We start from the raw sequence: 42,269 nt of genomic DNA, 5'->3' as shown, positions 1-42,269 counted from the left end.
CAAATTTAGTGTGCTGATATGGCTCAGTTGGTAGAGCGCACCCTTGGTAAGGGTGAGGTCCCCAGTTCGACTCTGGGTATCAGCACCAGTTAAGACATGAGTTCGGTAAATAAAGAATTTGCCTGGCGGCTGTAGCGCGGTGGTCCCACCTGACCCCATGCCGAACTCAGAAGTGAAACGCCGTAGCGCCGATGGTAGTGTGGGGTCTCCCCATGCGAGAGTAGGGAACTGCCAGGCATCAAATAAGAGAGAGCCCTTCGCGTATGCGAAGGGCTTTTTTCGTTGTGGCCGCTGCCAGAATCTCTCTTTTTCCTCTGTTCACCATCGCGTCCAGCCAGCAGCCTGTTTTACAGACAATAAAAAAACCCGGCACCAGGCCGGGTGATAAGAGATTGCGCGCTAGATCAGTGAATAACCTGCGACAGGAAGGCGCGGGTGCGTTCTGATTTAGGATGAGCAAAGAACTCCTGCGGTGGCGCGACTTCAACGATCTCACCCCGATCCATAAAGATCACCCGGTCAGCCACCGTTCGGGCAAAGCCCATCTCATGGGTGACGCACAGCATCGTCATGCCATCCTCAGCCAGCCCAATCATCGTATCCAGTACTTCCTTCACCATCTCAGGATCGAGCGCTGACGTGGGTTCATCAAACAGCATAATTTTGGGTTTCATGCAGAGTGAGCGGGCGATGGCGACACGCTGCTGCTGTCCGCCGGAGAGCTGGCCGGGGAACTTGTGCGCATGTTCGGCAATACGTACGCGTTGCAGATAGTGCATTGCCAGCTCATCGGCCTCTTTCTTCGGGATCTTTCTGACCCAGGAAGGTGCCAGCGTACAATTCTGTAATACGGTCAGATGCGGAAACAGATTAAAGTGCTGGAAGACCATACCCACTTCGGTACGGACTCGCTCAATATTGCGCACATCCTCATTCAGATGAATACCATCGACGACAATGCGCCCCTGCTGATGCTCTTCAAGATGGTTTATGCAGCGAATGGTGGTCGACTTACCGGAGCCGGAGGGACCACAAAGCACGATGCGCTCGCGGGGTTTAACCTGCAGGTTGATGTCTTTCAGTACGTGAAACTGGCCGTACCATTTATTCACGTTCTCAAGCGAAATCATCAACGCGTCGGAAGAGTGTGTCATAGAGTGTGTCATGTAAAACCTCAGTGCGATTTACGCCCGGTGTGAAAGCGCTTTTCCAGGTACTGGCTGTAGCGCGACATGCTAAAACAGAAAATCCAATAGACCAGTGCGGCAAAGACATAACCTTCGGTCGACATGCCCAGCCACGTCGGATCGACGGTAGCCTGCTGGACGCTGCTGAACAGATCGAACAGGCCGATGATGATCACCAGGCTGGTATCTTTAAACAACGCGATAATGGTATTCACCAGGCCCGGGATGGTCATCTTGAGGGCCTGCGGCAGGATCACCAGCATCTGCGTCTTCCAGTAGCCCAGCGCCAGCGATTCGGCTGCCTCATACTGACCTTTCGGCAGCGCCTGCAAACCGCCACGCACCACCTCAGCCACATAGGCGGACTGGAATAAAATGACCCCAACCAGCGCACGTACCAGCTTGTCGATGCTGGTGCCTTCTGCCATAAACAGCGGTAGCATCACGGATGACATAAATAACACGGTGATCAGCGGAACGCCGCGCCAGAACTCGATGAAGATAATCGACAGCGTACGCACGACCGGCATCTTTGAGCGACGTCCCAGCGCCAGTAAAATCCCCAGCGGCAAGGCGCCAGCAATCCCGACCGAGGCGATAATCAGCGTCAGAGTTAATCCGCCCCACTGGCGAGTTTCGACCCGCTCCAGTCCCAGATAACCGCCATAAAGCAGAAACCAGACGATGACCGGATAAGCGATCGCCCAGAGTGCAATGTAGCGACCACGATATGGCAGACTTTTGATAAACATTGGGATAATCGACAGCAGCCCAATCACCAGCGCCAGGTTAATCCGCCAGCGCAGTTCATGCGGATAGAGCCCATACATGAACTGGCCAAAGCGGGCATGGATAAAGACCCAACAGGCGCCCTCTTTGGTGCAGTCAGCACGGGTGGTACCGAACCAGTTAGCCTGAAAGATCAGCCAGTTCAGCGCAGGCGGAATCACGTGCCAGATCACCCAGATGCAAAACAGCGTGAGCAGGGAGTTAAACCAGCTGGAGAATAAATTCTTACGCGCCCAACGCCAGGCGCGACTCGCCAGATTCGTCGGGACGGGGGGCGTTTCATGTGTGGTCACAGACATAGTCATCCCGTTCTCTTAACGCTCAACCAGCGCAATTTTGCGGTTGTAGAGGTTCATTAGCAGTGAAATCAGCAGGCTGATGATCAGATACACGCCCATGGTGATAGCAATGGTCTCAATCGCCTGGCCGGTCTGATTCAGTACCGAACCGGCAAACAGCGACACCATATCGGGATAACCGATGGCGGCAGCCAGCGAGGAGTTTTTCACGATGTTCAGATACTGGCTGGTCAGCGGAGGAATAATCACGCGCATTGCCTGTGGGATAATCACCTGCCGCAGCGTCACCGGATTAGGCAGACCCAGCGATCGTGCCGCCTCATGCTGCCCGTACGGTACCGACTGAATCCCCGAACGTATCACTTCAGCAATAAACGATGAGGTATAGATCGACAACGCCAGGGTCAGCGCCGCCAGCTCAGGGATCATCACCGAGCCGCCGCGGAAGTTAAAACCGCGTAGCTGTGGCACGTCCCAGTGGGTCGCCGCGCCAAAACCCAGATGCGCAATCAGTGGGAACAGAATCAGCATCGCGATGGCCGCCGGCCATGAGCGACGTAACTGACCCGTTTTCAGCTGATGTTTACGATTAAAACGGTACAGGCCATAACTGGCAGCAATAGCCAGCAGCAGCGCAATCACAAACGGCCAGCTGCCTGGCGCATAGGTTGGCCACGGGACATATAATCCCCGGTTGCTGACATAGGCCAGGTCGAAAGCATTCAATGCCTGACGCGGGCCCGGCAGATTGCGTAACACCGCAAAGTACCAGAAGAAGATCTGCAGCAGCGGCGGAATATTACGGAAGGTTTCGATATAGATATTGGAGAGTTTCCGCAACAGCCAGTTGTCAGAAAGTCGCGCGAGGCCAATAGCGAAGCCGAGAATGGAGGCAAAAACGATACAGAGCGCGGAGACCAGCAGGGTATTGGTCAACCCGACCATAAACACGCGCGCGTAAGTATCTCCTTCGGTGTACTCAATCAGGTGCTGAACGATACCAAAACCGGCAGTACGCTCAAGGAATCCAAATCCGGAGGTAATACCGCGATTGGACAGGTTGATAATGGTGTTATGCACCAGATAACCCACCACACCAAGCACCGCGACTATCGCTATGAGCTGATAAAGCCAGGCGCGAACCGTGGGATTACCGAATGAAAAATCCCTTTTCACGGTTGGGCGTTGTGACATGTTGAAACCTCAGTAACGAAAGCTGGGGTAGGGCACCGCAGAATACGGTGCCCGATTGGCGAGGAGTATTAACGTACTGGCGGTGCGTACTGAATGCCGCCCTGGTTCCACAACGCATTCTGACCACGAGCGATCTTCAGTGCGCTATCTTTACCCACGTTACGATCGAAACTTTCCTGATAGTTGCCCACTTGCTTAATGATGTTGTAGGCCCATTTGTTGTCCAGTTTCAGATCCTTGCCAAAATCACCCTCAGCACCCAGCAGGTGGGCCATATCTGGCGTGGTCGGTTTGGCGGTCATCTCATCAACGTTTTTCGAGGAAATGCCCATCTCTTCAGCATTCAGCATGGCGTAGAGTGACCATTTAACGATGGTGAACCAGTCATCATCACCGCGGCGAACGACCGGCCCCAGTGGTTCTTTAGAAATCACTTCCGGCAGCACAATAAATTCGTCAGGTTTACCCAGCTTGATGCGTAACGCATAGAGCTGAGACTGGTCAGATGCCAGCGTATCGCAGCGACCGCTATCCAGCGCTTTGGCAGATTCGTCGGAACGATCAAAGGTCACCGGCGTATATTGCATCTTATTGGCTTTAAAGAAGTCCGCCACGTTCAGCTCGGTATCGGTACCTGCCTGAATACAGACGGTAGCGCCGTCCAGCTCTTTGGCACTTTTCAGCCCGGCTTTCTGGTGAGTCAGGAAGCCAATGCCGTCGTAATAATTGACGCCGGCAAACAGGAAGCCCATGCCGCCATCACGTGATGAGGTCCAGGTGGTATTACGCGACAGGATATCGACTTCACCTGACTGCAGCGCGGTAAAACGCTCTTTGGCGGTCAGCGGGGTATATTTCACTTTGGTTGCATCGCCAAACACCGCGGCGGCAGCAGCGCGGCAGACATCGACATCTAGACCGGTAAATTTGCCGCTGGCATCGGCATAGGAGAAGCCGGGTAAGCCATCACTGATACCGCATTGAATAAAGCCTTTCTTCTTTATCGCATCCAGCGTCGTGCCTGCGTGTGCCTGCTGAGCAACGGCCAACAGCGAGGCCGCAGCAACCAGCGTGGAGAGCATCATCTTTTTCATAAAGCATCCTGTGTGGAGGAATCATGTTGTTATGTTTGCGCACTTTGGTGTGCGTTTTTCCTGTCTGTGGCGGTCAGCCATCCACGACTCTGCAAAGCTGATGCCAGGTTTGCAGAACCCTGAATTCTCATGAAAGAACGGTTAATAATCGGAAGTGATTTGAAAGTTCCGCTAATATCGCGCACCAAAAGGAAGCAATGCGAGTCGACCCGATCACATTTAGTGCAATTAGTTTCACTATATGGAAGCAATGTGAGCCATCGCTCAGGCGGAAATGTATGGAGGAGAGGCTTTGCTTTTAAAGGTGTACAGGATCACAGAAGTCAATGCTGGCCGGGAATAGCTTGCAGGCAGACGCGTCAGACAGAGTGTATCAGCAGAGAAGAGCGGGAAAGCGAGGCAGTGGAATATCACCTCAGCGATTGCAACTATAGTTACCATATTGAGGTTAACTGTTTCACCTGATTTGCCGGGGCTTTGTGGAACAGCGCACAAATAAAAACGCCAGCCCGAAGGCTGGCGTAATTAACAGACAGAACCAGAATCAGTTCATGCCGTATTTTTTCAATTTCTTACGCAGCGTACCGCGGTTGATACCCATCATCAGGGCAGCACGGGTCTGGTTGCCACGGGTATACTGCATCACCATGTCCAACAGAGGCTGCTCGACTTCAGCCAAAACCAGCTCATACAGGTCACTCACATCCTGACCGTTCAGTTGAGCAAAATAGTTCTTCAGTGCCTGTTTAACCGAATCACGCAAAGGTTTTTGAGTTACCTGATCCTGTGAGTTAACGGTAGAAACGGTCAGTACGTCAGAATTTACGCGTTGTTCGAACATAGTTCTTTCAGCTCTTTATTTCGTTACGCAAGATTTTCGAAGTATGCCTCCAACGCCTCCAGCTGTTCGCTGGCATCCTCAATGGCGTTGAATGTGCGCCGAAACTGGTCATTCGGGGCGTGCTCCTGGAGATACCAGGAGACGTGCTTTCGCGCTATACGGTATCCCTTGCCTGAACCGTAAAAGTCGTGCAGCTCACGTATATGCGAAACAAGCAAGCGCTTGACCTCTGCCATTGGCAGCGGGGCAAGCAGCTCCCCAGTGTCCAGATAATGCTGGATTTCCCGGAAGATCCACGGTCTTCCCTGAGCAGCACGTCCTATCATCAGAGCATCGGCCCCTGTATAGTCGAGCACCGCTCTGGCTTTATGCGGGTCAGTTATGTCTCCGTTCGCGATAATCGTAATAGAGACACTCTGCTTAACTGTCCGAATGCTGTCATATTCAGCTTCCCCGTTGAACAGGCAGGCACGAGTGCGGCCATGTATCGTCAGAGCCTGAATACCACAACGTTCAGCCAATTGGGCAATCGCGACACAGTTCCTGTTTTCAGGATCCCAGCCAGTACGAATTTTTAGTGTTACCGGCACATCCACTGCATTGACCACTGCGGAGAGAATTGACTCCACCACGGCGGGATATTGCAGCAAGGCTGAACCCGCCATTTTGCGGTTAACCTTTTTGGCAGGGCAGCCCATATTAATGTCGATAACCTGTGCACCGGCCTCAACATTAATCCTTGCAGCTTGCGCCATTTCGCTGGGATCGCAACCGGCGATTTGCACGGCGCGAATGCCTGGCTCATCACTGTGCACCATGCGTAAACGAGATTTGTCACTGGCCCAGACTTCCGGGTTCGAAGACAACATCTCAGAAACTGCCATGCCTGCACCCATTTCATGACACAGCGTCCTGAATGGCCTGTCGGTAATCCCGGCCATAGGGGCTGCAATCAGTCGATTTCTCAGCTGGAGGTTTCCAATACGCATGAAGTCAGAATGGCCATACTGTGTCTGCAAGGCGGCGTATATTACGCATTTTTTCCTGAAGATGAAAGGCCAAACTTTGAACAATCAGCAAGAAAGATCAATGAAATCCGGATGATCACGTCGCTAATCTCAAAATAACCATAACTATCAACTTGTTAGATATTAATGCTGAAATTGTGAACAAACGTTTTTCCGAAAAAGCAGCCTGTTTAGCCAGATAATAAACGTCACATGCCGTGATTAACGATACAAGCAACCATTATGTATGCTGAAAGCCCGCACCTTACGCTACGGGCTGGCCGGACAGGCTATGCAGCCCGTTCAGTGCAATGCCGAAAGGCTGCCAGGCAGCAAAACAACGCGATGGATTCAGCCCTTCACGCCGGTAATCCGGCACCACTCTTCTTTGACCGCAACCGGGTCGAGCGTGAACTGCTCAGCATAGGCTTCGCAGACGCCTTCCGCCTGGCTCTCTAATACACCAGAGAGTCCAAGGTGACCGCCTGGCTTCGGCAGTACGCTAATCAGCGGGGCCAGTTCACGTAACGGACCCGCCAGGATATTGGCGACCACCACATCCGCTTGCAGGTTTTCCGGCTGCTGGTGGGGCAGATAGAGCGACAGACGATCGGAGACGCCATTGCGTTCAGCGTTATCGCGGCTGGCCTGGATCGCCTGCGGATCGATATCGATACCGATTGCCTGCGCTGCACCGAGCTTCAGTGCAGCGATCGCCAGGATCCCCGAGCCACAGCCAAAGTCGATCACCGTTTTACCGGTCAGATCCAGCCCATCCAGCCAGGTCAGACAGAGCGAGGTAGTCGGATGCGTGCCGGTGCCAAAAGCCAGGCCCGGATCCAGCATCACATTCACCGCCGTCGGATCCGGCACATCGCGCCAGCTTGGGCAGATCCACAGCCGTTCGCCAAAACGCATCGGGTGGAAGTTCTCCATCCACTCGCGTTCCCAGTCTTTATCTTCGATCTGCTCGATCTTGTGCCGGAAATCAACACCTAACAGCGGATGTTGTGCCAGTTCAGCGACAATGGCGTCCATGTCACTTTCTGCATCGAACAGGCCGATCACATCCGTATCGCCCCACAGGCGGGTTTCGCCCGGCAGTGGCTCATAGACCGGATTATCGTGGGTATCCTGGAAGGTGACGGAGACCGCACCGGTCTCCATCAGCGCATCGCTCAGCGTTTCAGCATGTTCACCCGAGCTGTTTATCTTGATTTGAATCCACGGCATAACGTCTCTCTTACATTCAATGTTGCGGCGCGTCGGCAGTTTGCGGCGCGCGTCCAAACAGGTTACCCACTAAAAACGCCAGCAGGCTTAAAAGCAGGGAAGGCACAATCGGATGGAAGCCCATGATTTGCAGGTCAAGGCTCGCCAGAAACGCATAGCAACCGCCACCGGTAACCATACCGGTGATAGCTCCCGCTGCATTGGCGCGTTCCCAGTAGAGGCCCAGCACCAGCGGCCAGAGGAATACGGCTTCCAGACCGCCAAATGCCAGCAGGTTGAGCCAGATGATCATATCAGGCGGATTCCAGGCGGCAATCAGCAGCAGAATGCCCAGCACAAAGGTAATCGCGCCGGATAACAGCCGCAGCCGCGGCTCATTTTCCATCTGCTGCGGGGCCACGCGCAGATAGAGATCTTTAATCAGCGTAGCGGATGCCTGCAACAGCTGGGCATTGATGGTCGACATAATCGCTGCCATCGGAGCCGCCAGAAACAGTCCGGCGGCCAGCGGCGGCAGTACGGTAATCATTAAGGTGGGGATCACCCGATCCGGGACCGTCAGGTCGGGCAGGATGGCCCGACCCAGCGCGCCCGCCAGATGCATACCCAGCATCAGAATCACCACCACAATGGTGCCAAGAATGATCGCCCGATGCACCGCCTTGCTGTCTTTATAGGAGATGCAGCGTACGGCGGTGTGCGGCAGGCCAATCACGCCAAAGCAGACCAGCACGATAAACGAGCTCAAAAAGGTCGGGGTAATGATCTCGCCCGGCCCCTGCGGCGACAATAATTGTGGATCGATAGCGTGCAGCTTCTGCACGGCGGTGCCCAGCCCGCCCGCCTGATGGATCACGGCGAACAGCAGCAGGAAGGTGCCGATCAGCATCACCACACCCTGCATTGCGTCATTAAGCACGCTGGCGCGGAAGCCGCCAAAGGCGGTATAGAGCGCGATGGTGCCGCCAAAAATCAGTAAGCCAGTGTCATATGGGATCCCCGCCGCGGTTTCCAGTAATCGGGCACCGCCGATAAACTGCACCGTCATGGCACCAATGAACGCCACCAGCAGGCTCAGGCTGGCCAGCCAGATCAGCAGCGGACTCTGATAGCGCGCGTAGAGCATGTCATTCAGCGTCACCGCATTATGCTTACGCGCCAGGATAGCAAATTTCTTGCCCAGCACGCCGAGCGACAGCCAGACGGCTGGAACCTGAACCATCGCCAGCAATACCCATCCCAGACCATATTTATAGGCGGCACCGGGTCCGCCAATGAACGAGCTGGCGCTGATATAGGTGGTTGTGAGGGTCATGGCCAGCACGAACCCGCCCATTGAGCGGCTGCCAAGAAAATATTCGGTCAGGAAGTTGCCCTGACGCTGTTTACGGACCGCGAAGACTGACAGCGCGGCGATCAGTACCAGATAAATTAAGAGGGGCAGGATAATGTCAAAATTCATTTTTATCCTCCAGCGACATGTCGCGGAAAATCACGCGGACCATTATCCAGCATAAAAAAATGAACAGCAGGGGCGCAAAGACACAGGAGAGTTCGAACCAGCGCGGTAAGCCGGTGACTCCCGTTTCGCTCCCGCCCAGCCAGGCGGAAAGCCCCCAAACGGCCAGCCAGAGCAGGGTCAGATAGAGTGACCAGCGGGCCTCTTTATGCGCCTGTATAAAACGAGCATCCATGATTCAACCTTAACGCCAGCGGCAAAAGAAAAAGGCCGGATTAACCGGCCTCTGACTAACTCAGCGTTGCGACTACTTCTCGTGCAAGCCGAGTTTTTTCTCCAGATAGTGGATATTGGTTCCACCGTGCTGGAAGTTTTCGTCGGACATGATCTTCATCTGCAGTTCAATGTTGGTCTTGATACCGTCGATGATCAGTTCCGCCAGCGCATTCTTCATGCGGGCAATCGCCACCTCACGGGTTTCGCCGTAGGTGATCAGCTTGCCGATCATGGAATCGTAGTAAGGCGGCACGCTGTAACCCGAGTAAATATGCGACTCCCAGCGCACGCCAAAACCGCCTGGCGCATGGAAGCGGGTGATTTTACCCGGGCTCGGCAGGAAGGAGACCGGATCTTCGGCGTTGATACGGCATTCAACCGCATGTCCGCGAATAATCACATCTTCCTGTTTGATCGACAGTGGCTGACCAGCAGCGATACGCAGCTGCTCCTTGATCAGGTCGACACCGGTGATCATCTCGGTTACCGGATGCTCAACCTGAATACGGGTGTTCATCTCAATGAAGTAGAACTCACCGTTTTCATACAGGAACTCGAAGGTGCCTGCGCCGCGGTAGCCAATCTCAATACAGGCTTTAGCACAGCGATCGCCAATGAAGCTGCGCAGTTCCGGCGTGATGCCTGGCGCGGGTGCTTCTTCAACGACTTTCTGGTGACGACGCTGCATTGAGCAGTCACGTTCGCCCAGATAGATGGCGTTGCCCTGACCGTCGGCCAGTACCTGAATCTCAATGTGGCGTGGATTCTCCAGATACTTCTCCATGTAAACCATGTCGTTGTTGAAAGCCGCTTTGGCTTCCGCTTTCGTCATGTTGATGGATTGTTCCAGATCTTTGTCGCTACGCACTACGCGCATACCACGACCGCCACCGCCACCGGACGCTTTGATGATCACCGGGTAACCGATGCGCTTCGCGAAGGCACGGTTCTTTTCCATATCATCGGTCAGCGATCCGTCGGAGCCAGGTACGGTTGGCACACCGGCTTTCTTCATCGCGTTAATCGCCGACACTTTGTCGCCCATCAGGCGAATGGTGTCTGCTTTCGGGCCGATAAAGATAAAGCCTGAGCGCTCAACCTGCTCGGCAAAATCCGCATTCTCAGAGAGGAAGCCGTAGCCTGGGTGAATCGCCACCGCGCCGGTGATCTCTGCTGCGGAGATCAGCGCCGGGATGTTGAGGTAACTTTTGACTGACTGCGCCGGGCCGATGCAGACGGTTTCGTCCGCCAGCAGCACGTGCTTCAGATCACGGTCCGCGCTTGAGTGTACCGCCACAGTCTTGATGCCCAGCTCTTTACAGGCACGTAAAATGCGCAGCGCGATCTCACCGCGGTTAGCAATAACAATTTTATCCAGCATGGTCCGCCCCGTTATTCGATGACAACCAGTGGCTCGTCAAATTCGACCGGCTGACCGCTCTCGACCAGAATGGCTTTCACCACACCAGACTTGTCGGCTTCGATCTGGTTCATCATCTTCATGGCTTCAACGATGCACAGGGTATCGCCGGCATTCACTTTCTGACCCACTTCGATGAAGGCTTTTGCGTCCGGGCTTGGCGTACGATAGAACGTCCCGACCATCGGTGAACGCACGATGTGGCCGCTGATTTCAGCCGGTGCGGCTTCAGCAATGGCAGCAACGGGCGCAATGGCTGTCGCCAGAGCGGGTTGCTGTACCGGCGCAGCATAAGCCTGCTGCATCATCGGATAACCAACATTTGCAGGTGCACGGCTGATACGAACGGACTCTTCGCCCTCGGAGATTTCCAGCTCGGAGATGCCAGATTCTTCAACCAGTTCGATCAGTTTTTTAATTTTACGAATATCCATGAGTGGGGTTCCGTACTCAGTTTGATTAATTAGTATGAGACAGGCGTTTTACTGCCGTTTGTAAAGCCCATGTGTAGCCGTCAGCGCCAAGCCCACAGATGACGCCAGCAGATACATCAGAGAGATAGGAGTGATGGCGGAAGGGCTCGCGTGCATGCACATTTGAGAGATGGACCTCAATAAACGGAATCGATACCGCTAACAGGGCATCACGCAGCGCGACGCTGGTATGGGTAAACGCGGCAGGATTGATAATGATGTAATCCACATTGCCTTTGGCCTCATGAATGCGATCAATCAGCTGAAACTCAGCGTTAGATTGCAAGTGGCTCAATTCCACATTCAGCTGGTCTGCCTGATGTGCAAGATCGTCCACAATCTGCTGCAGTGTGGTGTGACCATACTTCTCTGGTTCGCGCGTGCCCAACAGGTTCAGGTTGGGTCCGTTTAAAAGCAGAATATGTAATTTATGCGCCATCTTGCTGCCATCTCCCGCAATCATTAAGGCATCGCGTAAAATACCTTGCCAATCTCCTTTTGTCACCTTTCACAATGAAAAAGAAGACCTGCCTTGCAATAAAGCCGGGCATTATATCCGTTTCGTGTCATTTCGCAGCAAAATACTAGTCTTATCTGCGAAGATGATCAGATGTGGCCCGAAGGCCACATCTTTTAGCAGATTGTCAGGGAGGAAAACAACCACAGAAGGTCTAGCGGGGCCACCATTTGAGAAACTTTTTGTAACGCCATGCTAACAACAGCGCAGCGAGCAGTGCATAGATAAGAGGCTGCGGCGACAGGATTTTGACTGACCAGATGTAGTGGATCGGGGCCAGAATCGCGACCAGATAGATGGTGTTATGCAACGTCTGCCAGCGTTTGCCGAGCTTACGCTGCGCCCGCTGGAAAGAGGTTACTGTCAGGGCCAGCAATATCAACCAACTGATGATACCGAGTGTCAAATAGGGACGAGAAATTAACTCGCTGCCCAGCAGACGCAGATTATCGGCACCTAATTCCAGCAGGTAGTAGCTCAGCAGATGGAGGCAGGCCCAGACAAAGGTCCAGATACCCAGCAGGCGGCGCGTGCGGACCAACAGTGGCTGCTTGCCATAGCGCGCCAGCGGTGATACCAGCAGCGTGCCCAGCAGCAGTTTCAGCGCCATCCGCCCGGTAAAGTGTTGAATGTCTTTGGCCGGATCAGCACTTAATCCGCCCTGCATGGCGGCGAGGATCAGATAAACCAGCGGCAGCAGGGCCGCCAGATGCAGAATCACCTTGAGCCAGGTGATCTGTTTTAGCGACAGGCGCACCACTCAGTAATTCTCCCGCAGGTCGAGGCCGCGATAGAGTGAAGCCACCTGATCGGCATAGCCATTGAACAGCAGGGTAGGCTGACGCTCCACTTTCAGGCTGCCGCCGGGGCCAATAAAGCGCTCGGTTGCTTGCGACCAGCGCGGATGATTAACGTGCGGATTGACGTTGGCATAGAAACCATATTCATCCGCCGCGATCTGATTCCAGGTGGTGGGTGGCTGATTGGCGGTCAGGGTAATTTTGACGATCGATTTGATGCCCTTAAAGCCATATTTCCACGGTACCGTCAGGCGAATCGGCGCGCCATTTTGTGGCGGAAGCGCCTTGCCGTAGACGCCGGTGCTCAGTAGCGTCAGCGGGTGCATCGCTTCATCCAGCCGTAATCCCTCGACATAAGGATAATTAAGCCCGCCACCGATAAAGCGATCTTTCTGGCCTGGCATCTGCTCGGGATCGTACAGCGTCTGGAAAGCAACGAAACGCGCTTTGCTGGTGGGCTCGGCCAGAGAGAGAAGCTTGTTCAGCTCAAAACCGACCCACGGCACCACCATCGACCAGGCCTCTACGCAACGCATGCGGTAGATACGCTGCTCCATAGCAAAACGTTTGAAAATATCATCCATGTCCAGCGTGATCGGCTTTGCCACCTCACCATCGATAGTGAGTTTCCAGGGATCGGTTTTCAGCGTGCCGGCATTGGCGGCGGGATCGGCTTTATCCAGACCAAACTCATAAAAGTTGTTGTAGCCAGAGACCTTCTCCGCTGGCGTCAGCGTCAGGTCGGTCTGGTACTGCGGCGGTTTGCTAAAGTCCAGCGCCCGGCCGGCGGGGGCAGGTGGGCGATCGTTGCCCTTGAACCAGCTGAGAATGTCCGCATTGGCTACGCCCGGCAGACCGATGGCCGCCGCGCTCAGTCCCAGCGACTTCAGCACCTGGCGGCGCTTCATATTAAAAATCGTTTCCGGCGTTACGTCGGCTTCCGTCAGATCAGTGTTGCGCTTCATGGTGCACTCTCCAGCCGTGGTCTTATTGACCAGCATGATGACTATTTCCGATCGCAGCCAGTTTCACCGGTAAAATGTGAAATTTCCTGGCTGACAGGTGCGATGAGAATGCACCGAAAAGCGCTGGGATCAACGTCGGCGCCGCTTTCCCGGGGATATACTTCCGCATCAGTCGTCACGGCGCTGCCGCTAAACGCAAATTATGCTATTTTGCTCGCGTTTTCGTCAGGCTGACGGTACAAGGTTGGGTGATCCGGTTATCACCGCAGTAACACAGGCACAGGGATGCGATTAACCACAAAACTATCTGCGTTTATTACCTTTCTTAGCATACTGGCAATGTTATTAATGCTGGTGGGCTGTGCTTTTAGCGTTTTCTGGTTCAGTCATCAGCGGGTCGAACAGCGCGCGCAGGTGCTGGCAACCGAAGTGGATCAGGCGCTGCTTATCCAGTCGCCCGACCAGCTCCACAGCTGGATTACCCGATTAATGCCGATCATCAACGCCGAGCAGATTCAACTCTACAGCGGCGACCACATCTTTTTCTCTCTCTCCCGTCACGAAAACCTGATGCTCGACCATCAGCCCAATCGCTTCGTCCAGTTTGATGTGCCGTTAATCCATCAGCCTGGAGTGCATGTGCGGGTGGTCACCCTCGATCCTGCCCGCACCTGGCTGCGTTCCATTATCGGGACCTATGCGATGGGCACGGTATCAACGGTGGTGCTGGTGATGAGCCTGCTGCTGTTTATTCTGCACCGCTGGTTACGTCGCCAGTGGCGCGGCATGGAGCACCTGGAAATACGCGCAGAGGCGATTATTGACGGTGAGCGTGGGGTAGTACCGAAACGTAATCTGGATGAGTGGCCGCCCAGGGCCAGCCGTGCGCTGGATGTACTGCTCTCCGATCTGCAGGAAGCGGGTGAACAACGTTTGCGTATCGATACGCTGATCCGCACCTTTGCTGCTCAGGATGGCCGTACCGGTCTGAATAATCGCCTGTTCTTTGACAGTCAGCTCGCCACGCTGCTGGAGGATCAGGAGGATGTCGGTACCCATGGCGTGGTCATGATGATACGCCTGCCGGATCTGGACACGTTGAGCGAAACGCTGGAGCCAGGGTTGATCGATGAGTATCTGTTTAACATCGTCAATATGCTCTCCACTTTTGTGCTGCGTTATCCCGGTGCTCTGCTGGCGCGCTATTTCCGCAGTGATTTTGCGGTGCTACTGCCGCACCGCAGCCTGAAAGAGGCCAACAGCATTGCCGATCAGCTGATTAACGCTGTCGATTCTCTGCCGCCAATGCGGATGGTGAACCGTGATGACCTGATTCATATCGGTATCAGCGCCTGGCACAGCGGGCAGACCGTGCCGCAGGTAATGGAAAACGCCGAAATGGCAACCCGACGGGCGGCGCTGTTAGGCGGTAATAACTGGGCCAACGGTGCCGGTAATCTGCAGGATACCGGGCGCGGTAGCGTGCGCTGGCGAACACTGCTGGAAAATACCCTGAGCCGCGGCGGCCCGCGTCTGTACCAGAAACCGGCAGTGAATACCCAGGGTAAGGTGCAGCATCGCGTCATGCTGACCCGTATTTTTGACGGCGATAAAGAGGTGCTGGCGGCCGAGTACATGCCACTGGTGCAACAGCTCGGCATGGCTGATAGCTGGGACCGCCAGCTGGTGACGCGCATCGCTGCTTTATCTGAACTCTGGCCGGAAGAGACGCTGGTATTGCCGGTCACTATCGACTCGCTGCTGCACCGTTCTTTTGTGCTCTGGCTGCAGAATATGTTGCTGCAATGCCCGAAAGGGCAAAGAAAGCGATTTTTATTTGAACTTGCCGAGGCAGATGTCTGTCAACACATCAATCGTTTAACGCCAGTATTTCGCGCACTTAAAGCATTTGGTTGTCGTATCGCGGTCAATCAGGCGGGTTTAACGGTGGTCAGTAGCGCCTATATTCGACAACTTCCGGTGGAACTGATCAAACTTGATGCCGGTCTGGTACGCAACATTGAGCGTCGTACCGAAAATCAGCTCTTTGTGCAGAGTCTGCTGGAAGTGTGTAAATCAACCCATACTCAGGTGTTTGCTGTCGGGGTGCGGACGAAAGCCGAGTGGCAGACGCTGGTGGCATTAGGCGTTGCGGGTGGTCAGGGCGACTTCTTTGCCCCTTCGCTTCCGGTAAACAGTAACGTGAAGAAGTATTCCCAACGTTACCGTATTTAGCGGATTGCGGACTTTTTGGCGGTGACGCAGCCCTTTTTTAGCGTTGAGTCAGTATGACGTCGCAAATGCGCCTGCCGGAAATGTTAGATTTTATGTCGGAAACAAGGATGTGAAATGCCATGAAAACCGGCGCCGATGGCGTGTTGTCGCCATTCTGCTGCAACTGATGGCCGGTTCAGATGACTTAAACGCAATTTGGCGTCTTTTTTCACCGAAGCAGAACGTTTTTGCGCCTTGTGGCAGCTTCGTGTGGTTGGTAAAGTAAGCGGATTTTATTTTCCGCCCCCAGCTTGCAGGATTATCCCTTAGTATGTTTAAAAAATTTCGTGGCATGTTTTCCAATGACTTGTCCATTGACCTGGGTACCGCGAATACCCTGATTTATGTGAAAGGACAGGGCATCGTGCTGAACGAGCCTTCCGTGGTCGCTATTCGCCAGGATCGTGCCGGTTCACCGAAAAGTGTCGCGGCCGTGGGTCATGACGCAAAACAGATGCTTGGCCGTACGCCAGGCAACATCGCAGCCATTCGCCCGATGAAAGATGGTGTCATTGCTGACTTTTTCGTCACCGAAAAGATGCTGCAGCACTTCATTAAACAAGTCCACAGCAACAGTTTTATGCGTCCCAGCCCACGAGTGCTGGTCTGCGTACCCGTTGGGGCCACGCAGGTAGAACGTCGTGCCATCCGTGAGTCCGCTCAGGGTGCCGGTGCGCGTGAAGTCTTCCTGATTGAAGAGCCAATGGCGGCCGCGATTGGTGCTGGCCTGCCCGTGTCGGAAGCGACCGGTTCAATGGTGGTCGATATCGGTGGCGGTACCACAGAAGTGGCCGTGATCTCGCTGAATGGCGTGGTCTACTCCTCTTCGGTGCGTATTGGTGGTGACCGTTTCGATGAAGCTATTATTAATTATGTGCGTCGTAACTACGGTTCACTGATTGGTGAAGCGACCGCAGAACGTATTAAGCATGAGATCGGTTCAGCCTACCCGGGCGATGAAGTGCGTGAAATTGAAGTGCGCGGCCGTAACCTGGCAGAAGGGGTACCGCGCGGCTTTACGCTGAACTCCAACGAAATTCTGGAAGCGCTGCAGGAGCCGTTAACCGGCATCGTTAGCGCGGTGATGGTTGCCCTGGAGCAGTGTCCGCCTGAACTGGCGTCGGATATCTCCGAGCGTGGCATGGTACTCACCGGCGGGGGTGCGCTGCTGCGTAATCTGGATCGTCTGCTGATGGAAGAGACCGGCATTCCGGTGGTTGTCGCTGAAGATCCGCTGACCTGTGTGGCACGCGGTGGCGGCAAGGCGTTGGAAATGATCGACATGCATGGCGGCGATTTGTTCAGCGAAGAATAATTGCCTCAACCGGCTGAGAACGTCATGACGATGCGCAGGGAGTCGCGTGTCAGCCGGCGCGCTATGCGCCGGTGCAATGCGTCCAGCTCAGGGAAGTGCGGTGTTGTGCCGGGCTTCCTTACCTGTCGTCGAGGATCACGCAGATTATATGAAGCCGATTTTTAGCAGGGGACCATCCCTGCAGTTGCGTCTTTTCCTGGCTGTCATCGTGGCGATAGCATTATCATTGCTGACAGCCGTGTGGGTTCGTTTACCCAAATACGCAACTATCTGGATACGTCGGTCAGTCCGTTTTACTTCCTGGCCAATGGGCCGCGCCAGATTCTGGATGGCGTGTCGGAGTCGCTGGCGTCTCGTCAGCAGCTTGAGCAGGAAAACAAAGCCTTACGTCGCGAACTCTTCCTGAAAAACAGTAACCTGCTGATGCTGGGGCAATACAAGCAGGAAAACGCACGCCTGCGTGAACTGCTGGGTTCACCGCTGCGTCAGGACGAGCAAAAGATGGTCACGCAGGTGATCTCGACCGGCACGGATCCTTACACCGACCAGGTGGTGATCGACAAAGGCAGCGTTAACGGTGTCTATGAAGGTCAGCCAGTCATCAGTGATAAAGGGGTGGTCGGGCAGGTGATTGCGGTGAGTCAGCTGACCAGCCGCGTGCTGCTGATTTGCGATGCTTCTCATGCGCTGCCGATTCAGGTCTTGCGTAATGACATACGTGTCATTGCCGCCGGTAACGGCTGTACCGAAGATCTGCAGCTTGAGCATCTGCCGGGCAACACCGATATTCGGGTTGGTGACGTACTGGTCACCTCAGGTATTGGTGGGCGCTTCCCGGAAGGCTATCCGGTGGGTGTGGTTTCATCGGTTAAAGTGGATACCCAACGCGCTTACACTGTGATTCAGGCTCATCCGACCGCCGGCCTGCAGCGTCTGCGCTATCTGCTGCTGCTGTGGGGCGCCGATCGTAATGGTGATATGCCGCTGCCGCAGGATGAAGTTCATCGCGTAGCCAACGAACGGCTGATGCAGATGATGCCGCAGGTTCTGCCACCCGCGGGTGAAATGGGGCCGCCAGCGCCCGCAGCACAGATGGGACCACCCGCCCCGGCGACTGGCAGCAGTGCCGGACAGAGCAGCACTTCGCGTTCGCGCGGAGGTCAGCCTTGAGTCGATATCGCAGCCAGGGACGTTGGGTCATCTGGCTCTCTTTCCTGGTTGCGCTGATTCTGCAGATCATGCCGTGGCCGGACCAGATCTATATGTTCCGGCCCTCCTGGCTGTTATTGATCCTCATCTATTGGGTGCTTGCGCTGCCGCATCGGGTTAACGTTGGCAGCGGCTTCCTGATGGGCGCGATTATGGATCTGATCGCCGGCTCCACCCTCGGCGTGCGGGCGCTGGCGCTCAGCATCATTGCCTACCTGATCGCCTTTAAGTTCCAGTTATTCCGTAACTTAGCGTTGTGGCAGCAAGCGTTAATGGTTATGGTGCTGTCACTGGCTATGGATGTGATTGTCTTCTGGGCTGAATTCCTGGTGATCAACGTTTCATTCCGCCCTGAAATTTTCTGGAGCAGTGTCGTCGACGGTATTCTCTGGCCATGGCTATTCTTACTCATGAGAAAGATTCGTCGTCAGTTCGCTGTTCAATAAGGAAATTTATGGTAACCCTTTATCTTGCTTCCGGTTCACCGCGTCGGCGTGAGCTGTTAACTCAACTTGGCCTGACTTTTGAGCGCATCATGACTGACGTTGAAGAACAGCGTCAGCCAAATGAAGCGGCGGAACATTATGTCCGTCGTCTCGCCAACGACAAAGCGCAGGCGGGCGTCAGGCTGGCCGCGCAGGATCTGCCGGTACTCGGCGCAGATACCATCGTGGTGCTGAATGGCGAGGTGCTGGAAAAGCCGCACGATGCCGCCCATGCCGCCGCGATGCTGCATAAATTATCGGGACAGACTCATCAGGTAATGACGGCGGTGGCGCTGGCCGATACTCAGCAGGCGATTGATTGTGTCGTCATCACGGATGTGACCTTCCGCACCTTAACCACTTCTGACATCACCGACTATATTGCAACCGGTGAGCCGATGGATAAAGCCGGCGCATACGGCATTCAGGGCAGGGGTGGAAACTTTGTCCGCAAAATTAATGGAAGCTATCACGCGGTGGTTGGACTGCCTCTGGTTGAGACCGCAGAGTTGCTCAGCCATTTTCAGTCACTGCGTGCCGTAAGGGGTCAACATGACGGCTGAATTACTGGTTAACGTCACGCCTTCTGAAACGCGTGTTGCCTATATTGATGGCGGCATACTGCAGGAAATTCACATTGAGCGCGAAGCGCGGCGCGGCATTGTCGGCAATATCTACAAAGGCCGGGTCAGCCGTGTCCTGCCGGGGATGCAGGCGGCGTTCGTTGATATCGGTCTGGATAAGGCCGCTTTTCTGCACGCCTCAGACATCATGCCGCACACCGAATGTGTGGCGGGTGATGAGAAAAAGAACTTCATCGTGCGGGATATTGCCGAACTGGTTCGTCAGGGACAGGATCTGGTGGTACAGGTGGTGAAAGATCCACTGGGCACCAAAGGCGCACGGCTGACCACCGATATCACGCTGCCCTCGCGTTATCTGGTGTTTATGCCGGGCGCGTCACACGTCGGGGTCTCTCAGCGCATCGACAGTGAAAAAGAGCGTGAACGTCTTAAAGCGGTCGTGGCCGATTATTGCGACCATCTGGGCGGCTTTATTATTCGCACCGCCGCTGAAGGCATCGGAGAAGAGGAGCTGGCACAGGACGCGGCGTTTCTCAAACGTCTGTGGACCAAAGTCAGCGAGCGCAAAAAGCGTAACCAGACCCGCTGCCTGCTCTACGGCGAGCTGGCTTTAGCCCAGCGTATTTTGCGCGATTTCGCTGGCGCAGCGCTGGACCGCATCCGTGTCGATTCGCGTCTGACCTGCGATAAGCTGGTGGAATTCACCAGTGAATATATTCCGGAGATGGCTGGTAAGCTGGAGCTCTATAATGGCAAACAGCCGATCTTTGATCTGTTTGACGTTGAAAATGAGATTCAGCGCTCGCTGGATCGCAAAGTTGAACTAAAGTCCGGCGGATACCTGATCATCGATCAAACCGAGGCGATGACCACCATCGATATTAATACCGGTGCCTTTGTCGGCCATCGCAACCTTGATGAGACTATTTTCAATACCAACGTTGAAGCCACGCAGGCGATTGCCCGTCAACTGCGCCTGCGTAATCTTGGCGGCATCATCATTATTGATTTCATCGACATGAGCAACGAAGAGCATCGCCGCCGGGTATTGCATTCACTGGAAACGGCGCTGAGTAAAGATCGGGTGAAGACCGGTATCAGTGGTTTCTCGGCGCTGGGGCTGGTAGAGATGACACGCAAGCGGACGCGTGAAAGTATTGAGCACGTGCTGTGTGAAGATTGTCCGGTGTGTAAAGGGCGCGGTACGCTGAAGACGGTTGAAACGGTCTGCTACGAAATCATGCGCGAGATTGTGCGAGTACACCATGCGTATGACGCTGACCGTTTCCTGGTCTACGTCTCGCCGACGGTGGGTGAAGCGCTGAAAACCGATGAGTCACATGCGCTGGCTGAAGTAGAAATTTTTGTTGGCAAACAGGTGAAAGTCCATGTCGAGGCGCTCTATACCCAGGAGCAGTTTGACGTGGTGATGATGTAATATCAGGCACGTCAGCCCGACCGGCTTTTCTCTGATTGTCGGGCTAAAAAATCGCCCTTGTCTGGGATAACATGCGCCTGTATGGCGTTTTTGTCTGAAGACGGCCGGGTTTCAGAACTAACTATCCGTCGTTAACGGAAGGCAAGGAGAGGTGTGAGTGAGGCAGTTGCCGAGGATCTTGTTACTGCTGGTCGCCGCGATCATCGTGATTGTCGCGCTGCTGGTCAGCGGGCTGCGTCTGGTAATGCCGCATCTCGACAGCTATCGCAGCAACCTTCTGCAATTCGTCTCCGATCGCAGTGGCGTGCCCGTGAGCGCCCGTCAGCTGCAGGGGAAATGGGAGAATTTCGGCCCAACCCTGCAGGTACGCGATCTCAGCGTCGATCTGCAGGAAAAGGGCAAACTCACCATCGCCCGCATCAATCTGGCCCTGGACGTCTGGCAATCCCTGCTGCACTGGCGCTGGCAATTCCGCGATCTCACCTTCTGGCAGCTGCATCTCGACAGCAACCGCCCGCTGCTGGACAGCGATAAAGAGAAGAACAGCTTCCGTCCGGCACAAATCAATGAACTTTTCCTGCGCCAGTTTGATCACTTCGACCTGCGCGACAGCACCATTCGCTTCCGTACACCGTCCGGTCAGCATGCCGAGCTGGCGATTCCACGACTGACCTGGCTGAATGAAAAAACGCGCCATCGGGCAGAGGGTGAAGTCAGCCTGTCGAGCTTTACCGGTCAGCACGGTGTGGTTCAGGTGCGGCTTGATCTTAATGACAGCAACGGCCTGCTGAATGATGGCCGGATCTGGATGCAGGCCGATGATGTGGATATGCGTCCGTGGCTGGGCCGCTGGATGCGCGATAATACCCGGCTGGATAGCGCCCGTTTTAGCCTGGCTGCCTGGGTCAACCTGCGCGACGGCGATATTTATGCCGGTGATCTGTTGCTGCGGCAGGGCGGCGCCAGCTGGCAGGGGGAAACGGGCCGGCATACGCTGCAGGTTGATGGCCTGACGGCGCACCTGTCGCGTTTCCAGAACGGCTGGGTGGTGAATGTCCCGCAGACCCGTCTTAGCACCGACGGCAATCCGTGGCCGGCCGGACACTTTTCGCTGCTATGGCGGCCGGAAGATAAGCAGATGCTGGGCGCCAATGGCCAGCCCGAAGTGCGGTTACGTGCCACCCAACTGGCGCTGGATCATATTGCGCCGATTGTGCCGCTGTTCGCGCCGCTCTCTCCGGCACTGTTTGAAAACTGGCGCACGCTGCGGCCACAGGGCACCATCGAAGGCCTGGCGCTGGATATTCCCTTGCAGCAACCGGAGCAGACGCGTCTGCAGGTCAAATGGCGCGACTTCAGCTGGCAGAACTGGAAACTACTGCCGGGAATCAGCCGTTTAGGCGGGGAAGCGCGTGGCAGCCTGAATCATGGCCAGGTCAGCGTCAACATGGGCGCAGCCACCGTGCCGTATGACGATGTCTTTCAGGCGCCGCTTGAAATCAAAAAGATTACCGGTGCGCTGCGCTGGCAGCGTGATGAACATGGCCTGACCCTGGCGGGCGAAAACCTTGATCTGCAGGCGCGTTCGCTCTGGGCGCGAGGCGACTTCAGCTATCAGCAAAACAGTGGCGGTGATCCGCGGCTGGATATTCTTGCGGGTATCCGCTTAACCGATGCGGGCGATGCCTGGCGCTATTTCCCGGTACCCTTGATGGGCAACGGACTGACGCACTACCTGAGCGGCGCGATAAAGGGCGGGAAAGTGGATAACGCCACGCTGCTGTTTGCCGGTAACCCGGCGCTATTCCCGTTCAAGCACAACGACGGCATGTTCCAGGTCTGGGTGCCGCTGCGCCAGGCAACGTACGCTTTCCAGCCCAAATGGCCGGCGCTCAGCAATCTGGATATCGATCTTAACTTCCTCAATGATGGCTTGTGGATGAACGCTCCGACGGCCCGACTGGGTGAGGTTAATGCGCGTAACGTCAGTGCCGTCATCCCTGACTACCTGAAAGAGAAGCTGATTATTGATGGCGATATCAGCGGAGACGGCAAACAGATCGCCGACTATTTCCAGCAGACGCCGCTGAAATCTTCACTCGGTGCGGCGCTGGAACAGCTGGAAATCAAAGGCACGACCCGGGGGCATCTGAACCTGGATATCCCGCTTGATGGTCAGCAGGTTCACGCCAGCGGCAACGTGGTAATGAACAACAATTCCCTTTTTATCAAACCGTTGAAAACCACGCTGACCGGTCTCACCGGCCGTTTCCGTTACAACAACGGTAATCTGGAGAGTGAAGAGATGCGGGCTGACTGGTTTGGTCAGCCGCTGGGGGTCAGTTTCAGCACCCAGGAGAATCCGGATGATTTTGGCGTTAAAGTGAAACTGCTGGGTGACTGGCAGCCGGGCAAAATCAGTGAGATTCCTGCGGCCGTCAGCCGTCAGCTTGGTGGGCATCTGCCGTGGCAGGGTGATGTGAATATTACGCTGCCGCATCGGGGCGGGGCGCAGTATGCGGTAGAGCTGAACGGTGATGCCAAAGAAGTGAGCAGTCGCTTACCTTCGCCACTGGATAAAAAGGCCGGTGAGGCGATGCCGGTCAACATCAAGGCCAGCGGCGACCTGCAACATTTCGACCTCAGCGGCAGCGTGGCTACCCGTCATCGGTTTAACAGCCGCTGGCTGCTGGAGCCGACCTTACGCGTCGATCGCGGCATCTGGCTGAATGATACGGCGAAAACGCCTGCGCTTCCCGATCATGCCGGTATGGTGCTGAATCTGCCGCCGCTGGATGGTGAGGCCTGGATAGCGATGATGGCTGGCGGCAGTGGCGGCAGTGGCGGCAATGGCGGCAGTGGTGGAGAGCGTCAGCTGGGCGGCGTTACGCTGCCAGGTAACCTGACTCTGCGCACTCCGGCGGTCACGCTGGCGGGGCAGCAATGGCATGCGGTAGACGCAACGCTGGCAGAAACGGCCGGTGGCAAGGCGCAGGTCAGCGTCAACGCCCAGGAAATACGCGGTAAGCTCGAGATAGCACCGAAGGCGCCGTGGCAGATCGGACTGGATTACCTTTACTACAATCCGCAATGGGACCGTGACGCGCAGCAAAGCGGCAATGCCAGCTCTCAGCAAACCAGCCAGATTAATTTCAGCGGCTGGCCAGCCTTACAGCTGCGCTGTGCGGAGTGCTGGGTGCTGGGACAGAAATATGGTCGGGTTGCGGCGACGCTGCAACCGAAAGGCGATACGTTGGCACTTACTAACGGAACGGTAGATACCGGCAGCTCGCAGCTGAAAATTAAAGGGGAATGGGTTAACCGTCGGGACGATCAGCGCACTTCGCTGAAAGGAACGCTGAAGGGGCCGAATATCAATGACGCGACTAACTGGTTTGGCGTCAATACTCCGCTGCGTGATGCGCCGTTCAATATTGATTACGATTTGCACTGGCGCGCCGCGCCGTGGCAGCCGTCAGCTGAAACCCTGAGCGGCACGCTAAAAACCTACTTTGGTAAAGGGCAGATTGCCGATGTGAATACCGGGACTGCCGGCCAAATCCTGCGCCTGTTCAGCTTTGATGCGCTGCTGCGCAAGCTGCGCTTCGATTTCAGTGACACCTTTAATGATGGCTTCTATTTTGATTCGATTAATGGCACCGCCTGGATCGAAAATGGCGTGATGCGCACCGATAACCTGCGGGTCGATGGGCTGGAAGCCGATATCGCGATGCAGGGCAATATGGATCTGGTTAAACGGCGGATCGATATGGAAGCGGTCATCACTCCGGAAATTTCTGCTTCGGTCGGCGTTGCGGCGGCGTTTGTGGTCAATCCGGTGATTGGCGCGGCGGTGTTCGCCGCCAGCAAGGTGCTGGGACCGGTATGGAACCGGATATCGCTGCTGCGTTATCACATCAGCGGCCCGCTGGATAAACCGGAAATCAATGAAGTGCTGCGTAAACCGCGTGAAACTGACAACAAGTGAATTTGACGCGGTACCGGAATTACCGCAGGCTATGATTATCCGAGCACATAATGAGTGAGAAACGATGACTCTGAACCTGGTAAGTGAGCAGTTACTAACTGCTAACGGCATTAATCAGCAGGACCTTTTTTCCCTGTTAGGGCAGCTTTCAGAACGTCGTCTGGATTATGCCGATCTCTATTTTCAGTCCAGTTTCCACGAATCCTGGGTGCTGGAAGACAAAATTATCAAAGATGGCTCCTACCATATTGACCAGGGCGTCGGCGTGCGTGCCGTCAGCGGTGAGAAAACCGGCTTTGCCTATGCTGACCAGATCACGCTGAATGCCCTGCGTCTGTCGTCCGAAGCGGCGCGCAGCATCGTACGGGAACAGGGTAACGGCAAGGCACACACGCTGTCCGCGGTAATGAATCGCTCGCTCTACTCTACCGTTGATCCGCTCAGCAGCCTGACGCGTGAAGACAAAATTGCGCTGCTGCACCGTGTCGATCAGGTGGCTCGCGCGGCTGATCCTCGCGTGCAGGAGGTCAATGCCAGCCTGAGCGGTGTCTATGAGCAGGTGCTGGTGGCCGCAACGGACGGCACGCTGGCGGCTGATGTGCGTCCGCTGGTTCGTCTCTCTATTAGTGTTCAGGTCGAAGATCAGGGTAAACGCGAGCGCGGCTCAAGCGGCGGCGGCGGGCGTACCGGTTACGAGTTCTTCCTCGCCGATGAAAACGGCGATGTGCGTGCCGATGCCTGGGCGCGTGAAGCGGTGCGAATGGCGCTGGTTAACCTTTCTGCCGTGGCGGCACCTGCCGGTACGCTGCCGGTCGTGCTGGGCGCGGGTTGGCCGGGCGTACTGCTGCATGAGGCGGTGGGCCACGGTCTGGAAGGCGACTTCAACCGTCGCGGCACCTCGGTGTTCAGCGGTAAAATGGGCCAGCTGGTGGCGTCAGAACTCTGTACAGTGGTCGATGACGGCACCATTGAAGGGCTGCGTGGCTCACTGGCGGTCGATGATGAAGGCGTGCCGGGGCAGTACAACATGCTGATTGAGAACGGCGTGCTGAAAGGCTACATGCAGGATAAGCTCAATGCGCGCCTGATGGGCGTCAGTCCGACCGGAAACGGTCGTCGTGAGTCTTATGCTCATCTGCCGATGCCGCGTATGACCAACACCTATATGCTGGCTGGCAAGTCGACGCCGCAGGAGATCATCGAAAGCGTTGAATATGGTCTGTATGCGCCTAACTTTGGTGGCGGCCAGGTGGACATCACCTCAGGCAAATTTGTCTTCTCAACCTCAGAAGCTTATCTGATTGAGAACGGCAAAATTACCAAACCGGTGAAGGGCGCGACCCTGATTGGTTCCGGTATTGAAGCGATGCAGCAGATCTCGATGGTGGGTAATGACCTGGCGCTGGATAAAGGCGTTGGCGTCTGCGGTAAAGAAGGCCAGAGTGTACCGGTGGGCGTGGGCCAGCCGACGCTGAAGCTGGATAAACTGACTATCGGCGGCACCGCCTGATATCACCTCAACAACCCGCCGCCCGGCGGGTTGTTAGCTTTTACGCTGCTGCTGATACTGCTCGGCAACCTGTTCGAAGTAGCCGGTCAGATAATCGATACAAACCTGAACCTTGAGCGGCAACTTGTCTTTTTCGGTATAAAGTGCGTAAACCGGCCGCGGCTCAGACTGATACTGCGGAAACAGAATATCAATCTCACCGGCGTTGATCTCATCAATCACCCACATCATCGGCACATAAGCGATGCCGTTACCCGCCTTCAGCCAGCGAATCAGGGTCAGTGAATCGTTGGTGACGAAACGCCCCTGCGGTGCCAGTCGCGTCACCAGCCCTTCCGGCGCAATCAGCTCAAAGTTATTATCGGGACGTACGCTGTACTCCAGCCAGGCAAAATTATCGATATCCCCCGGTTTTTCCGGCGTACCGTGCTGCGCCAGGTAACTCTTAGCTGCGCACACCACCATCGGCATCGCCCCAAGGCGACGTGAAAACAAGCTGGAATCCTTCAACGCCCCGACCCGAATCACCAGATCCAGGCCATCTGCAATCAAATCCGGGGCCGGAATGCCGGTGACCAGATTGACGCTCAGCCCCGGATACTCACGCAGCATATCGCTGGTCATGCCAGCCAGCACGTTCTGCGCCATGGTAGAGGAGCTGCCAATACGCAGCACGCCAATCGGGGTGTTATTAAAGGCGTAGAGCTGCTCATGCACCTGGGTAGCTTCCGCCAGCATACGACGACAGCCCTGATAATAAATTTTGCCCGCTTCCGTCAGCCCGATACTGCGTGTGCTGCGATTAAGCAATTTGACCTGCAGCTCATCTTCCAGTTTTGCCACGATCTGGCTGATCGATGAGACGCTCAGATGGAGCTGGCGTGCGGCAGCGGTAAATGAACCCAGTTCAACCACTTTGGCGAAAATCGACATGCCCTTCAGTCGTTCCATTATTTACTCTGGCTTAAAAGTGATTTAGATCACATTCTGTAGAAAACTTATAGTCAGGCGCGTTACTATAAGCGCGCCGGGGTATTTCCCGGTGATTCTTCATTGCCTGTTGCCCTTCGATGATACGCTATTATTAAGCCAGCTGGGGTTCGGATAGAGCGACCAGTGGCTTTTCCTGCGACGTCTGACGAGGCAAAGGAGTATCCCGGCAAGGTCGAACTAAGGATTTCTGATGAGTGTGCTTCCGGTATTTGTCATGTTTGGGCTCTCTTTTCCGCCCGTTTTCATCGAATTAATTATCTCACTAATGCTGTTCTGGTTAGTGAAACGCGTGCTGACGCCGAGCGGTATTTACGATCTTGTCTGGCATCCGGCACTTTTTAATACAGCGCTTTACTGCTGTGTGTTTTACCTTGTATCCCGTTTATTTGTCTGAGGTTTAAGTGAAAGCACTCATAAGAAAAATCGCGCGTTACGCGATTACCATCCTGCTGGTCATCATTGCTGTGGTGATTATTTTTCGTGCCTGGGTGTTTTATACCGAATCGCCCTGGACCCGTGACGCAAAATTCGCTGCCGACGTCGTCGCGATCTCACCCGACGTGACCGGTCTGATTACCGATGTCCCGATCCACGACAACCAGCTGGTGAAGAAGGGCGATACCCTGTTTGTGGTGGACCGGCCGCGCTACCAGAAAGCGCTGGATCAGGCACAGGCTGACGTCGAGTATTACCAGGCGCTGGTCAGCGAGAAACGGCGTGAAGCGGGACGTCGTAATCAGCTGGGCACCTCCGCCATGTCACGCGAAGCGATCGATCAGGCTAACAACGATCTGCAAACCAGCGAACACCAGCTGGCGAAATCGGTGGCGACCCGCGATCTGGCGAAGATTGATCTGGAGCGTACTACCGTTAAGGCACCGTCCGATGGCTGGGTGACAAACCTGAATGTCTACCAGGGGGAATTCATCACCCGTGGCTCGGTGGCAGTGGCGCTGGTCCAGCAGCACTCCTTCTACGTGCTGGCCTACCTGGAAGAGACCAAACTGCACGGCGTTGAGCGAGGCTTCCGCGCCGAAGTGACGCCACTTGGCAGTAATGTGGTGTTGCGCGGTACGGTGGACAGCGTAGCTGCCGGCGTCACCAACAGCAGCAGCTCGGTCGACAGCAAAGGCATGGCAACTATCGACTCTAACCTGGAGTGGGTGCGTCTGGCGCAGCGTGTGCCAGTGCGTATTCGTCTTGATCAACAGCCAGGCAACCGCTTCCCGGCAGGCACCACGGCAACGGTAGTGATCACCGGTCAGGCCGATCGCCAGCCGGAACACGTTTCGCCAATGACCCGACTATTCAATCGCCTGCGTGAGTTTGGTTAAGAGGGCGATATGATCGAGTTCTTGCGTTTCCCGGTGAAGCTGACCTTCGCGCTGCTTGCCGCGCTGATGATTGGTTTTCACCTTAACCTCGAAACGCCTCGCTGGGCGGTGATGACCGCGGGCATTGTTGCCGGCGGCACCGCCTTCGCCGCCGGTGGCGATCCCTATTCAGGCGCACTGCGTTACCGCGGTGTTCTGCGTATTATTGGTACCTTCATCGGCTGTATCGCCGCCCTGACCATTATGATCGCCACGGTGCGCGCACCGGTAGTGATGCTACTGCTCTGCTGCATCTGGGCCGGTCTCTGCGTCTGGCTCTCGTCGCTGATTAAAGTTGAAAACTCCTACGCCCTGGGGCTGGCGGGCTATACCGCACTGATTATCGTGGTAACCGCTGACGCCAGCGGTGGCCTGACGCTGGCACCGCAGTATGCGGTAGAGCGCTGCAGTGAGATCGTGCTCGGGATTTTGTGCGCCATCCTGGCGGATATGATCTTCTCGCCGCGCTCGATAAAAAAAGTGATCGATGCTGAGGTGGACGCGTTGCTGGTGGCACATTATCAGCTGCTGCAACTCTGCGTTGCGCACGGCGACAAAGAAGAGGTTGATAAGGCCTGGAGCGCGCTGGTGCGCCGTACCACGGCGTTAAACAGTATGCGCAGCCAGCTGATGATGGAATCCTCGCGCTGGAAGAACAGCAATCGACGTCTGCAGATGCTCAATACCCTATCGCTGACCCTGATTACTCAGGCGGCCGAAACCTTTCTTATCCAGAATGCGCGCCCCGACTACATTCCACCGCAGTACCGTTTGCTGATTGAAAAAGAGGCGACGACGGTTGAAGAGGTGCATAAGCGGATGAAGGTGATGCGGCGGGTGATTGGCGCCAGCGGCAAAACCACGCCGGTGACGCTGGTGAGCTGGGTTGGCGCGGCGACGGAATATCTGTTGCTGCTCAATGGCATTAAAAGTAACAGCCGTATTACCCCGCTGGAGGAGGAAATCCTGCAGCGTGAGGTGCTGATTCAGGCGCGATCGGCTGAGACCCATCACGCGATGATCAACGGCATCCGTACGTTTGTCGCCACCGCGCTGGGATCGCTGTTCTGGTTATACACCGGCTGGACTTCCGGTAGCGGCTGCATGGTGATGCTGGCGGTGATTACCGCACTGGCGATGCGCATGCCGAATCCGCTGATGATGGCGAAAGATTTCCTCTACGGTATGACAGTGGCAGTACCGCTCGGCGCACTCTACTTTATCTATGTCTTACCCAACACTCAGCAGAGCGCATTGCTGCTCTGTATCGCTATCGGCCTGCTGGGCTTTATTGGCGGGATCTTCATTCAGCGACGGCAGTTAGGCACCCTCGGCGCGTTAATTGGTACTCTCAACGTGCTGGTGCTGGATAATCCGATGAAGTTCGAATTTAACGTGTTCCTTGATAACGTGCTGGGTCAGGTGATTGGCTGTTTTGTGGCAATGATGGTGATCCTGCTGATCCGCGATAAATCGAAAGCGCGTACCGGACGCAAACTGCTTAACCGCTTTATGTATGCCGCGGTGTCGGCGATGACCACGAATCAGGCGCGCCGCCGTGAAAATCATCTGCCAGCGCTCTATCAGCAACTGTTTCTGCTGCTGAACCTGTTCCCCGGCGATATCGACAAATACCGTATCGCGCTGACGCTGATCATTGGACATCAGCGGTTACGCAATGCGGAAGTGCCGGTAAATGCCGATCTCTCCGCCTACCACCGCCAGCTGCGTTACACCGCCGATCGGGTGATTTCTGCCAGCAGCGATGACAAACGTCGGCACTATTTTGAGCAGTTATTGCAGGAGCTGGAGGTCTATCAGGAGAAACTGGTTCAGTACGATGCGCCGGTCAGCGTAACCGAACCGGTAAAACGGCTGGCCACCATGCTGCACAAGTATCAGAACACCCTCATCCAAATCTGAAACCGGCCGCTGCGTCCCGCAGCGGCTGCTGTAATGCCATGCCGTCACAAAACCTGTCGCTTTTGCCAACTATACTCTTCTGACGGAAGGGTAAAATGACAGGAGCGAATCAATGACATCACTGCACACAAGCGAACTGTTTCAGACCGGTTATTTAGCCGACGGTCAATGGCATCGCACCTCCACCACTTTTGACGTGACCAATCCCGCCACCGGTGAGGTGATCGCGCAGGTCGCTAAAGCGGGTAAAGCGGAAACGGAGCAGGCGATTGCTGCCGCTGAGCGTGCCTTCCCCGCCTGGCGCGCCCTGACCGCCAAAGCACGTGCTGAAATCCTTTATCGCTGGTATCAACTGATAATTGATAACAAGCGCTGGCTGGGCGAGCTGATGACCGCCGAGCAGGGGAAACCGCTGAAAGAGGCGGAAGGCGAAGTGGAGTATGCCGCCAGCTTTATTCAATGGTTTGCCGAACAGGCAAAACGCGCCAACGGTGAAATCATCCCGCCAGCCAAACCGGGTTCCCGTATTCTGGCGACCCGCGAACCGATTGGCGTGGTTGCTGCCATCACGCCGTGGAATTTCCCGATGGCGATGCTGACGCGCAAGCTGGGTCCGGCGCTGGCGGCAGGCTGTACCGGCATCATTAAACCCGCCAATAATACGCCGCTGTCTGCCTTTGCCTTACTGGCATTAGCGAAACAGGCGGGCGTGCCGGATGGCGTACTCAACGCGGTGGCGGGGGATACCCATGCGATCAGCGACGCCATCATGGCCAGTAAAGCGGTGCGTAAAATCTCGTTCACCGGTTCAACCGAGGTCGGCAAACTGCTGATGCGCAATGCTGCGGAGACCATGAAAAAAGTCTCCATGGAGCTGGGCGGCAATGCACCTTATATCGTGTTTGAGGATGCGGATATTGATGCTGCTGTGCAGGGCGCGATCGCCAATAAATTCCGTAATGCGGGTCAGGTCTGCGTCAGTGTGAACCGCTTCTACATTCATAGCGCCATCTATGACCGCTTTACCCGCCAGCTGGCAGACGAAGTGAGTCAGCTCAAAGTGGGTAACGGCATGGAAGAGGGTGTGATTGTCGGGCCGCTGATTGAGGCCTCTGCGCTGGAAAAGGTAGAGCAGCACGTTAAGGACGCGGTTGCCAAAGGCGGCAAACTGTTGGCCGGAGGCGAGCGCCATGCGCTGGGCGGCAACTTCTGGCAACCAACGGTAATTACCGAGGCGCACGAAGGAATGCAGCTGGCGCAGGAAGAGACGTTTGGCCCGGTCGCCGCCTGTTTCCGTTTCGATGATGAAGCGGAAGTGATCCGACGCGCCAACGATACGCCATTTGGTCTGGCAGCCTATTTCTACACCCAGAACCTGCAGCGGGTATTCCGCGTCTCTGCTGCGCTGGAAAGCGGCATGATCGGGATAAATGAATGCGCCGTGTCGACTGAAGTCGCACCGTTTGGTGGCGTGAAAGAGTCGGGCCTGGGGCGCGAAGGTTCCGTGCTGGGTATGGAAGAGTATCTGGAGGTCAAAGCGCTGCATCTCGGCGGTTTGGGCTAGCGGGCAGAAACGGGCGGCGCGGGTCGCCCGCAGACGGAGGATGGGAGCCGTCAGCATGAAAACCGAGCGTTTTGATTTCAACGAGATAGTCGATCAGGCCCATTTTTTCCGCCAGTTCAGCGAGCGTTTTGCGCTGCAGGAGCGGCGGATCTGCGATCTGGATGGACTATGGGATGTGGTCACCGGCGATCTGTTGCCGATGCCGCTGGAAATTGAGTTTGTGAATCTGGGGAAAGGGCAACGACGACGCTATGGCGCGCTGATTTTGCTGTTTGACGAAGCGGAAGAAGAGCGGGAAGGTCAGCTGCACTTTAACGTCAGATGAAAAAGGGCCCCGGCGAACGGGGCCAAAGGGTTCGTCATAAATCTGACGAGGAATTACTTATAGAGCTGCGCGGTGAAGTGATAATTATCGCCGGTACGGGCCTCAATCACTTTATAGGCACTGGCACCCTGTTCATCGGCTTTCTGAGAAAGCTCAGCCCGATAATCCATCGGCGCGCCAGCAGTACCACTGATGGTCACGGTGCCCGCAGGCTGCAGGTTTTGCGTCTGCTCACCGGTTACCAGCTGTGCGGCAGAAGCGCCGAACGCCATAACGGAAAGCAGGCTGACTGTAGCGATGGTTGTTTTGATTTTCATTATTCGTCTCCTCATTACGTTCAACAACCTGCGGTGAAAAGAAAGAAGCGGGTCGTCGATACATGTCCGGCGCCGTTCATGGCGTCGTTACGGTTGATTACTTATAGAGCTCAGCGGTGACGTGATAGGTGTCATCCTGGTTGTTCTCGATGATGCGATAGTGGCTGGCACCCTGCGCATCAGCTTTCTCAGACAGAACCTGACGGATATTGGTCTGATCGCCGTCACGGCCGCTGACAATGATGGTCTGGTTCATCGGTTGCAGATTCTGGCTCTGTGCCTGTTGATTCGATACCAGGCTGGCTGCGCTGGCGCCCATTGAGAACACCGAAGCCAGACTCAGTACGGCGATAGCAAAAGATTTCATGATCAACTCTCCTGAAAATGTTTGCCTGAACCCGCCGAGGCGCATAACCGCGCGTCAAAAAGAGGGTTCATGGCGATATCTGATTACGCTGAACTTAGTTGTACAGACGGGCAGTGGCGTGATAGTTGCCGTTGTTGTACGCCTCGATCACGCGATAGGCTTTTGCACCCTGCTGATCGGCTTTAGCACTCAGCTGCTGATTAATTTCCATTGGTGAGCCAGCAACGCCGCTGACGCTGATGGTGCCTGCGGGTTGCAGATCCTGCGCCTGGGCGGCGTTAACAGATTCTGCTGCAACAGCGCCAAAAGAAAGGGCAGAGAGAATGCTCAGGGTGGCGATAGTCGTTTTTACGTTCATGTCTTTTTCCTCGTCGTCAATTTTTATATTTTTATTTGGTGTGATTTGCATCACGAAAAGAAGTATAGAACTAATAACGGAAGAAATTAATACCCCGCTAATAATGTTTTTTTGTGATTCTTTATCCTTATGGCTACTTTTAATAACCCAGCGTTATAAAAACCGACTGAAAAATGACCTTTTCAGTCATTTTTGGTGGAAAAACAGCGGGATAAGTCACTTTATCTTTTTGTGCGGAAAGGGGCGGTCGATCAGCCTGGACTTTGATTCAGATCTGGGTAATGTCGCCAGTTTGGTGATGTAAAGCAGTGTAAAGTAGCGCAAAAGGTTAAGCAGAGCAAAAGGTATGACCATTACACAGACTAGAAAAAACAACAAGAGCGTGATGCTAACACACTGATTTTAATAAGGAGAGAGCAACGGAAGTGGCAGGGGCGGGCAAAACAGGCTGTTGACTGGCACGATCATGCTCAGTCAACAGGCCAGCTATCAGAGTTCCTGCTCAAACAGGTTAAGAATGGCGCTGTGCAGTTGCTTAACCGTGAAGTCACGTGCGCGGGTGATAAAAATGGTGTCATCCCCGGCGATGGTGCCCAGGATGCCTTCCGATTTACCCAGTGAGTCGAGCAGGCGCGCAATCAGCTGCGCAGCGCCTGGGCTGGTGTGAATCACCACCAGCGCATCGTTGTAATCGATGTCCAGAACCAGGTTTTTCAACGGACTGGTGGTGGTCGGCACGCCAAGTTCGGCGGGCAAGCAGTAAACCATCTCCATTTTGGCATTGCGGGTGCGTACCGCGCCAAATTTGGTCAGCATACGAGAAACCTTTGACTGGTTAATGTTCTCGAAGCCTTCATCCTGGAGCGCCTGAACGATTTCGCCCTGGGAACTGAATTTTTCTTCTTTTAATAAGGCCTTGAAAGCCTTGATCAGATCGTCTTGTTTCGATGGGTTTCGCATAGGTTACCAATAAATAGAGGGAATAACCGCACATCCGCCCGCGGCAGAGTGGTGATTATGCATTTAAATGCATTTTTATGCAATCGGTTGATTGATGAGCAGGATTCGGGCGGCTAGCGGGCGGCGATAATAGCAAAGAAATCGCTTCAGACCAAAACCCCCGTCACAGCACCGAAATGCGAAGGTTGCAAAGTTGTTATATTATTGGTGGTGTAGTAACAGAAAACGCACGCAGCCGTTCTCTGTCTGCCGACGGCAAAGTTGTCGGTCATTCAGGTATAAAGATGATAAGTAACTTTTGAATCCGGAGATCATGTGTGAAAACACGTAGAATTAACAACGGATACGCGTCATCGCCTGAGCAGTTGATTAAGGTCTGACACAGATGGAATTCCGGCTCTTCTCTGCCCCACCTTAATAAGGAGTCAAGAATGAAAGTTGCCGTACTCGGTGCCGCTGGCGGCATAGGCCAGGCGCTCGCACTTCTACTCAAAACCCAGCTTCCCGCAGGTTCAGAACTTTCACTGTATGACATCGCGCCGGTGACACCGGGCGTAGCTGTCGATCTTAGCCATATTCCGACGGCGGTGGCTATCAAGGGATTTAGTGGGGAAGACGCCACGCCCGCTTTGCAGGGTGCCGATGTGGTACTGATCTCTGCCGGGGTAGCGCGTAAGCCTGGTATGGATCGCGCCGACCTGTTCAACGTTAATGCCGGTATTGTGCGCAATCTGATCGATCAGGTGGCGACGACGGCACCAAAAGCCTTAATCGGGGTGATCACTAACCCGGTCAATACCACGGTAGCCATTGCGGCTGAAGTGCTGAAAAAACACGGGGTTTACGACAAAAACCGTCTGTTTGGCGTGACCACACTGGATATTATCCGCGCCAATACCTTTGTAGCAGCGTTAAAAGGTAAGCAGCCCGGCGAGGTTGAGGTACCGGTTATCGGCGGCCATTCCGGCGTGACTATTCTGCCGCTGCTGTCGCAGGTGCCAGGCGTCAGCTTCAGTGAACAGGAAGTGGCTGACCTCACCAAACGCATCCAGAACGCCGGAACGGAAGTGGTCGAGGCCAAAGCGGGTGGCGGTTCTGCCACACTGTCGATGGGCCAGGCTGCCGCACGTTTCGGTTTATCACTGGTGCGTGCGCTTAACGGTGAGGCTAACGTGGTGGAGTGTGCTTATGTAGAAGGGGAAGGCGAACATGCGCGTTTCTTCTCTCAGCCGCTGCTGCTGGGTAAAAACGGCATTGCCGAGCGCAAGCCGATTGGCACGCTGAGTCCTTTCGAACAGCAGGCGCTGACCGGAATGCTTGATACGCTGAAGAAAGATATCGCCCAGGGCGAAGAATTTGTGAAGCAGTAATCCCAGCCTTAACCCAACAACGCCCGGCTAAGCCGGGCGTTGTCGTTTACAGGCCGCCCGATTTATAGGCGCGTGCAGCGGGCGTACCGTTGCTGGCCGGCAGCTTTTTGCCCAGCGTTTCCATCCGCATCTGGAACGGCGGGAACGGCATCTCAATACCGTGCTGCTCAAATCCGCTGAGGATCAGCTGATGCAGTTCGTGACGCAGCGGCATACGATGTCCCATCTCAGCCGCATGCACCCGCAGTTCAAACAGCTGAATGCCTTGCTGCAAATCGACCAGGAACACTTCAGGTGGCGGCGTATCCAGCACATAGCTGCAACGTTCAGCCGCCTGTTTCAGAATTGTTGTCACCTGTTCGCTGCTGACCTTAGCCGGTGCAGGAATGGTCAGCACCACACGCGTCACCGAATCTGACAGGGACCAGTTAACGAACTGCTCGGTGATAAAGGCCTTGTTCGGCACAATAATCTCTTTGCGGTCCCAGTCAGTTATCGTGGTCGCGCGTGTATTGATGCGGGTAATGCTGCCGGTCAGGTCGCGAATCGTGACGGTATCGCCGATACGAATCGGTTTCTCAAACAGGATGATCAGACCCGAAATAAAGTTGGCGAAAATTTCCTGCAAACCAAAACCGAGTCCGACACCCAGTGCGGCCACCAGCCACTGTAACTTCGACCACTCAATACCAATCAGCGAGAAACCAATCAATCCGCCAATCAGCAACAGCAGATATTTGGTCAGGGTAGTGATGGCGTAGCCGGTACCGGGCGTCAGGTTAAGGTGCTGCAGCAGCGCCAGTTCCAGCAGGGCAGGCATATTTCGCACCAGCTGGGTGGTGATAATAAACACCAGAATGGCGATCAGTACCGAACCCAGAGTAATCGGCTGGATAGACTCCACGCCCTGCACCGAGGTGCTGACGTCCCACAGCTGAATATTCTCCAGAAAGCCGAAGGCGGAGTGGATTTCCGACCACAGCACAATCACTGAGACCAGCGCAATCAGCGTCAGAATTGAGCGCACCAGCCGCAGCGACTGCGCACTGATGGCGTCAAGATCGATCACCGGCTCTTCAATCTCAATCGCGTCGGTATTCTGTGCGCCTTGTTCTTTCTCTTCTTCACTGCGCGCCCGGTTCGCCAGCATATCGGCACGGCGTTGACGGGCGCGGTCAAAGCCAAGACGCCGCCGCTGAATCAGCATCCAGCGACGGATAATGTGATAGATCACCAACAGCAGGAACCAGATGGCAACCGAGGTTTCAAGCCGGGCCAGCAAGGCTTGCGCCGTCGCCAGATAACCGATCGCCGAGGCGAGCGCCGCCATCAGCGGCATTGCGATCATCAGGTTCCACAGCATGCGGTTGATCATATTGTCGCCGTTGCCCTCTTTATCCAGATAGAGCGGAATCCCGGCGCGTTTCAGGCTGACGGTAACGATGCTGATCGCGCCGCAAATCAGAATGAAACAGAGGCGCCCCAGTGACGAAGAGAACTGGCGATCTTCCAGATTACCAAAGGCGATTAACAGCATGATCAGCGGCACAATCAGTCCGATGCTCAGCGAGTAATAACGCATAGCGCGCGCCACGCGGTTCTGCGGCCAGCGGAAATGGACGATGAACAGACCATTGGAGCGGGCAAAGGCGGCACTGATCATAAAGGCCCACAGCAGCGGCAGCGTGGCGGTAATACCGTCGCCGATAGCGACCGCAATCGGGTAGGGCCAGGCGTTCTGCAGGCCATAGCCCAGCGTACCCCACAATACCGGCAGTGGCAGCGCCACCAGTATCGACCAGAACACGGTACGGATGGTCAGCCGGAAGCGATCCTGGGTCACCTTGCCGACTTTACTGGCAGAGCGTTCGAGGAAGGCGTTGAAGTGACGACGCGAACTGATGCTGAAGCCAACCAGCAGCAGGGCGCCAATGATCGGCAGCACGGTGCCGCGGCTGGTAAACATCATCGCCATCGCTTTGCCGAGCTGACCCAGGGTATCCAGCGACAGCAGGCGTGACAGATCCTTAGCCAGATCCAGTGGGTAACTCAGACCGATCGGGCTGACGTCGGCGGTCCAGAACAGATAACGGTGAGTGGCATCTTTCACTTCGGTCAGCGCATCCTGCAGCTGTGTGTTGCCGACCTTCAGTTTGGTGATCTCCAGGATCAGGGTGTCGCAGCCGGAGATCAGTGAATTGAGCAGTTCGCGCTGGGTTCGCAGCTGGGCATCAAGAATTCGCCTTTGCTCGCTGGTAAAAGGTTGTCCATCCGCCTGGTGGCCCTTGCGCAGTGTCTCCTGACGATCCAGCAAATCTTCATAATAGAGTCGCTGAACCCGCAGCTGCGCCATCTCGTTATCAATCTGCTGAGATTTGGGCATCTCCGGCAGACGAGCCACCTGAGCCCGCAGCGCTTCACCCAGTAAATTAGAGGCGCCGAGCCACTGTGACTGTTCACGCAGGGTAGAGAGCGCCTGACGTACCTGAATAATTTGATTGGTCGCCAGCCGCTGCTGCGACGCCACCAGATCCATCCGTTGCGCCTGCTGATTCAGGGCAACGGAGAGATCGCGGTTAACGCGGAACTGATCGCTGATTGCCGGTGGCAGATCGCCACTGTTTTCCGCCAGCTGCTCGGTACGCGCCAGCGCCAGTTCGGCTTCACGCTGACGCTGATCGTTGAGCTGATTACGCAGCGCCTGCAGATAATTATCCAGCTGAGCCGCTTTGCGCTGGTGCGCTTCGGCGCGCATCCGCGCCAGTTCCTGACGATTATTGGCAGAGAGCTGCGCCAGCTCCAGCTCATCGACGCGCGCTTTATTGGCGGCATTTTCCGCCTGACGTGCCGCCAGTTGCAGCTGGCCCTGCGGCGAGGCGCTGTTGCTGGCAGCCTGCAAACGTCGTTCACTTTCGGTCATGGCGCGGCGGGCTTCGGTCTGCTGCTGTGGCAGCTGCGACAGGGAGTCGCTGATCTCACGTGCGCGATCCTGCTCCTGCTGCGCCTGACGCCCCTCTTCCAGCAGCTGGCTGCTAACCTGCAGAATCTCCTGATCCAGTTCCGCGCTGCTCATGTTGCTGCGCACGGTCTTTGCGCTGTCGCCCATCGCAGTGATCTGTTGACGTAACTCGCGAGCCAGACGCGGGAAATCATCAATGACCTGCTGATACTGGGCGGCACGCTCCAGCGAGTCATCACGTTCAGAGAGGAAATTTATCGCGGCTTCAATGGACTGGAGCTGTTCAGCCTGGGCCGGTGAGCTTTTGGCGGCTTTGACGTCTTCCAGCTGCTGTTTTAGCTGGTTAGCGTCAGGCAGGCTGGCCGCAAGGGCCGGGCTGCTGAGCCACAGGCTCAGCAGCAGGAGGAGAATCGAACGCACAGGGGATACTCAATTTAGTCGACGATAACGTCGGAAACGTCTGTCGCCACAGGCAGGGCAATCGCCAGCGGTTGACCCAGACGGGTTTTGCTTTCAGCTTCGAGGCTTTCTGCCAGTTTGACCCGGCCCGGCGCGAACAGGTTAATTACGGTTGAGCCCAGCTTAAAGCGACCCATTTCCTGCCCTTTCAGCAGCACCACAGCCCCTTCATCATCCGCTGCCGGATAGTGCCAGCGTTTAATTACTCCTTCACGTGGCGGCGTAATGGTACCGGCCCACACCGTTTCGATACTGCCGACAATAGTGGCGCCGACCAGAATCTGCACCATCGGACCGATATCCGTCTCGAAATAGCAGATAACGCGCTCATTGCGGGCAAACAGGTTAGGAATATTACGTGCGGTCAGCGGGTTAACCGAGTAGAGATCGCCAGGTACGTAGATCATCTCACGCAGGATACCGTTGCACGGCATATGAACCCGGTGATAGTCGCGCGGCGCCAGATAGGTCGTAACAAATTCGCCGTCAACAAACCGGGCCGCCATCTGCTCATTTCCCGCCAGCAACGCTTCGAGCGTGTAGAGATGCCCTTTGGCCTGGAAAATCTGGTCGCCATCAATGTGGCCGAGCTGGCTGATCGCGCCATCAGCGGGCAGGGCGATCAGGTTAGCGTCAGCATCCACCGGACGCGCATCGTCTTTTAAAGGACGGACAAAGAAGTCGTTAAAGGTGCGATAGCTGGCGGTGTCCGGCTTGCGCGCTTCCGCCATGTCGACTTTGTAAAACCAGACAAAGATGTCAATGACCAGTTTGGTGAACCAACCACCGCGGCGACTGGCGCCCCAACCGGCGAGTTCAGTCAGCCATTTCTTCGGGAGAATATGATTCAAGCCGAGTTTCAAACGATCAAACACCTTAGCCTCCTGGCTATTTTCATGACGTTGATAAAAAAGGGAGCGGATTGTAGCAGCGCCCCGGTCAGATGGCGACTATAGCCGATTTATGCCACGCGTCGAATCGTCGGGCCCCTGACCGATTAGCGCGCAGCATCGGGGCCGCGTAATCCGGCGCAGCGGGCCGCGCCGTGCGCCGGATGAAAATCTGCGTTCAGGACGCGGTTATACCCGTTAACCTTCACCGTCAGGGAAGTTTTTACGCGTTTTTACCTGCGCCATGCTTTCCAGAATGCGGTGATAGTTATCGAAACGGGAAACGTTGATTTTTCCCTGCTCTACCGCTTCGCGGATTGCACAGCCGGGATCGCTGCCGTGCTTACAGTCACGAAACTTGCAATCGCCGAGGAAGGCACGAAATTCGACAAATCCGCGGGTGATTTGTTCCGGTTCAAGATGCCATAAGCCAAACTCGCGCACGCCGGGCGAATCGATCACATCGCCGCCGTGTGGGAAGTGATACAACCGCGAGGCGGTGGTGGTGTGTTGACCGAGACCGGAGTTATCTGAGACTTCATTGGTCAGAATGGCTACCTGTTCCTCTTTATCCAGGCCGAGCAGGGCATTCAGCAGGCTCGATTTGCCGACGCCAGACTGGCCGGCAAAGATGCTGACGCGGTCGGTTAATGCGGCTTCCAGCTCATCCAGACCGTTTTTCGCCCGGCTGGAGACCATCACCACCCGGTAACCAATCTCGCGATAAATATCCATCTGCCGATCGACAAAGGCGCGCGCCTTGTCATCCAGCAGATCGGTTTTGTTCAGAACCAGCAGCGGCTCAATATCCAGCGTTTCGCTGGCAACCAGATAGCGGTCGATGATATTAAGCGACAGTTCGGGCAGAATGGCCGACACGATAATGATCTGATCGATGTTAGCGGCGATCGGTTTGACACCATCGTAAAAATCGGGACGGGTTAATACGCTGGTGCGCTCATGCACCGCCTCGACAATACCTTTGCCACCGCTCAGCGCCGGACGCCACAGCACGCGGTCGCCGGTCACCAGCGAACGGATGGTACGACGAATATTACAGCGGTGGGCGACGCCTGCGCTGTCCTCGACATCGGCGTGCATGCCAAAACGGCTGACAACGACCCCATCTGCAGCTTCACCAAACAGATTATCATCCGCTTCCGGACGCTCTCTGCGCTGGTTGAGACGGCGATCGTGGTTAGCGCTTACGCGACGTTGTTGGCCCTTCGACAGTTTATTTTTGCTCACTCACCCTCACAGTGTTAGCCAGATTTCGCCCGGCTGGGCAAAACGTCTATGATACACCTTATTCATCCTGAATGACGACTACAGCAACCGCAGGAAACAGCATGGCTACTGGAAATGAACAGAATCTGATCTGGATTGATCTTGAGATGACCGGACTGGATCCGGAGCGCGATCGCATTATTGAAATTGCCACCCTGGTAACGGACGCCAGTTTAAACATCCTGGCGGAAGGCCCGGTGATGGCGGTACACCAGTCTGACGCGCAACTTGCGCTGATGGATGAGTGGAACGTTCGTACCCACACCAACAGTGGACTGGTAGAAAGGGTAAAGGCGAGCCAGATAGACGATCGGGCGGCGGAACTGGCCACCATTGAATTTCTGAAACAGTGGGTGCCCGCCAATACTTCGCCGATTTGCGGTAACAGCATTGGTCAGGATCGGCGCTTCCTGTTTAAATATATGCCTGAGCTGGAGGCCTACTTCCATTATCGCTATCTGGACGTCAGCACGCTGAAAGAACTGGCGCGCCGCTGGAAGCCCGACATCCTGCCCGGCTTTAAAAAGAGTGGTTCACATCAGGCGCTGGATGATATTCGCGAGTCCGTCGCGGAGCTGGCTTACTACCGCGAACACTTTTTGCAGCTTTAATCGGCAACGGGTGCGCAGGAAAACGTCAGGTTGCTTATTTAATCGGCAAACGCGATGAAAGCGAAAAATTTTGCTTTCAAGGGCTTGCAGCAGCAACGATTTCTCGTATAATGCGCACCCCGTACCGGTGAAGAATTTATTAACGGTACAAGGCGC

At 55.3% G+C, this 42,269-nt stretch carries 36 protein-coding genes, 1 tRNA gene, 1 rRNA gene and 1 pseudogene; 17 read left to right on the top strand and 22 right to left on the bottom strand.

The window, feature by feature from the left end; all coding sequences use genetic code 11:
* The first annotated feature begins 12 nt into the window (after window positions 1-12).
* Window positions 13-88, top strand: a tRNA-Thr gene (locus tag HA41_RS12935).
* A 33-nt stretch (window positions 89-121) separates the two neighbouring features.
* Window positions 122-237 (top strand): 5S ribosomal RNA (gene rrf / locus HA41_RS12930).
* Window positions 238-404: 167 nt separating this feature from the next.
* Here the strand turns inward: rrf and HA41_RS12925 are convergent.
* The 14 genes from HA41_RS12925 to msrP form a co-directional block, all read right to left on the bottom strand.
* Entirely contained in the window at window positions 405-1,166 is a 762-nt protein-coding gene (locus HA41_RS12925; protein WP_094121126.1) for an amino acid ABC transporter ATP-binding protein, read from the bottom strand.
* A gap of 8 nt (window positions 1,167-1,174) precedes the next feature.
* On the bottom strand, window positions 1,175-2,275 hold the full coding sequence (locus tag HA41_RS12920; RefSeq protein ID WP_094121125.1) for an amino acid ABC transporter permease: 1,101 nt from the start codon (window positions 2,273-2,275) through the stop codon (window positions 1,175-1,177).
* 15 nt (window positions 2,276-2,290) lie between these two features.
* Window positions 2,291-3,469, bottom strand: coding sequence for an amino acid ABC transporter permease (locus HA41_RS12915; protein WP_094121124.1), 1,179 nt, complete (start codon window positions 3,467-3,469; stop codon window positions 2,291-2,293).
* 68 nt (window positions 3,470-3,537) lie between these two features.
* Window positions 3,538-4,563 carry an amino acid ABC transporter substrate-binding protein gene (locus HA41_RS12910; protein ID WP_094121123.1) on the bottom strand — a complete coding sequence of 342 codons (1,026 nt, stop codon included), beginning with the start codon at window positions 4,561-4,563 and terminating at the stop codon, window positions 3,538-3,540.
* A 544-nt stretch (window positions 4,564-5,107) separates the two neighbouring features.
* Window positions 5,108-5,404, bottom strand: coding sequence for a DNA-binding transcriptional regulator Fis (fis, locus tag HA41_RS12905; RefSeq protein ID WP_003855228.1), 297 nt, complete (start codon window positions 5,402-5,404; stop codon window positions 5,108-5,110).
* Window positions 5,405-5,427: 23 nt separating this feature from the next.
* Complete coding sequence (gene dusB, locus HA41_RS12900) at window positions 5,428-6,393, bottom strand: tRNA dihydrouridine synthase DusB (RefSeq protein ID WP_094121122.1); 966 nt, start codon at window positions 6,391-6,393, stop codon at window positions 5,428-5,430.
* A 369-nt stretch (window positions 6,394-6,762) separates the two neighbouring features.
* Window positions 6,763-7,644: a 50S ribosomal protein L11 methyltransferase gene (gene prmA / locus HA41_RS12895; RefSeq protein WP_094121121.1), complete on the bottom strand. Its 882-nt coding sequence runs from the start codon at window positions 7,642-7,644 to the stop codon at window positions 6,763-6,765.
* Between the two features lie 16 nt (window positions 7,645-7,660).
* The gene (gene panF, locus HA41_RS12890; RefSeq protein ID WP_094121120.1) at window positions 7,661-9,106 is read right to left on the bottom strand and encodes a sodium/pantothenate symporter; all 1,446 of its coding nucleotides are present in this window, start codon (window positions 9,104-9,106) and stop codon (window positions 7,661-7,663) included.
* Entirely contained in the window at window positions 9,096-9,338 is a 243-nt protein-coding gene (locus tag HA41_RS12885) for a YhdT family protein (protein ID WP_094121119.1), read from the bottom strand. Before HA41_RS12885 ends, panF begins: the two co-directional genes overlap by 11 nt.
* 72 nt (window positions 9,339-9,410) lie before the next feature.
* Window positions 9,411-10,760: an acetyl-CoA carboxylase biotin carboxylase subunit gene (accC, locus tag HA41_RS12880; protein WP_031375129.1), complete on the bottom strand. Its 1,350-nt coding sequence runs from the start codon at window positions 10,758-10,760 to the stop codon at window positions 9,411-9,413.
* An 11-nt stretch (window positions 10,761-10,771) separates the two neighbouring features.
* Window positions 10,772-11,233, bottom strand: a complete 462-nt coding sequence (gene accB, locus HA41_RS12875; RefSeq protein ID WP_094121118.1) for an acetyl-CoA carboxylase biotin carboxyl carrier protein — start codon at window positions 11,231-11,233, stop codon at window positions 10,772-10,774.
* Between the two features lie 25 nt (window positions 11,234-11,258).
* On the bottom strand, window positions 11,259-11,711 hold the full coding sequence (gene aroQ / locus HA41_RS12870; RefSeq protein WP_094121129.1) for a type II 3-dehydroquinate dehydratase: 453 nt from the start codon (window positions 11,709-11,711) through the stop codon (window positions 11,259-11,261).
* A gap of 232 nt (window positions 11,712-11,943) precedes the next feature.
* A complete protein-coding gene (gene msrQ, locus HA41_RS12865) occupies window positions 11,944-12,546 on the bottom strand; it encodes a protein-methionine-sulfoxide reductase heme-binding subunit MsrQ (RefSeq protein WP_094121128.1) in 603 nt (200 codons plus the stop codon).
* Between the two features lie 3 nt (window positions 12,547-12,549).
* A complete protein-coding gene (msrP, locus tag HA41_RS12860) occupies window positions 12,550-13,554 on the bottom strand; it encodes a protein-methionine-sulfoxide reductase catalytic subunit MsrP (protein WP_094121117.1) in 1,005 nt (334 codons plus the stop codon).
* A gap of 285 nt (window positions 13,555-13,839) precedes the next feature.
* Between msrP and csrD the strand changes: the two genes are divergently transcribed.
* The 8 genes and pseudogenes from csrD (at window position 13,840) to tldD (ending at window position 26,357) form a co-directional block, all read left to right on the top strand.
* Window positions 13,840-15,789, top strand: a complete 1,950-nt coding sequence (gene csrD / locus HA41_RS12855) for an RNase E specificity factor CsrD (protein WP_094121116.1) — start codon at window positions 13,840-13,842, stop codon at window positions 15,787-15,789.
* A 310-nt stretch (window positions 15,790-16,099) separates the two neighbouring features.
* A complete protein-coding gene (gene mreB, locus HA41_RS12850) occupies window positions 16,100-17,143 on the top strand; it encodes a rod shape-determining protein MreB (protein ID WP_003855260.1) in 1,044 nt (347 codons plus the stop codon).
* 148 nt (window positions 17,144-17,291) lie between these two features.
* Window positions 17,292-18,313, top strand: a pseudogene (gene mreC, locus HA41_RS12845) (rod shape-determining protein MreC).
* Window positions 18,310-18,798, top strand: coding sequence for a rod shape-determining protein MreD (gene mreD, locus HA41_RS12840; RefSeq protein ID WP_094121115.1), 489 nt, complete (start codon window positions 18,310-18,312; stop codon window positions 18,796-18,798). The pseudogene mreC and the gene mreD overlap by 4 nt, the downstream one beginning before the upstream one ends.
* 8 nt (window positions 18,799-18,806) lie before the next feature.
* On the top strand, window positions 18,807-19,400 hold the full coding sequence (locus HA41_RS12835; protein WP_094121114.1) for a Maf family protein: 594 nt from the start codon (window positions 18,807-18,809) through the stop codon (window positions 19,398-19,400).
* Window positions 19,390-20,859 carry a ribonuclease G gene (gene rng, locus HA41_RS12830; protein ID WP_094121113.1) on the top strand — a complete coding sequence of 490 codons (1,470 nt, stop codon included), beginning with the start codon at window positions 19,390-19,392 and terminating at the stop codon, window positions 20,857-20,859. Before HA41_RS12835 ends, rng begins: the two co-directional genes overlap by 11 nt.
* 157 nt (window positions 20,860-21,016) lie before the next feature.
* Window positions 21,017-24,847, top strand: coding sequence for an AsmA2 domain-containing protein YhdP (gene yhdP / locus HA41_RS12825; RefSeq protein ID WP_094121112.1), 3,831 nt, complete (start codon window positions 21,017-21,019; stop codon window positions 24,845-24,847).
* Window positions 24,848-24,911: 64 nt separating this feature from the next.
* A complete protein-coding gene (gene tldD, locus HA41_RS12820) occupies window positions 24,912-26,357 on the top strand; it encodes a metalloprotease TldD (RefSeq protein WP_094121111.1) in 1,446 nt (481 codons plus the stop codon).
* Between the two features lie 33 nt (window positions 26,358-26,390).
* Here tldD and aaeR read toward each other — a convergent pair whose 3' ends face one another.
* Entirely contained in the window at window positions 26,391-27,308 is a 918-nt protein-coding gene (gene aaeR / locus HA41_RS12815) for an HTH-type transcriptional activator AaeR (RefSeq protein ID WP_094121110.1), read from the bottom strand.
* A 232-nt stretch (window positions 27,309-27,540) separates the two neighbouring features.
* Between aaeR and aaeX the strand changes: the two genes are divergently transcribed.
* The 5 genes from aaeX to HA41_RS12790 all read left to right on the top strand — a co-directional run bounded on the left by aaeX (window position 27,541) and on the right by HA41_RS12790 (window position 32,535).
* Window positions 27,541-27,744 (top strand): p-hydroxybenzoic acid efflux pump operon protein AaeX, encoded by a 204-nt coding sequence (aaeX, locus tag HA41_RS12810; RefSeq protein ID WP_031375118.1) that lies wholly within the window; start codon window positions 27,541-27,543, stop codon window positions 27,742-27,744.
* A 7-nt stretch (window positions 27,745-27,751) separates the two neighbouring features.
* Window positions 27,752-28,684, top strand: a complete 933-nt coding sequence (aaeA, locus tag HA41_RS12805; protein ID WP_094121109.1) for a p-hydroxybenzoic acid efflux pump subunit AaeA — start codon at window positions 27,752-27,754, stop codon at window positions 28,682-28,684.
* Between the two features lie 9 nt (window positions 28,685-28,693).
* Window positions 28,694-30,646, top strand: a complete 1,953-nt coding sequence (aaeB, locus tag HA41_RS12800; protein ID WP_094121108.1) for a p-hydroxybenzoic acid efflux pump subunit AaeB — start codon at window positions 28,694-28,696, stop codon at window positions 30,644-30,646.
* A gap of 112 nt (window positions 30,647-30,758) precedes the next feature.
* On the top strand, window positions 30,759-32,210 hold the full coding sequence (locus HA41_RS12795) for an NAD-dependent succinate-semialdehyde dehydrogenase (protein WP_094121107.1): 1,452 nt from the start codon (window positions 30,759-30,761) through the stop codon (window positions 32,208-32,210).
* A 55-nt stretch (window positions 32,211-32,265) separates the two neighbouring features.
* Window positions 32,266-32,535 carry a barstar family protein gene (locus HA41_RS12790; protein ID WP_094121127.1) on the top strand — a complete coding sequence of 90 codons (270 nt, stop codon included), beginning with the start codon at window positions 32,266-32,268 and terminating at the stop codon, window positions 32,533-32,535.
* A gap of 53 nt (window positions 32,536-32,588) precedes the next feature.
* Here HA41_RS12790 and yhcN (HA41_RS12785) read toward each other — a convergent pair whose 3' ends face one another.
* The 4 genes from yhcN (HA41_RS12785) to argR all read right to left on the bottom strand — a co-directional run bounded on the left by yhcN (HA41_RS12785) (window position 32,589) and on the right by argR (window position 34,537).
* Complete coding sequence (gene yhcN / locus HA41_RS12785) at window positions 32,589-32,852, bottom strand: peroxide/acid stress response protein YhcN (protein WP_094121106.1); 264 nt, start codon at window positions 32,850-32,852, stop codon at window positions 32,589-32,591.
* A 97-nt stretch (window positions 32,853-32,949) separates the two neighbouring features.
* Window positions 32,950-33,219: a YdgH/BhsA/McbA-like domain containing protein gene (locus HA41_RS12780; protein ID WP_094121105.1), complete on the bottom strand. Its 270-nt coding sequence runs from the start codon at window positions 33,217-33,219 to the stop codon at window positions 32,950-32,952.
* Window positions 33,220-33,313: 94 nt separating this feature from the next.
* Window positions 33,314-33,577: a peroxide/acid stress response protein YhcN gene (gene yhcN / locus HA41_RS12775; protein WP_094121104.1), complete on the bottom strand. Its 264-nt coding sequence runs from the start codon at window positions 33,575-33,577 to the stop codon at window positions 33,314-33,316.
* 489 nt (window positions 33,578-34,066) lie between these two features.
* A complete protein-coding gene (gene argR / locus HA41_RS12770) occupies window positions 34,067-34,537 on the bottom strand; it encodes a transcriptional regulator ArgR (RefSeq protein ID WP_009087485.1) in 471 nt (156 codons plus the stop codon).
* 431 nt (window positions 34,538-34,968) lie between these two features.
* On the opposite strand from argR, the gene mdh reads away from it, so the two are divergent.
* Complete coding sequence (gene mdh, locus HA41_RS12765; protein ID WP_094121103.1) at window positions 34,969-35,907, top strand: malate dehydrogenase; 939 nt, start codon at window positions 34,969-34,971, stop codon at window positions 35,905-35,907.
* A gap of 46 nt (window positions 35,908-35,953) precedes the next feature.
* Here the strand turns inward: mdh and mscM are convergent, their stop codons facing one another.
* From mscM to rsgA, 3 genes are all read right to left on the bottom strand, one after another.
* Window positions 35,954-39,286, bottom strand: coding sequence for a miniconductance mechanosensitive channel MscM (gene mscM / locus HA41_RS12760; RefSeq protein WP_094121102.1), 3,333 nt, complete (start codon window positions 39,284-39,286; stop codon window positions 35,954-35,956).
* 14 nt (window positions 39,287-39,300) lie between these two features.
* Window positions 39,301-40,200 carry an archaetidylserine decarboxylase gene (gene asd / locus HA41_RS12755; RefSeq protein ID WP_094121101.1) on the bottom strand — a complete coding sequence of 300 codons (900 nt, stop codon included), beginning with the start codon at window positions 40,198-40,200 and terminating at the stop codon, window positions 39,301-39,303.
* A gap of 213 nt (window positions 40,201-40,413) precedes the next feature.
* Window positions 40,414-41,463: a small ribosomal subunit biogenesis GTPase RsgA gene (rsgA, locus tag HA41_RS12750; protein ID WP_094121100.1), complete on the bottom strand. Its 1,050-nt coding sequence runs from the start codon at window positions 41,461-41,463 to the stop codon at window positions 40,414-40,416.
* Between the two features lie 101 nt (window positions 41,464-41,564).
* On the opposite strand from rsgA, the gene orn reads away from it, so the two are divergent.
* Window positions 41,565-42,113, top strand: a complete 549-nt coding sequence (gene orn / locus HA41_RS12745; RefSeq protein ID WP_094121099.1) for an oligoribonuclease — start codon at window positions 41,565-41,567, stop codon at window positions 42,111-42,113.
* The last annotated feature ends 156 nt before the right edge of the window (window positions 42,114-42,269 follow it).

It is taken from the genome of Pantoea conspicua (assembly GCF_002095315.1).
GTDB lineage: Bacteria > Pseudomonadota > Gammaproteobacteria > Enterobacterales > Enterobacteriaceae > Pantoea > Pantoea conspicua.
This window is presented reverse-complemented; position numbering and strand designations above follow the sequence as displayed.

Excerpts from the sequence above, each read along its gene's own strand:
- argR (WP_009087485.1), bottom strand. The coding sequence starts at position 34,537 with ATGCGAAACCCATCGAAACAAGACGATCTGATCAAGGCTTTCAAGGCC.
- fis (WP_003855228.1), bottom strand. The coding sequence starts at position 5,404 with ATGTTCGAACAACGCGTAAATTCTGACGTACTGACCGTTTCTACCGTT.
- HA41_RS12920 (WP_094121125.1), bottom strand. The coding sequence starts at position 2,275 with ATGTCTGTGACCACACATGAAACGCCCCCCGTCCCGACGAATCTGGCG.
- accB (WP_094121118.1), bottom strand. The coding sequence starts at position 11,233 with ATGGATATTCGTAAAATTAAAAAACTGATCGAACTGGTTGAAGAATCT.
- HA41_RS12885 (WP_094121119.1), bottom strand. The coding sequence starts at position 9,338 with ATGGATGCTCGTTTTATACAGGCGCATAAAGAGGCCCGCTGGTCACTC.
- HA41_RS12835 (WP_094121114.1), top strand. The coding sequence starts at position 18,807 with ATGGTAACCCTTTATCTTGCTTCCGGTTCACCGCGTCGGCGTGAGCTG.
- aaeX (WP_031375118.1), top strand. The coding sequence starts at position 27,541 with ATGAGTGTGCTTCCGGTATTTGTCATGTTTGGGCTCTCTTTTCCGCCC.
- orn (WP_094121099.1), top strand. The coding sequence starts at position 41,565 with ATGGCTACTGGAAATGAACAGAATCTGATCTGGATTGATCTTGAGATG.
- tldD (WP_094121111.1), top strand. The coding sequence starts at position 24,912 with ATGACTCTGAACCTGGTAAGTGAGCAGTTACTAACTGCTAACGGCATT.
- HA41_RS12910 (WP_094121123.1), bottom strand. The coding sequence starts at position 4,563 with ATGAAAAAGATGATGCTCTCCACGCTGGTTGCTGCGGCCTCGCTGTTG.
- aaeR (WP_094121110.1), bottom strand. The coding sequence starts at position 27,308 with ATGGAACGACTGAAGGGCATGTCGATTTTCGCCAAAGTGGTTGAACTG.
- HA41_RS12925 (WP_094121126.1), bottom strand. The coding sequence starts at position 1,166 with ATGACACACTCTATGACACACTCTTCCGACGCGTTGATGATTTCGCTT.
- yhcN (WP_094121104.1), bottom strand. The coding sequence starts at position 33,577 with ATGAACGTAAAAACGACTATCGCCACCCTGAGCATTCTCTCTGCCCTT.
- dusB (WP_094121122.1), bottom strand. The coding sequence starts at position 6,393 with ATGCGTATTGGAAACCTCCAGCTGAGAAATCGACTGATTGCAGCCCCT.
- aroQ (WP_094121129.1), bottom strand. The coding sequence starts at position 11,711 with ATGGCGCATAAATTACATATTCTGCTTTTAAACGGACCCAACCTGAAC.
- mreB (WP_003855260.1), top strand. The coding sequence starts at position 16,100 with ATGTTTAAAAAATTTCGTGGCATGTTTTCCAATGACTTGTCCATTGAC.
- msrP (WP_094121117.1), bottom strand. The coding sequence starts at position 13,554 with ATGAAGCGCAACACTGATCTGACGGAAGCCGACGTAACGCCGGAAACG.
- rng (WP_094121113.1), top strand. The coding sequence starts at position 19,390 with ATGACGGCTGAATTACTGGTTAACGTCACGCCTTCTGAAACGCGTGTT.
- HA41_RS12780 (WP_094121105.1), bottom strand. The coding sequence starts at position 33,219 with ATGAAATCTTTTGCTATCGCCGTACTGAGTCTGGCTTCGGTGTTCTCA.
- accC (WP_031375129.1), bottom strand. The coding sequence starts at position 10,760 with ATGCTGGATAAAATTGTTATTGCTAACCGCGGTGAGATCGCGCTGCGC.
- HA41_RS12790 (WP_094121127.1), top strand. The coding sequence starts at position 32,266 with ATGAAAACCGAGCGTTTTGATTTCAACGAGATAGTCGATCAGGCCCAT.
- HA41_RS12915 (WP_094121124.1), bottom strand. The coding sequence starts at position 3,469 with ATGTCACAACGCCCAACCGTGAAAAGGGATTTTTCATTCGGTAATCCC.
- panF (WP_094121120.1), bottom strand. The coding sequence starts at position 9,106 with ATGAATTTTGACATTATCCTGCCCCTCTTAATTTATCTGGTACTGATC.
- aaeB (WP_094121108.1), top strand. The coding sequence starts at position 28,694 with ATGATCGAGTTCTTGCGTTTCCCGGTGAAGCTGACCTTCGCGCTGCTT.
- csrD (WP_094121116.1), top strand. The coding sequence starts at position 13,840 with ATGCGATTAACCACAAAACTATCTGCGTTTATTACCTTTCTTAGCATA.
- yhcN (WP_094121106.1), bottom strand. The coding sequence starts at position 32,852 with ATGAAAATCAAAACAACCATCGCTACAGTCAGCCTGCTTTCCGTTATG.
- HA41_RS12795 (WP_094121107.1), top strand. The coding sequence starts at position 30,759 with ATGACATCACTGCACACAAGCGAACTGTTTCAGACCGGTTATTTAGCC.
- mdh (WP_094121103.1), top strand. The coding sequence starts at position 34,969 with ATGAAAGTTGCCGTACTCGGTGCCGCTGGCGGCATAGGCCAGGCGCTC.
- prmA (WP_094121121.1), bottom strand. The coding sequence starts at position 7,644 with ATGCCGTGGATTCAAATCAAGATAAACAGCTCGGGTGAACATGCTGAA.